Origin of the sequence: Flavonifractor sp. An82 (assembly GCF_002159265.1) — a bacterium.
In the GTDB taxonomy this organism is placed as follows: Bacteria; Bacillota; Clostridia; order Oscillospirales; family Oscillospiraceae; genus Flavonifractor.
Genome location: NZ_NFHG01000007.1, coordinates 1 through 57,671 on the forward strand (window position 1 = coordinate 1; position 57,671 = coordinate 57,671).

General features: G+C 59.4%; 47 protein-coding genes, 1 tRNA gene and 1 other RNA gene (1 of these 49 running past the window's edge). 14 read left to right on the plus strand and 35 right to left on the minus strand.

Annotation, left to right across the window (positions count from 1 at the left end; all coding sequences use genetic code 11):
• Nucleotides 1-86 precede the first annotated feature (86 nt).
• From B5G34_RS08925 to B5G34_RS08940, 4 genes are all read right to left on the minus strand, one after another.
• Complete coding sequence (locus tag B5G34_RS08925) at nt 87-1,757, minus strand: recombinase family protein (protein WP_087336237.1); 1,671 nt, start codon at nt 1,755-1,757, stop codon at nt 87-89.
• Nucleotides 1,758-1,839: 82 nt separating this feature from the next.
• Nucleotides 1,840-2,016 carry a hypothetical protein gene (locus B5G34_RS18760; protein ID WP_162609455.1) on the minus strand — a complete coding sequence of 59 codons (177 nt, stop codon included), beginning with the start codon at nt 2,014-2,016 and terminating at the stop codon, nt 1,840-1,842.
• Nucleotides 2,017-2,304: 288 nt separating this feature from the next.
• Nucleotides 2,305-2,649 (minus strand): hypothetical protein, encoded by a 345-nt coding sequence (locus tag B5G34_RS08935; RefSeq protein WP_140397223.1) that lies wholly within the window; start codon nt 2,647-2,649, stop codon nt 2,305-2,307.
• Nucleotides 2,639-2,968, minus strand: a complete 330-nt coding sequence (locus tag B5G34_RS08940; protein WP_087336244.1) for a hypothetical protein — start codon at nt 2,966-2,968, stop codon at nt 2,639-2,641. The genes B5G34_RS08935 and B5G34_RS08940 overlap by 11 nt, the downstream gene beginning before the upstream one ends.
• A gap of 244 nt (nt 2,969-3,212) precedes the next feature.
• Here B5G34_RS08940 and B5G34_RS08945 point away from each other — a divergent pair, with 244 nt between their 5' ends.
• Nucleotides 3,213-3,527 carry a hypothetical protein gene (locus tag B5G34_RS08945; protein ID WP_087336246.1) on the plus strand — a complete coding sequence of 105 codons (315 nt, stop codon included), beginning with the start codon at nt 3,213-3,215 and terminating at the stop codon, nt 3,525-3,527.
• A 306-nt stretch (nt 3,528-3,833) separates the two neighbouring features.
• Here B5G34_RS08945 and B5G34_RS08950 read toward each other — a convergent pair whose 3' ends face one another.
• From B5G34_RS08950 to B5G34_RS09005, 13 genes are all read right to left on the minus strand, one after another.
• Nucleotides 3,834-7,208, minus strand: coding sequence for a DEAD/DEAH box helicase family protein (locus B5G34_RS08950; protein ID WP_087336248.1), 3,375 nt, complete (start codon nt 7,206-7,208; stop codon nt 3,834-3,836).
• A gap of 14 nt (nt 7,209-7,222) precedes the next feature.
• Nucleotides 7,223-7,483 (minus strand): hypothetical protein, encoded by a 261-nt coding sequence (locus B5G34_RS18440; RefSeq protein ID WP_140397225.1) that lies wholly within the window; start codon nt 7,481-7,483, stop codon nt 7,223-7,225.
• Nucleotides 7,477-7,881: a DUF4062 domain-containing protein gene (locus B5G34_RS08955; protein WP_087336250.1), complete on the minus strand. Its 405-nt coding sequence runs from the start codon at nt 7,879-7,881 to the stop codon at nt 7,477-7,479. Before B5G34_RS08955 ends, B5G34_RS18440 begins: the two co-directional genes overlap by 7 nt.
• Before the next feature lie 192 nt (nt 7,882-8,073).
• A complete protein-coding gene (locus B5G34_RS08960) occupies nt 8,074-9,054 on the minus strand; it encodes a DUF2971 domain-containing protein (RefSeq protein WP_162609456.1) in 981 nt (326 codons plus the stop codon).
• Nucleotides 9,055-9,063: 9 nt separating this feature from the next.
• A complete protein-coding gene (locus tag B5G34_RS08965) occupies nt 9,064-10,233 on the minus strand; it encodes a restriction endonuclease subunit S (protein WP_087336254.1) in 1,170 nt (389 codons plus the stop codon).
• Entirely contained in the window at nt 10,233-11,765 is a 1,533-nt protein-coding gene (locus B5G34_RS08970; protein WP_087336256.1) for a class I SAM-dependent DNA methyltransferase, read from the minus strand. The genes B5G34_RS08965 and B5G34_RS08970 overlap by 1 nt, the downstream gene beginning before the upstream one ends.
• Nucleotides 11,762-11,989: a helix-turn-helix transcriptional regulator gene (locus tag B5G34_RS08975; protein WP_087336258.1), complete on the minus strand. Its 228-nt coding sequence runs from the start codon at nt 11,987-11,989 to the stop codon at nt 11,762-11,764. The genes B5G34_RS08970 and B5G34_RS08975 overlap by 4 nt, the downstream gene beginning before the upstream one ends.
• Nucleotides 11,990-12,205: 216 nt before the next feature.
• Complete coding sequence (locus B5G34_RS08980) at nt 12,206-13,360, minus strand: amidohydrolase (protein WP_087336260.1); 1,155 nt, start codon at nt 13,358-13,360, stop codon at nt 12,206-12,208.
• 165 nt (nt 13,361-13,525) lie between these two features.
• Nucleotides 13,526-14,773, minus strand: a complete 1,248-nt coding sequence (locus B5G34_RS08985; RefSeq protein WP_087336262.1) for a trypsin-like peptidase domain-containing protein — start codon at nt 14,771-14,773, stop codon at nt 13,526-13,528.
• 63 nt (nt 14,774-14,836) lie between these two features.
• Complete coding sequence (locus tag B5G34_RS08990; protein ID WP_087336264.1) at nt 14,837-16,294, minus strand: HAMP domain-containing sensor histidine kinase; 1,458 nt, start codon at nt 16,292-16,294, stop codon at nt 14,837-14,839.
• Nucleotides 16,291-16,986, minus strand: coding sequence for a response regulator transcription factor (locus tag B5G34_RS08995; protein ID WP_087336266.1), 696 nt, complete (start codon nt 16,984-16,986; stop codon nt 16,291-16,293). Before B5G34_RS08995 ends, B5G34_RS08990 begins: the two co-directional genes overlap by 4 nt.
• A gap of 143 nt (nt 16,987-17,129) precedes the next feature.
• On the minus strand, nt 17,130-18,305 hold the full coding sequence (locus tag B5G34_RS09000; RefSeq protein ID WP_087336268.1) for a cation diffusion facilitator family transporter: 1,176 nt from the start codon (nt 18,303-18,305) through the stop codon (nt 17,130-17,132).
• Nucleotides 18,306-18,457: 152 nt separating this feature from the next.
• Nucleotides 18,458-19,246 (minus strand): HAMP domain-containing sensor histidine kinase, encoded by a 789-nt coding sequence (locus tag B5G34_RS09005; RefSeq protein ID WP_087336270.1) that lies wholly within the window; start codon nt 19,244-19,246, stop codon nt 18,458-18,460.
• Nucleotides 19,247-19,504: 258 nt separating this feature from the next.
• Between B5G34_RS09005 and gap the strand changes: the two genes are divergently transcribed.
• Nucleotides 19,505-20,518 (plus strand): type I glyceraldehyde-3-phosphate dehydrogenase, encoded by a 1,014-nt coding sequence (gene gap / locus B5G34_RS09010; RefSeq protein ID WP_087336272.1) that lies wholly within the window; start codon nt 19,505-19,507, stop codon nt 20,516-20,518.
• A gap of 74 nt (nt 20,519-20,592) precedes the next feature.
• Here the strand turns inward: gap and B5G34_RS09015 are convergent, their stop codons facing one another.
• Nucleotides 20,593-21,432 (minus strand): pyridoxamine kinase, encoded by an 840-nt coding sequence (locus B5G34_RS09015; RefSeq protein ID WP_087336274.1) that lies wholly within the window; start codon nt 21,430-21,432, stop codon nt 20,593-20,595.
• Nucleotides 21,433-21,572: 140 nt separating this feature from the next.
• On the opposite strand from B5G34_RS09015, the gene B5G34_RS09020 reads away from it, so the two are divergent.
• The 5 genes from B5G34_RS09020 to B5G34_RS09040 all read left to right on the plus strand — a co-directional run bounded on the left by B5G34_RS09020 (nt 21,573) and on the right by B5G34_RS09040 (nt 27,677).
• Nucleotides 21,573-21,657: transfer RNA gene (locus B5G34_RS09020), tRNA-Leu, on the plus strand.
• A gap of 69 nt (nt 21,658-21,726) precedes the next feature.
• Nucleotides 21,727-23,028: a M18 family aminopeptidase gene (locus B5G34_RS09025; protein ID WP_087336276.1), complete on the plus strand. Its 1,302-nt coding sequence runs from the start codon at nt 21,727-21,729 to the stop codon at nt 23,026-23,028.
• A gap of 168 nt (nt 23,029-23,196) precedes the next feature.
• Nucleotides 23,197-23,898: an ABC transporter ATP-binding protein gene (locus B5G34_RS09030; RefSeq protein ID WP_087336278.1), complete on the plus strand. Its 702-nt coding sequence runs from the start codon at nt 23,197-23,199 to the stop codon at nt 23,896-23,898.
• Between the two features lies 1 nt (nt 23,899).
• On the plus strand, nt 23,900-26,209 hold the full coding sequence (locus B5G34_RS09035) for an ABC transporter permease (RefSeq protein ID WP_087336280.1): 2,310 nt from the start codon (nt 23,900-23,902) through the stop codon (nt 26,207-26,209).
• A 19-nt stretch (nt 26,210-26,228) separates the two neighbouring features.
• Nucleotides 26,229-27,677 carry an efflux RND transporter periplasmic adaptor subunit gene (locus B5G34_RS09040; RefSeq protein WP_087336282.1) on the plus strand — a complete coding sequence of 483 codons (1,449 nt, stop codon included), beginning with the start codon at nt 26,229-26,231 and terminating at the stop codon, nt 27,675-27,677.
• Between the two features lie 51 nt (nt 27,678-27,728).
• Here the strand turns inward: B5G34_RS09040 and B5G34_RS09045 are convergent, their stop codons facing one another.
• The 3 genes from B5G34_RS09045 to B5G34_RS09055 form a co-directional block, all read right to left on the minus strand.
• Entirely contained in the window at nt 27,729-29,036 is a 1,308-nt protein-coding gene (locus B5G34_RS09045; protein WP_087336284.1) for an anti-sigma factor, read from the minus strand.
• Nucleotides 29,033-29,500, minus strand: a complete 468-nt coding sequence (locus tag B5G34_RS09050) for an RNA polymerase sigma factor (protein WP_087336286.1) — start codon at nt 29,498-29,500, stop codon at nt 29,033-29,035. The genes B5G34_RS09045 and B5G34_RS09050 overlap by 4 nt, the downstream gene beginning before the upstream one ends.
• Nucleotides 29,501-29,607: 107 nt before the next feature.
• Complete coding sequence (locus tag B5G34_RS09055; RefSeq protein WP_087336288.1) at nt 29,608-31,086, minus strand: carbon starvation CstA family protein; 1,479 nt, start codon at nt 31,084-31,086, stop codon at nt 29,608-29,610.
• A 230-nt stretch (nt 31,087-31,316) separates the two neighbouring features.
• On the opposite strand from B5G34_RS09055, the gene B5G34_RS09060 reads away from it, so the two are divergent.
• The 5 genes from B5G34_RS09060 (at nt 31,317) to B5G34_RS09080 (ending at nt 37,012) form a co-directional block, all read left to right on the plus strand.
• Nucleotides 31,317-32,111, plus strand: coding sequence for an NYN domain-containing protein (locus tag B5G34_RS09060; RefSeq protein ID WP_087336290.1), 795 nt, complete (start codon nt 31,317-31,319; stop codon nt 32,109-32,111).
• A gap of 401 nt (nt 32,112-32,512) precedes the next feature.
• Nucleotides 32,513-33,805: a UDP-N-acetylglucosamine 1-carboxyvinyltransferase gene (locus B5G34_RS09065; protein ID WP_087336292.1), complete on the plus strand. Its 1,293-nt coding sequence runs from the start codon at nt 32,513-32,515 to the stop codon at nt 33,803-33,805.
• Nucleotides 33,806-33,876: 71 nt separating this feature from the next.
• Nucleotides 33,877-34,665: an MBL fold metallo-hydrolase gene (locus B5G34_RS09070; RefSeq protein WP_087336294.1), complete on the plus strand. Its 789-nt coding sequence runs from the start codon at nt 33,877-33,879 to the stop codon at nt 34,663-34,665.
• Nucleotides 34,662-35,150 carry a 23S rRNA (pseudouridine(1915)-N(3))-methyltransferase RlmH gene (gene rlmH / locus B5G34_RS09075; RefSeq protein ID WP_087336296.1) on the plus strand — a complete coding sequence of 163 codons (489 nt, stop codon included), beginning with the start codon at nt 34,662-34,664 and terminating at the stop codon, nt 35,148-35,150. The genes B5G34_RS09070 and rlmH overlap by 4 nt, the downstream gene beginning before the upstream one ends.
• 134 nt (nt 35,151-35,284) lie before the next feature.
• Nucleotides 35,285-37,012, plus strand: coding sequence for a phospho-sugar mutase (locus B5G34_RS09080; RefSeq protein ID WP_087336298.1), 1,728 nt, complete (start codon nt 35,285-35,287; stop codon nt 37,010-37,012).
• Between the two features lie 49 nt (nt 37,013-37,061).
• On the opposite strand, the gene B5G34_RS09085 is transcribed toward B5G34_RS09080, so the two are convergent.
• The 6 genes from B5G34_RS09085 to B5G34_RS09110 form a co-directional block, all read right to left on the minus strand.
• Nucleotides 37,062-39,461 carry an S-layer homology domain-containing protein gene (locus B5G34_RS09085; RefSeq protein ID WP_087336299.1) on the minus strand — a complete coding sequence of 800 codons (2,400 nt, stop codon included), beginning with the start codon at nt 39,459-39,461 and terminating at the stop codon, nt 37,062-37,064.
• A gap of 12 nt (nt 39,462-39,473) precedes the next feature.
• Nucleotides 39,474-40,667 carry an ABC transporter permease gene (locus tag B5G34_RS09090; RefSeq protein ID WP_242956959.1) on the minus strand — a complete coding sequence of 398 codons (1,194 nt, stop codon included), beginning with the start codon at nt 40,665-40,667 and terminating at the stop codon, nt 39,474-39,476.
• A 5-nt stretch (nt 40,668-40,672) separates the two neighbouring features.
• A complete protein-coding gene (locus tag B5G34_RS09095) occupies nt 40,673-41,368 on the minus strand; it encodes an ABC transporter ATP-binding protein (RefSeq protein WP_087336303.1) in 696 nt (231 codons plus the stop codon).
• A gap of 12 nt (nt 41,369-41,380) precedes the next feature.
• Nucleotides 41,381-43,312 (minus strand): HlyD family efflux transporter periplasmic adaptor subunit, encoded by a 1,932-nt coding sequence (locus B5G34_RS09100; protein ID WP_087336305.1) that lies wholly within the window; start codon nt 43,310-43,312, stop codon nt 41,381-41,383.
• Nucleotides 43,313-43,603: 291 nt separating this feature from the next.
• Nucleotides 43,604-44,203: a metallophosphoesterase gene (locus tag B5G34_RS09105; RefSeq protein WP_343286560.1), complete on the minus strand. Its 600-nt coding sequence runs from the start codon at nt 44,201-44,203 to the stop codon at nt 43,604-43,606.
• Nucleotides 44,191-46,059 (minus strand): BMP family ABC transporter substrate-binding protein, encoded by a 1,869-nt coding sequence (locus tag B5G34_RS09110; RefSeq protein WP_087336309.1) that lies wholly within the window; start codon nt 46,057-46,059, stop codon nt 44,191-44,193. Before B5G34_RS09110 ends, B5G34_RS09105 begins: the two co-directional genes overlap by 13 nt.
• A gap of 241 nt (nt 46,060-46,300) precedes the next feature.
• Here B5G34_RS09110 and B5G34_RS09115 point away from each other — a divergent pair, with 241 nt between their 5' ends.
• Entirely contained in the window at nt 46,301-47,974 is a 1,674-nt protein-coding gene (locus B5G34_RS09115; RefSeq protein ID WP_087336311.1) for a hypothetical protein, read from the plus strand.
• 89 nt (nt 47,975-48,063) lie between these two features.
• Here the strand turns inward: B5G34_RS09115 and B5G34_RS09120 are convergent, their stop codons facing one another.
• From B5G34_RS09120 to B5G34_RS09150, 7 genes are all read right to left on the minus strand, one after another.
• Entirely contained in the window at nt 48,064-49,425 is a 1,362-nt protein-coding gene (locus tag B5G34_RS09120; protein WP_087336313.1) for an SLC13 family permease, read from the minus strand.
• 71 nt (nt 49,426-49,496) lie between these two features.
• Nucleotides 49,497-50,036 (minus strand): 4Fe-4S dicluster domain-containing protein, encoded by a 540-nt coding sequence (locus B5G34_RS09125; protein ID WP_140397226.1) that lies wholly within the window; start codon nt 50,034-50,036, stop codon nt 49,497-49,499.
• A 3-nt stretch (nt 50,037-50,039) separates the two neighbouring features.
• Nucleotides 50,040-52,163 (minus strand): molybdopterin-dependent oxidoreductase, encoded by a 2,124-nt coding sequence (locus tag B5G34_RS09130; protein WP_087336315.1) that lies wholly within the window; start codon nt 52,161-52,163, stop codon nt 50,040-50,042.
• Nucleotides 52,164-52,185: 22 nt separating this feature from the next.
• Nucleotides 52,186-53,436: an NAD(P)/FAD-dependent oxidoreductase gene (locus B5G34_RS09135; RefSeq protein WP_087336317.1), complete on the minus strand. Its 1,251-nt coding sequence runs from the start codon at nt 53,434-53,436 to the stop codon at nt 52,186-52,188.
• 14 nt (nt 53,437-53,450) lie between these two features.
• Entirely contained in the window at nt 53,451-54,128 is a 678-nt protein-coding gene (locus B5G34_RS09140) for a Crp/Fnr family transcriptional regulator (RefSeq protein ID WP_087336319.1), read from the minus strand.
• A gap of 237 nt (nt 54,129-54,365) precedes the next feature.
• Nucleotides 54,366-54,971, minus strand: coding sequence for a hypothetical protein (locus B5G34_RS09145; RefSeq protein ID WP_087336321.1), 606 nt, complete (start codon nt 54,969-54,971; stop codon nt 54,366-54,368).
• Nucleotides 54,959-55,471, minus strand: a complete 513-nt coding sequence (locus B5G34_RS09150) for a flavodoxin family protein (RefSeq protein WP_087336323.1) — start codon at nt 55,469-55,471, stop codon at nt 54,959-54,961. The genes B5G34_RS09145 and B5G34_RS09150 overlap by 13 nt, the downstream gene beginning before the upstream one ends.
• Nucleotides 55,472-55,708: 237 nt before the next feature.
• On the opposite strand from B5G34_RS09150, the gene B5G34_RS09155 reads away from it, so the two are divergent.
• Nucleotides 55,709-57,376, plus strand: coding sequence for a putative manganese-dependent inorganic diphosphatase (locus B5G34_RS09155; RefSeq protein WP_087336325.1), 1,668 nt, complete (start codon nt 55,709-55,711; stop codon nt 57,374-57,376).
• A gap of 159 nt (nt 57,377-57,535) precedes the next feature.
• On the opposite strand, the gene ssrA is transcribed toward B5G34_RS09155, so the two are convergent.
• Nucleotides 57,536-57,671: a transfer-messenger RNA gene (ssrA, locus tag B5G34_RS09160) on the minus strand; it runs 212 nt beyond the window's last position.

The following is a 57,671-nucleotide window of genomic DNA, read 5'->3' on the forward strand; positions in this document are numbered from 1 at the left end:
TCGGCCATCTCCCTTAAAAGTATTCGACACACTTTTAAGATAGCCGGTCTTTAGGCGTGGGTCAATTTTTGCCCGGCGCTCCAGGTCTATTTTACTCCGGCGGTGACATATGCACCCTTGGGGGTGGACTGACCTTTCGGCTGTGGCAGTTCCACACAGCCAATGTCATTGTAGTGGATCTCCACTGTCTGCTGAGCGTGCTTGCTCCATTTCACGTCCTTTTCGTGGACCACGATCTTTTGGATGAACAGTCGCAGCAGCTCCGGCGTCAGCTCCTGGATGTCCGTGTACCGCTTTGCCAGGGTGATAAAGTGGTCTGTGCCGGACACCTGCTCCCGCAGCTTCTGGATGGCAGTTTCCTTCTCCGGGATGGCCTTGTTCAGCATTTCCATCTCCTGAGTGTAGCTGCCGGAGAGTGTCTGGAACTGCTCTGCTGTGATCCGCCCCAGGACGCTGTCCTCATAGAGCCGCTTGAAGATGCTGTCCAGTTCCCTGCTCCGCTTCTTCATAGCAGTCAGTTCCCGTTCCAGCCCACGCATCTCTCTTCGGAGTTCTGCGGACTGCCTGCTGCCGATGTACGCGGCAAACTCCTGGGTGTGCTCCCTGGCCATTGCCGTTACCCGCCGCAGGTCCTCCAGGACCACATCATCCAGCACACACTCCCGGATATAGTGGGCGGTGCAGAGGGTGCCGTCCTTCTTGTAAGTCCGGCAGGTGAAGTGATTGTAGGACCGGCTCATGGTATGGGCGCGGTGGAGCACCATAGTACTCCCGCAGTCGGCGCACACCACCAGCCCGGAGTACTTGTTCTGCTCGTCCATCTTGGTAGGTCGCCGTTTGTGCTGGCGTACCCGCTGAACCATATCCCAGACCTCATGGCTCACCAGGGCGGGGTGGGTATTTTCCAGCACCATGCATTCCTCCCTGGGATGTTCCACTTTCCGCTTGTCCTTGTAGGAACGGGTGCTGTACCGGAGATTGATGGTGTTGCCAAGGTAGATCTCATTCTCCAGCATGTTGGCAATGGTACTGTCAGACCATCCATAGGGATCATTCAAATTCAGACTGCTATGGGCAACGCCAAAGGTTTTGTAAGCGTAGGCCGTAGGGCATAGCACCTGTTCCCGCTTCAGCAGCCGGGCGATCTGGCTGGGTCCCTGCCCGGCGGCGCACAGGGCGAAGATACGCCGCACCACGGCGGCGGCCTCCTCGTCCACCACCAGCTTCTTGCGGTCCTGCTCATCCTTGCGGTAGCCGTAGGGCGCTCTGGTGCCCAGTCGCTCCCCGCGCTCCGCCTTGGCCCGCTGTACCGCCCGGATCTTCCGGCTGGTGTCCCGGATGAACCACTCGTTAAATAGGTTCTTGAAGGGCATCAGCTCCGTGCTCTCACTCCGGTCGGTGTCCACATTGTCGTTGATGGCGATGTAGCGGACGCCGAACATGGGGAAGCGTTCCTCGATGTACAGCCCCGTGTGGAGCTGATTGCGCCCCAGCCGGGACAGGTCCTTGGTGATGATGGTGCGGATCTTCCCGTTTTCCATATCTGCCATCATCTGCTGAAAGCCGGGGCGGTTGAAGCTGCCTCCGGAATAGCCGTCATCCACATAAAAGCGGGGGTTGGGGAAGCGGTGCTCCTGTGCGTACCGCTCCAAGATATTCCGCTGGTTCTGGATGCTGTTGGACTCTCCGTCCGCCCCGTCATCCTGACTGAGGCGGCAGTACAGGGCGGTGATCTCATTCTGGTTTGACTGTTTCATACAGCCCTCCTTTTTTCTCGTCAAACCGATTCAGCGCATCGCGCCTACACAATACCCCAAAGCCTGGGGAATGTCCAGCCCTTTAGGCGCACAGCTTCCCTTGCTGTGCGTCCAGGTCGATGAGGGCTTTTAGCTTGTCCTCCGGGGTGGCGCTGCCCTGTACCGGGAACACAGACACCACCTGGATGAGCCGCCCATGGGAGCGCTGAAGGCGTTCCACGGTTACCTGTCGAACATCATCTTTCGCTTCTTCTGACATTTTCGTTTCCTCCATCTCTGGTCGGGAAGGTTCGGCAACCTTGCCAAACCTTCCTGGGCAGCGCTTTTGACGATATCATCAAAAGCGGTCTCCCGGCTCTGTGGTATATTCCGCTCCTCCCGCAGATCGCCTTTGACAATATTGTCAAAGGCAATTTTCTGCTCCTGTGGCACAAAAGTGGCGATCCCGGCAATTTGGCTGAAAGCGCCCTGTTTCTCTCTGGGGCCTACACCTGTCCCTCCGCTGGGCCTGCGAGGCCACACGGGGCCTCCTGTGGCCTCACTGGGGCTATTGCTGGGTGGAGAGAAGAAAGCATTCCTCGCAAAGCTTGTCCGCCAGAAACTCCAGCTGCGCGATCTGCTCCGGGGCGAGTTCTCTGGCCCTTGGGCAGCGAGCGATCTGCCGGATGTTGGAGTAGATATGGTTTACGGCGGGATGCGGGTCCAGCCTCTGCCTGGACATTCGGGTGCGAATCGTTGCCCCCTGGATCAGCTTGCGAAAGTAGGTAGTGACTGGCAGCCCCGTAACAGTCAGATAGCGGCACAGCTGCTGGTACTGCTCCTCCGTCATGCGGACAGACAGAGAGCAGCTGTTGTCCCGCATAGGTGGTCGTGGCTTATGTTTATACCGCATAGGGGTACCCCAGCTTTCTCACCTGCTGGAACCGTTCCACCACCTGGGCCAGGCGATGGAGGGCAAGTTCCAGATGCTGGGCGGTGCCGCTGCCGCTGTTGAATGCCCTGGCCACGGCGTTGATGTCCCGGCCAGCCTCATCGGCAAAGGCGATGGCCGCTCTCGTCTCCTCCTCCCGGTAGAGCATGGGGCGGTTTCGCTCCAGCTCTCTCATCAGCCAGGCATTGGCGGACAGCCCGGCAACCCTGCTTTTCTCTTTCAGCAGGGCATATTCCTCCTTGCTCATGCGGATACAGGTGCGGTGTGTTTGTGTGTTCATGTTTCTCCTCCTCTTGGGAGACGGCTCCAGAGCCGCCCCCCCGGTTCTTGGGGCCATCATAACAGGTAATCCGGACAAGCCCTGTCCGGATTAAAAGAAAAAGTTGGGTGTCTCATGATGCACCCGCTATGATTCGAGGGTGTCTCATGAGACACCCTCACACCGGAAAAAACCGCCGCACAAATGGTTGAAAAATGTTCTTTTCGATGGTAAGATACTCAAACTTAGGATGGGAGGTGTGGAGATGCCGGAAGAAGCGTCCATGCGGTTGGAGATCGCGTTTCGGGCAGATGCGCTGGAACAGTGGGGATATTCCTTGGAGTACGCAAGGCAGGTCGTTCAACGGGCCTTTGAACGGGGTGGCCTGCACTGTACAGAAAATCGTAGTGGTCTGACAGCCTATGGCCGGGAAGCAGGCGACTTTGCCTGTCTTTGGCGGGTGATCATGGCGTTGCTGCGTTCTGACTGGTTCCCGGACTGCGCCGTGAAGTGTCTGTGGTATGATGAGGACGGAACAGTGGAGGATCTTCTTGCCCAGGCGTGGAAAGTAAAGCAATAGGTAAAAAATCGGGTTAGGCAAGGTTGCCGAACCCGATTTTCGGTATCGCATATGGCTGTTAAAGGTATGCAGTATCCAAATGAGATCGGGTTTGATGATTTCACCAAACCCGATCTTTGCACAGAAAACCTTCCGGCAGCCTTGCCGAAAAGTTCCGCCCGCAGGCGGCATTGGGGACAGGGGGTTCCCCTGCAAGCGCGTTTTGACATCAAAACGCTATGCTTGCGTGAAACGCCCGCCCTTCCGGGCGGGCGTTTCACCGCCGCCAGAGGCGGCGGATAAAAACAGCTGGGCCAGCCATCACCTTTATGACGCGGTAATCTGGACCGCATTTTCCCGCACCTGCTGGATGGTCTCCATCAAGGCAGTTCTAGTTTTAGGGTCAAACAGCTTGATGAAACTGATAGGCTTATCAAAGGGCGGCTTCGTCAGCTCGGCCACATTCTCCATATACCCGTTCAGCTCGATATGGTGGATGATCTTATGGACAAAGGCGATCTGCTTCTGGTTCAGGGACTGGTCATTGATAAAGGCAGAAAACGCCTGCATGGCTGCCTCGTGATCCAGCTTGGCGATCTTGCGAATGAGCAGGCCGAAGGGGGTGTCTCCGAACTCCCGAACATAGTCCTCTTTGCTGCCCAGTTCGCTGGTCAGCACTCGCTCCAGTTCCTGATAGTCGCCCATGGCCAGCGGGATATTATGGGTCAGCTTGTAAATGGCCAGCGTGTCGCCATGCTCGTTGACATAGCGGTTGACCTTGGCTCGGTAGTCCTCAAAATCATAGGCAGCGTCCAACTGCACACCCTCCTGGTTGTCAATCACCTGGTCAGTCAGCTTGGTGACAATCAACTTCTGTTTGCCACCCTCATCCAGAAAGCGGATCAGCTCCCGCAGCTCTTTTCGCACTCTCTCAAACAGCAAAATGTCATTGGCATCCCAGAAAGCGTCGGTCTGGACTTCATGAAGCACCGGCAGCTTTGCCTTGACCTGCGGGATGCTGGCTTTGCGCTCCAACAGCGCGGCGGTGTCGCACAGCTGCTTCCTGGCGTACTTGAACGCGGGCATCTGCTCGATATGGGCCAGCATCAAGCCATACATAAAGTTGTCAAACCGCTTTGCGAACTCGTCCGGCTCTTCGGCCTGCACCAGGGGGGCGATCTGCGTAAGCAACTCGCTCTTATCTCCCTCGCTGATGGTAGCAAACGCCTCCGGCTTCTGGTACTTGTCCACGAACTGCCGCCGCAGCTTGACTGCGATCAGGTCGGGATTGAGGGCCGCCACCTGCCGGTGGCAGGTATCCACCAGTTCACCCCGCCATACCTGATCGTCCTCCCCGGCAAAGGCGCACTCCTGCAACGCCATGGCCAGCCGGACCTGTTTCCCAAAGAGATTCTCCGACAGGGTTTTGGTCTCTCTGGCCTCATAGCCCTCTTTGTGCTGCCGGAAAAATTCAAAGTTGCCGCAGTAGTCAAAGATCAGAAACCGGCGCTTGTCGGTATAGGCTCCGTCCACCTGATCCACGCAGGCCAGCCCCTGACACAGCCGGGTGCCCCGGCCGATCATCTGCCAGAACTTCGCCTTGGAGCGCACCTTTTTGAAGAACACCAGATTGACGCATTCCGGGACATCAATGCCGGTATCCATCATATCCACCGAGACGGCAATGTGCGGCTCTTTTTCCGGCTGCTTGAAGTCGTCAATGATGGTCTGTGCATAGGAGTCGTCGCAGATGACCCGCTGGGCAAAGGTGCCGTGGTACTGGGGATAGAGCTTATTGAACCGCTCCAGAATAAACTCCGCATGGCGCTTGTTCTGGACAAAGATGATGGTTTTCCCCAGCCGGTCACCGCCCGCCACTTTTACGCCCCGCTCCATCAGGTCCTGGAGCACAATGTCCACCGTTGTCTCGTTGAATACGAACTGATTGAGCGCCGCAGAGGGGATGAAGTCCGGCATCATGCCGTCCTCCACGAAATCCTCCTCATACCGCTCCTTGTCCTCGTCGGACAGGTCGTCATAGGTGATGCCCTCGTCTAAAAACTTGGTCTTGACCTCATAGTTATAATAGGGCACCAGCACATGGTCCTGATACACCGCCGTCTCATAGTCATAGGCATAGGTGGGGACACCATGCTCCATCTCGAAAAAGTCGTAGGTGTTGCGGTCCACATCGGTCTTGGGCGTGGCGGTGAGGCCCACCATCACCGCATCAAAGTATTCAAAAATCGCCCGGTATTTTTTGAAAATACTCCGGTGGCTCTCGTCAATGATAATCAAATCAAAGTGCGCCGGGGTAAAGAGCTGCCGCCCGTCCTTGGATTTGGTGTCGTCAATGGCGTTGAGGATGGTGGGATAGGTGGAGAACACAATGCGGGCGTTCCGGTCGTCCTTGTTGGAACAGAGGTTGCACAGGGACATATGGGGCAGATAGTTTTTGAAATCGTCCTTGGCCTGCTTGACCAGCGCAGTGCGGTCGGCCAGAAACAGGATATTGGTCACCCATTTGCCCCGGCTGAGCACATCGGTCAGGCTGGAGGCCGTTCTGGTCTTGCCGGTGCCGGTGGCCATGACCAACAAATGCTTGCGGAATCCCTGGGTGAGCTGCCCGCACACCGCCCGAATGGCCTCTTTCTGGTAATAGCGGTCGGTGATTTTGTCGTCGATGGCAACTCCTAGCAGGTCCAGCCGTTCCGCCCGGCGGTTCATCAGCTTTTGCAGGTCGTCTTTGCTGAATACGCCGCTGACCTTGCGCTGGGGGCCGCTCTGGTCGTCCCAGAAATAGGTGTCAAATCCGTTGGTGGTGAACATCATGGGGCGGCGGCCAAATTTCCGCTCCAGACAATCCGCATACAGCACCGCCTGTTTCCGCCCGGTGTTGGGGTCCTTGCTGGAACGCTTGGCCTCCACCACCGCCAAGGGCAGCCCGTCCTTGCCAAAGAGCACATAGTCACAGTAGCCCGGCTGACCCGGTACGCCAGCCATACCCTCCACCGGGTACTCCTCCTGTACATCGGCGTCGGGACCGTCGAACTTCCAGCTCATCTGCTTCATGTCCACATCAATAAACCGCTTGCGGGTCTCAAATTCGGAGAGGTCCTCCGGCTGGAAGGTACGCTCTTTCTGGTGCTTGTCCTTTCCGGCGGTGAACTGGGCGGACATCTGCTCGATCTGTTTGCGCAGGGCTTCGATCTCTGCCGCTTTTTCCTCCAGCAAACTCTCCTGTTCCTTGATCTTCCGGGTGTCCACCGCTACCGGCTCGGTGGGGATCAGGCTCTCGTCAAAGGTGCGCTCCACATAGTCTGCCCCATAGCAGTAGTCGATCCACTCCACGAACTCGAACAGCCCCCGCAAGGCGGCCAGGGCGTCGCCGGGCTGCACGCTGCGCTCGGTATGTACCGCCAAGTTACCCAGCTTGATGATAAACTGGAACTTGCCCCAGGTGTTGGCGTCCACGGCAAAGCGAAAAGACGGCTCATGCACCAGAGATTGCAGATTGTCTTTATAGGGCAGTTTCATGGACTCGTCCGCCGCATAGACCCACTTCACCGCCAATTCTAGGGCTTTGCGGCAGCCCACCGCGCACATGGCCGGGGCGGAGGCGTAGATTTTTTCGGCTTCCATGCAGGCAGGGGCAAAGAGGGCGTAGTCAGGTTTGGCTATGAGAAAGGAGAAGTTGGGCATGGTGTCACCTCACTTCATACAGTTTGAAGCCATATATCTCCATTTTTTAAATTTTCCGGTTCTTCTGACCCTGCATAAATTTTAGGAGTTGACTCTAACTTTTTTTCTAATTCATCTATCCGTTTTTTTGCTAATATTAACTCATTTTCGACAGATTCTTTAGCAATACTATCGCCTCGAACCCATCCGATTGCAGGAAAATCTCGTATACACAGGTTAATAGACGTTGAGATATTGGCTTTAAGTGTACCAAGATCACCATGAAACTTTACCAATTTATCTGAGCAAACTTTTTTCTAAATTCAGTGAATTTACCTCGCATCTCATCTGTTGATTCACAATTTTTTGCAGGTAAATTTTCTGGTTTATCAAATACAAAGCTCATTACTGGAATGCCCTTAGAAATTGCATAGTCATATTCTTTTTCAGTAAAGCCAACACCATCTCGATCGAGTGAACCGTAACGGCCGCCTAAAATAAGAATATAGTAGTCGCAATCATCAAGCATTCTTTTAATGTAATCCATTTGACTCATATCGCTTGCTGGAAACTGCTCCATCCCCACAGGGATACAGTTATTATCTAAAAGACACTGGGTAGCTGCAGCGCGTTCGTCTATCAGGTCACTATATGTAGAACTGATAAATACCTGATACTTCTTTTTTATACTCATGATTTTGACCACCTTTCAAAATTATCGTCCTTATAAAATAGCCCTGCATCAGCGCCTTCTGGCAGTCCACTGCGCACATGGCTAGGGCGGAGGCGTAGATTTTCTCGGCTTCCATGCAGGCCGGGGCAAAGAGGGCGTATTCAGTTTTAGATTGGAGGAAGGAGAAGTTGGGCATATCTGCACCTAAAAAATTTAATAGCGCATATCAATCCCCGAATTATATCCTTTTGCCGAATACCCATATCGGCACAGCATATCTTCTAAAATAGTTTTTTGTATATCCTTCATTTCTTTTTCACACCCAATTGGGGCCAGCGTTACGCTTTCCAGCGAATTCTTACTCAAATTCAACTCAATGAATGGTATAATATATCCGTTGCTGTCTCGATATTTGATTGGTATAGGAGATCCTTGCAAAACGCCATTTTTTGTTGTTCGTCCTACATCAATTACAATCCGAACTTCTTCCTCATGTGAAAAATGCTGACTTTTAAAAACCAATGCCCACTGCGCTAATTGCTCTGAAACAAGCGCCCGCACTAATTTATCATCTTGATTGTACTTTTTGGCCTCCTTTATAAGATTTATAAAACCCGTAATTAGTTCTTTTTGTTCTTCTTCTCTGTATACCACAGGAAATATACTAAAGGAAGCCTCTTTTTCCCAAAATTGTTCTTTTAGCGAATTTGTTATTTCACTTGTCAAAAGCCCAATATTGCGTCCGTCATATTGGGTTCCCTTAGAGTAATATTTCCACATTGCTAAAGAATCGCCATCTTGTGATAATGATGTCAAAAATTGCTCTCTATTTATTCTTATAGGTTTTCTTCTGCCACCAACATTATAAAACAATGTAGTTTTGGTAGGTGATGTATTCACGAGAATAGAATGCAAGTCTTTATCTATCTCGCCTTTATGATACATTTCATTACAATTATTTATAAAAATTTTTCTAGCAAAAGTTCCTTCCATTTTGTCATTCAAACAGTCAAAACGGCTTGCCCTCAATATCAGCTTGTCAGGATTTTCTTTCAAAATAGATTGTAAGCCAGAAGATGATGTATAATGATAAATTAACTCTCCTGCAAAAATTGGGGGCATGAATTTCTCATAAAGTTCAGTGCAGGATTCAAAGCCGAGATTATCTACCAATATATCCAATGCGCATTTCACCATATCACCTCACCCAAAATATTCCTGCATCAGCGCCTTTTTCAGCGTTTCCAGCTTGTCAAGGCTGTGGCTGATGGTGGTTTTTGTTTTCTCTGTTTGCTCTACAAATGAGGCAAACCGATTTTGTAAATCTAATGGCGGGACAGGTATCTGTAATTCTCCAAGTATCTTTTGATTCAGATTCTGAATATTAGCACCTCGTCCAGCCATCTTTTTTCGGATAGAATCAGTTTTTAAAACTCGCAGCAAATAATCAGCTTTCACTTCATCAGAATTTAATCTGAATCGAATACAAAAGCCGCTAAAAGTTGTTGGAGTTGTTGCAGGATAAACTACTAAACTTCTGCCTACAAGTGCCTTATTGCCGTTTGAGCGCACAAAAACAATATCACCATCTTTCAACATATATTCGTCAGATGGTATATCTGTAAGGGAAACGGTTGGGAGTTTTGAAGTATCTGAAATGCAAGATAAGTTTTTAAAATCACCCACACCCAAACAGTGAATATTTACTCCTACATCAGTTGAATGAAAGTTCATTCCATTTTTACAATCTCCAAGTTGAAGTAATCCCTTTAAATTCCAATCATAGGGGTTACTTACCGGGTCCCCAAACATCTCCACAAACCTGGCTTTAACCATCTCATCCAGCTTGTCCAGCTGCTGGCGGCGTTTGGAAATCAGGTGGCTGACCTTATCCAGCACCGCCGCAATTTTGCGCTGTTCGTCAAAAGATGGGAGTGGAATGTGTAAATCAGCTATGTGTTCATTTCTCAAATTATTTATGTTAGCCCCCGCTGATGCTGCTGAAATATGGTTGCGGTAATAAGGGGCCTGAAAGAAGTATCCCATGTATTCACAGCATTCTATTTTAGGGCGTACAACTTTGCAAAACGCTCCAAATACCATAGGTAAGTCTTTATCTACAAATGCGGCCTTTCCAACTAGTTCCTTACTGCCGCTAGACGTGCATACAAGTATGTCTCCCTGCCTTAAATATTGAGATTCACTTACTTTATTTTTTGAAACATATACCACATCATCAATCACGATTTTTCCATTTTGAATGTTGTTTGCACGCAATAAAATAACACTGTTGTTATTTAGATTATCATGCAAATCCGCTGGTTTATATGAAACCCCCCGGATTTGCTCTATAATATCTCCTAACTTTGCCATCACAGCATCCCCTCCAATTCCGCCAGCCCTGCGGTGATCTCCGCCTCCAGCGCATGCAGGTCTTTCATCAGCTCTTTTGTCGGGGGATATTCCACCGGCACATACTCTTCCTTTTTATATTTATTGATGGACAGATCATAGTCGTTGTCGGCAATCTCCTGCCGGGGTACCAAAAAGCTCTGCGCGGTGCGGGGGCGGTCGGCTTCCTGATCGAGGTTGTGGAACCGCTGGATGATGTCGGGGATGTCGTTGTCCGAAATTTCGCTGCGCTTGTCGTCCAGAGAAAAGCCGTCGGCCTTCATGTCATAGAACCACACGTTTTCGGTGCCGCCCGCGCCGGTCTTGGTGAACACCAGCACTGCCGTGGACACCCCCGCGTAGGGCTTGAACACGCCGGAGGGCATGGAGATGACGGCCCGCAGCTGATGGTTCTCCACCAGTTCCTTGCGGATGGCTTTGTGGGCCTTGGATGAGCCGAACAGCACCCCGTCCGGCACGATGCAGGCGCACTGGCCGCCCTTTTTCAGCATCCGCAGAAACAGCGCCAGAAACAGCAGCTCGGTCTTTTTGGTGTTGGTCACCGCTTTCAGATTGTCGTGGATGCTCTCCGCGTCCACGGTGCCCTTGAACGGTGGATTGGCCAGACACATGGTATATTGGTCGCTGATCTGGTTCTGCTTGGACACGCTGTCCCGGTAGTCGATATCCGGGTGGCTGATGGAGTGGAGCATCAGGTTCATGGCGGAGATGCGCAGCATGGTGCGGTCGGTGTCAAAGCCGGTAAACGCGTCCCCGGCAAAGTGCGCCCACTGTTCGGTGGTCATGGTGTCCTCATAGTAACGGCGGATGTACTCGGAAGCGGACACCAGAAAGCCCGCCGTGCCACAGGCCGGGTCACAGATGGTATCGTCCGGGGTGGGCCGCAATAACTCCACCATCATCTCCCGGATATGCTTGGGGGTGCGGAACTGCCCATTCTGCCCGGCGGTGGACAGCTTGCTCAGCATGTACTCGTAGAGGTCACCCTGCATATCCCGGTCAGAAATGTCGTGCTCATACAGGTCGTCCAGCCCGGTGATAATTTTCTGTAACACCTGGGGGGTGGGAATCAGAAACATGGCGTCGCTCATGTAGCGGGCAAAGGCGCTCTCGTTCTGGGGGCCGTCTTCGGTCTCATCGGTAAGCTCTACCAGCTCGCCTTTGTCGTTGAAGTCCGGCAGATGACCGTGCTTCATGTTCTTGATGGCCGGGAACACCAGCCGGGAAATCACATCGTAAATGTCCCGGGGGTCGTTGTTCTTGAATTTGCTCCAGCGCATGGACTGCCCCACAGCAGACGAGGGGAAAATTTTGTCCATCTGCTCGCCGGTCATGTGTTCAAATTCTTCCGTCTCCAGCTCCTTTTCGTCCAGAGAGCGGATAAACATGAGATAGGTCATCTGCTCGATGACGGTGAGGGGGTTGGTGATGCCGCCCGCCCACAAGTCAGTCCAGATTTTGTCTACTTTATTTTTAATCACGCCTGTTATCATGGGTTTGTTCCTCCGTTTTCTGTATCGGGAATAAATTCCATCACGTCTCCGATGTTGCACCCCAGCACAGTACAGATTTTTTCCATGCTGTCCATCGAGACCGGCTCGCCCTTGCTCAATCGCGCTAACACATTGGTGCTGATGTTTGCACGGTGCATCATGTCAGTCTTGCTCCAACCATGGTCGATCAGCTGCTTCCACAGCCGATTATAGCTGATAGCCATCCTGCACCTCCTAAATTTCTTCTATTTTCCAGTATAACAGGTGTGGCTCTAAAAGACAAATAAAAATCACGAAATCATGAAGTTTCGATGCAAACAACTGGGGTCTCATGAAAATAGAGGCGCCTACGAAAAATTCGTAGGCGCCTTTGTTTCGATACGCAAAATCGGTTTGTTGTTCTTATGCTGGGATACCTGTATGGCGCGCCTTTTTCCTGCTTATTTGACCTGCTTTCCCTCCAGAAACACCGCCATAACCTTGCCGTTCCAGTCGAAGGGGTGGCCCTGGGTAACCACGATATCGGCGTCCTTACCGGGAGCCAGGGTGCCCACCCGGCGGTCGATCCCGGCGATCTGGGCAGGATTGCGGGTGATGGCCGCCAGGGCCTCCTCCTCCTCCATGCCGCCCCGCACCGCCATGGCGGCACACAGGGGCAGATACTGAATGGGGGTCTCCGGATGGTCGGTGCAGATGGCCACCTTCACTCCCGCCCCGGCCAGCAGGGCGGGATTCTCCAACGTCTGACCCACCAGCTCCGGCTTGGAGCGGTCGGTGAGGCAGGGGCCGGTAATTACCGCCGCCCCCTCGGCGGCCAGCAGGTCGGAAATTTTATAGCCCTCGGTGCCGTGGACGATCACGTATTTCAGCCCGAACTCCTTGCTGAGCCGCACCGCCGTGGCGATGTCGTCCGCCCGGTGGGCATGGAAGTGGGCGGGCACCTCCCCCTTCAGCACCGGCACCAGCGCCTCCAGCTTGGTGTCAAAGTCGGGCATATCCTCGTCCGGGTCCTGGTCGGCCTTGTCCTGCTTGTCCTGGTATTCCAGGGCCTTGGACAGCTCCTCCCGGATGAGGGCCGCCGTAGCCATACGGGTCACCGGGGTCTCCTTCCGATCGTTATACACCGACTTGGGGTTCTCCCCCAGGGCAAACTTCATGGCCGCCGGGGCCTTCACCACCATCTCATCCACCCAGCGTCCGTCGGTCTTCATGGCCAGGAACTGCCCGGCGATGGGGTTGGCCGACCCGGGACCGGTGAGCACCGTGGTAACGCCCCCCTCCCGGGCCTCCAGGAAACAGCGGTCCAGGGGATTCACCCCGTCGATGGCCCGCAGCTGAGGGGTGCAGGGATCGGTGGACTCATTGCCGTCGTCCGCCTCAAAGCCCAGGGAATCCCCGAACAGGCCCAGGTGGCAGTGGGCGTCGATGAAGCCGGGCAGGATGTGTCCGCCCTGGACGTCCAGAGTCTGATCCCCGGATGCCGTCAGCTCCTCCATGGGACCCACCGCCGTGATCTTTCCGTCCTCAAAGGCCACATAGCCCCGGCCGATCACCGGTCCCTCCATGGTGTGGACCACTCCGTTTACAAGTATCATCTTCTCCCCGACCCCTTTCGACAAATGTTGTCTTTGACATTTTCAGTAAAATATGGTATTTTATATTTGCAGCTCATGCGAGGTACAAGTGCGATCCATCAAACGATTCATTCCATTCTTCACGCACACATTGGGCGTCTCCTGACGGAGACGCCCGTTTTTTCTTTATGACTGGGGGATATACTGCTCGGTCAGGGTGACCTCACGCTCCAGATAGGCGCCCTCCCGCCACAGGCGGAAGGAGATCACATCGCCCACGGCCATCCCCTCCTTCAGGGCCAGCAGTTCCTCGATGGTGGTCACCGCCTGACCGTTGGCCTCCACGATCACGTCCCCGGGGAAGATGCCCTGGGTCCTGGCGTCGGAGTCCTCCTGCACACTCTTGACACAGACGCCGGCAGGCATACCGTAGACCTCCATCATCTCCTCGGTCACTGTATAGCAGGTGATGCCGATGGTAGGTTCCCCGCTGACATAACCCTGGCGGATCAGGTCCTCCACCACGGTCTTGACGGTGGTGGTGGGAATGGCGAAGCCCAATCCCTCCACCGTGTCGTCATAGGCGTACATCTTCATATTGGTGATGCCCACCACCTGGCCGTACTGGTTGATGAGGGCGCCCCCGGAGTTGCCCGAGTTGAGGGCGGCGGTAGTCTGGATGAGCACCATACTGTACCCGTCCACATCCACGACCCGGTTGATGGCGGAGATGATGCCGTCGGTCATGGTGCCCCGCAGCTCCTGGCCCAGGGGGTTGCCGATGGCCACCGCCGGGTCCCCCACTCGCAGTTGATCGGAGTCTCCGAAGACCGCGGGCTGTAAATCCTCCCCTTCCACCTTGAGCACCGCCAGGTCGGTGGGAAGGTCCATTCCCACCAGCAGCGCATCCAGGATGCGGTCGTTCTGAAGCACCACCTCCACCTGACTGCATCCCTCGATCACGTGGGCGTTGGTGATGATATAGCCGTCGGCGGACAGCACTACGCCGGTGCCGTAGGAGTAGGAGGTGCCCGCGTCTCCCCAGATGGAGACGATGGACTGGATGTTCTCCTCATAGATGGTCTGGAGGGGGTGGGGCTCCGACTGGGGCTGGGGGTTCAGCGTTACAGTAACCTCATCCCCCAAGGGAGCCCGTTCTACCGTGGTCTCCCCCCGCTTCTCATCCTCCTGCCAGGGGTCCTCCCAGTCCTCTTCCCATTGCTGGCCGCCGGAGGGCCGCGACAGGGCATCCCGGTACCGCAAGGTGTCGCCCACCCAGTGGAGCACCACCGCCGCGATGATCAGCAGCGCCAGGGCGGCGCAGAACAGCAGCACCGCCCGGCCCGGTCTCCTGGGCCGGCGGCCCTTCCTCCGGCCGGGGCCGCCCATCTCTTCCGGGTAGACCCGGTTCTGGTCATAGTAGTAGCCGTGCATGGGTCCCTCCCGTAGTGCGGCTCACAGCAGGCGGGAATCTTCCCCGCCCACTGGATGCCGGTTTCAGGCCAGCGTCAGGGTAAAGGCGAACTCGGTCACCCCGTCCTGGCTGGTCACTGTGATGTTTTCCTTGTGGTTGTTAAGGATAGTCTTGACGATATACAGGCCCAGACCCACACCCTCCCGGTCCACGCTGCGGGATTTGTCACTCTTGTGGAACCGGTCAAAGATCATGGCCAGCTCCTCCGGCGGGATGGTCTGGCCGGTGTTGCGTACTGTTACATGGGCCTTGCCCGCCTTGGTGGTGATGGAAATGCCCATGGTGCTCCCGGGATCGGAGAACTTGATGGCGTTGTCCAGCAGGTTGTAGCACACCTGGGTAATGGCGTCCGGGTCGCCCCACACCATCACCGGATCGTCGGGCAGCTGGGTATCCACATCCAACTGCCGGTCATTGATCTTGGTCTCCAGGCTCACCAGTACCCGCAGCATGACCTCGGATACGTCAAACTGCTCCTGAGCCGTCACATTCTCCGCCGACTGAAGCCGGGACAGATCCAGCATCCGCCGCACCAGGCGGGAGAGCCGCCGGGTCTCGGAGGAAATGGTCTGGAGGGCGGCCCGCTCCCGCTCGGGGGGGATGGTGCCGTCCAGGATGCCGTCGGAGAAGCCGGCAATAGTGGTCATGGGAGTCTTGAGCTCATGGGAAATGTTGGCCACAAACTCCGAGCGCCGCTCCTCGCTCTTGGCAATGGAATCGGCCATGGCATTAAAGGCCTCGGCCAGCTCTCCCACCTCGTCCCGCCGGTCCTCGTAGCCGGTGACCCGGACATCATATTCCCCGTGTCCGAATTTCCGGGCGGTCTCGGCGATCTCCTTCAGAGGCTTGGTCTGCTTCAAAGAGGTCACCGAGCTGGTGAGGAAGGCGATGCACAGCACCACCACAGCGGTAAAGAAGAAGATGGTGGTAAAGGCGCGCCACAGCTCCGTCAGACTGGAGGCCTCCGCGGCCACATAGGCCACACCCACCAGATTCTGCCGGGTCTGGCCGGTAGTCACGTCCACCGTCTTGATGGTAATGGGAGTGCCCGCCACATACCGCTTCTCCGAGAAGAAGCCTCCCAAATCGCTCATGCCCGTGTAGCCGCCGGTCTTGGCCACCGTCTCGGACACCGACTTGGGCAAATAGCGGCCCGACAGATCCTTATAACCCTGGACCGTGGCACCGTCAGTGGACACCACCATCTCGCCGTCGGCCTCAGTGATGAGCACCACCGCGTCGGAGATGCGGGCGATGGTGGCCACCATGGTAATATACACCTCATCCTCCACACTGTAGCCGATGGAGCGGACCGAAGCGGTGAAGTTGGCCACGTAGTCGGCATTGCGCTCCATGGACTCTTTGGTCTGCCGGATGGTGTACTGGTAGGACAGGGTAAAGAAGGCGGCGCCCAACAGAGCGAAGGAGATCAGGATCATCCCTGCCGTCAGGACGAACTGCCGTTTATACAGACTGCTCATCCGCCGGTCACAACCTCAAACTTATAGCCCACGCCCCACACGGTTTTCAGGGACCACTGGTCGCTTACCCCCTCCAGCTTCTCCCGCAGGCGCTTGATGTGTACGTCCACGGTGCGGGAATCGCCGAAGTAGTCAAAGCCCCACACCTCATCCAGCAGCTGGTTGCGGGTAAACACCCGGTTGGGAGAGGCGGCCAGATGATAGAGCAGTTCCAGCTCCTTGGGGGGCGTATCCACCCGCTTGCCGTCCACCAGCAGCTCATAGGAGTCCAGGTTGATGACCAGCTTGTCAAAGGACAGCTTCTTCTCCCCGCTGCCATTCTCGTCCCCGCCGAAGCGGCGCATCACCGCGTGGATGCGGGCCAGCACCTCCTTCATCTCAAAGGGCTTGACGATGTAGTCGTCGGCGCCCCCCTCCAGGCCGGCCACCTTGTCCTGGGTCTCGCCCTTGGCGGTGAGCATGATGACGGGGGTCTTGTCATTCTCCCGGATCTTTTTGAGCACCGACCAGCCATCCATCACCGGCAGCATGATGTCCAGCAGCACCAGGTCGGGGCGGAAGGAGCGGAACAGCTCCACGCCCTTGCCGCCATCGCCGGCTACCGCCGTCTCAAAGCCCTCCTTCTCCAGATAGAGATGGAGCAGCTCCGCAATATTGGAATCGTCTTCCACAATGAGGACCTTTTTACCCATAGTACACCGTCCTTCTCAGACTGATCTGAATCATATTCTTCCGGTCCCTCCGGTTATGCATTCAACCGGGAGCCCGCGTCCCATTCTTTTTTATTATACGCCCAAAGTCCCGACGTGAGGTGAACAATTTGTAAATCGACCGCCTATTTTGTTCCAACGTAGGACCGGTCCAGCTGGAGCACCACATAGCAGCCGGGTACCACCCGGCGCACGGTATCTGTGATGCGCTGCCGCACCTCCTCGTCTGTGAGGCGGCAGCGGTGGGGCACCACCACGTCAAAGATCAGGTTGGAGTGCTGGGGGCCACGGGTCAGGCGGAAGTCGTGGATGCTCATATCCGGGTCGATCTCCCGGACCAGCTCCGCCACCTGCTCCCGCAGCCGGGCCACCTCGCTGTCCCCGGTGGCGATGGGGTCCATATGGACGGTGGTCTCAATGCCGAACTTCTCCTGGATCTCCCGCTCGATGTGGTCGATGGCGTCGTGGGCGTCCATGATGTCCTTGTCCTCGGGCACCTCGGCGTGGAAGGAACACATCCGCCGGCCGGGGCCGTAGTCGTGGATCACCAGGTCGTGCATCCCCACCACCTGCTCATGGGAGAGCACCAGCTGCTGGATGGCCTTCACCAGCTCCGGCTCGGGGGCGGTGCCCAGCAGCGGATTAAGGGTGTCCTTGGCGGCCCCCCAGCCAGCCCGCAGGATGAAGATAGCCACCACCACACCAATCCAGCCGTCAATGCTCACCTGGGCAAAGTGGCCGATCAGGGTGCCCGCCAGCACGGCGGAGGTGGCCACCACGTCGGACAGGGAGTCGGCGGCGGTAGCCTCCATGGCCGCCGAGTTGATGCGCCTGCCCAGCTTCCGGTTGAAGAGGCACATCCACAGCTTGACCAGAATGGAACAGATCAGGATGATCACCGTCACCAGGGAGAAGGCCACCTCCTCCGGCCGGATGATCTTCTCAATGGAGGTCTTGCCCAGCTCCACACCCACCATCAGAATGAGCAGGGAGACCAGCAGGCCCGCCAGATACTCGATACGGCCGTGGCCGAAGGGGTGTCCGTCATCCGCCTTCTGCCCCGCCAGCTTGAAGCCCACCAGCGTGACCACCGAGGAGCCGGCGTCAGACAGGTTGTTGAAGGCGTCGGCCGTTACGGCGATGGAGCCGGTCAGTACACCGGCAAAGAATTTCCCCAGCGACAGCAGGAGATTGAGAAAAATACCCACGCCGCCGGACATCACGCCGTAGCGCTCCCGCACCGCCGGGTCCTGTACGTTCTCATGGTCCCGTACCAAATGCCGGACCAGAAAATCCGTCATATATGTCCCTCCAAATTCCAAAACAGATTCTAATCATTATCCCACGGAAGTACTCCAACGTCAAGCCGTCGACCCTTCTTCCGCCATGATCTTACCTATTATAATAAATAAGGAGCGGCGCATGACTGCGCCGCTCCTGCGTCTTGCTGCCTTTATTCCAGATCCGCCGGGAGAAAAGCCTCATAGGGCAGTACGGCGGACAGCTCCACCATCAGGTCGGAGAACCCTCCCGACCGGTCCCAGTCCGCCCGTGGCGTGCGCAGCACGCCGCCTTCGGTTGGGCGGATGGGCAGAGACACCACCGCCCGGGACCCACGGTCCTCCCGCTGTTCAAATACGATGGTACCGCCGTGAAGGGAAGCGATGCGCCGGGCTACCCGCAGCCCCAGCCCCAGGCCCTCCGGCCGGTACAGCAGGCTCTCCTTCTCTGTCTCATCGGGGGGAAGCAGTCCGGGGCCGTCGTCCCAAACGGTGAGCACCGCCCGGTCCTCCCGCACCGCCAGGCGCAGGCCGGTGTGTCCGCCCTTCCCCGCCGCCCGGAAGGAATTGGAGATGAGACCCAGCAGCATCCGCCGCAGCTGGACCCCGTCCCCGGTGGTGATCAGGCTGCCCTTCTCCTCCTCATAGGAGAATTCCAGTCCCGCCTGCTTTGCCAGAGAGGCCACCTGTTCTCCCAGGGTGCGGCACAGCCCCGCCAGATCCAGGCTGCCCGGCTCCACCTTCACTTCCTCCTCCGGCAGCTGAAGGTACTCCAGATTGCCCAGCATGCGCATCATGCGGTACATGCTCTGGTGAAGGATGGCCAGATAGGGCTCGTACTGCTCCCCCGCCTTTTCCTGTACCACCGGCGTCAGCAGCTGGACCGCCGCCGCCAGATTGTTCATCTGCTCCCGGAACTGCTCCACCAGCAGCAGTCCCAGGTCCTCGGAAACAGGCTCCATCCGTCCATCTCCCCTTCCTGCGCCCCAGAGGGGCTATAATCAAAGTCAGTATAGCAAATATTTTGTCGAATCTCAAGAAATAAGGTCGTATAACGTCGAAACTGCCACGTTTACCGATAACCCACGCATAAATTTATACAGTTTCCCCAGTAAGTTTTGCATTTTTCCTCTTTTCATTCCCGGCAGATTAGTCTATAATGTAGTCGCGCCAAAGAAAGATGTATTAAGAGGCTATTTAGAACAAAGGAGAGATTCACTATGAGCATTAAAGTGGGTATTAACGGTTTTGGCCGTATCGGTCGTCTGGTGTTCCGCGCCGGCATCAACCGCTCCGACATCGAGTTCGTCGGCATCAACGATCCTTTCATGACCCCCGACTACATGGCTTATATGCTCCGTTACGATACCATGCACGGTCAGTTCGACGGCACCATCGAGTACACCGATGACGCCATCATTGTCAACGGCAAGACCGTGAAGTTCTTTGCCTGCATGGACCCCAAGGACATTCCCTGGGGCGAGGTGGGCGCTGAGTACGTCGTGGAGTCCACCGGCGTGTTCCTGACCCAGGAGAAGGCCCAGGCTCACATCGACGCCGGTGCCAAGAAGGTCGTCATGTCCGCTCCTTCCAAGGACTCCACCCCCATGTTCGTGATGGGCGTCAACCAGGACAAGTACACCTCCGACATGAAGTTCGTGTCCAACGCCTCCTGCACCACCAACTGCCTGGCTCCCATCGCCAAGGTGCTGCATGACAACTGGGGCATCACCGATGGTCTGATGACCACCGTTCACTCCACCACCGCTACCCAGAAGACCGTTGACGGTCCCTCCAAGAAGGACTGGCGCGGCGGCCGTGCCGCTGCCGGCAACATCATCCCCTCCTCCACCGGCGCCGCCAAGGCCGTGGGCAAGGTCATCCCCGAGCTGAACGGCAAGCTGACCGGTATGTCCATGCGTGTTCCCACCCTGGACGTGTCCGTGGTCGACCTGACCGTCAACCTGGCTAAGCCCGCCAAGTACGACGAGATCTGCGCCGCCATGAAGAAGGCTTCTGAGGGCGAGCTGAAGGGCATCCTGGGCTACACCGAGGACGCCGTTGTCTCCTCCGACTTCCTGGGCGACGCCCGCACCTCCATCTTCGATGCCGGCGCCGGTATCGCTCTGACCGACACCTTCGTGAAGGTCGTGTCCTGGTACGACAACGAGTGGGGTTACTCCAACAAGGTCCTGGACCTCATTGCTCATATGTATTCCGTGGACCACAAGTAAGTTACTTGAAACCGAAAAAGGGACGCTGCATCCGCAGCGTCCCTTTTTTCTGTCTGTCTTTTTCAAACAAGCGCTTATACCAGCTCTTTCAGCAGGGGCTCGAACTGAACCCCCTCCACCGGCGGGGTGCCCACCTTCAGGGTATGGGCCACACACCGCTGGACAAAGCTCACCGCCTGCTCCACAGACCCGGGCAGCTCATCCCCCCGCATGAGGGCGCCCAGCAGCACGCTGGCAAAGAGGTCCCCGGTGCCGGGGAAGTGGGCGGGCTCCTGGTGGGCCATCACAAAGCCGGTGGTGCTGGTGATGCGGTCAAAATACCCCGCGCCCACCTGGCCCTCCCTCAGGCTGATGCCGGTGAGCACCACCGAGCGCCTGCCCTCCAGGCTCAGCCGCTCCAGCCAGGTCCGGATGCCCCCCTCCTGGGTGGGACGGCTGGCATAGTCCTCCTCCAGCAGCAGGGCGGCCTCCGTCCAGTTGGGGGTGATGCAGTCGGCCCCATCGGCCAGCTCCCGCATTTTGGCGCACAACTCCGGAGTGCAGGTGCGGTAGGGCTTGCCGTGATCCCCCATTACCGGGTCCACCAGCACCCGGGTGTTGGCTCCCCGGAACTGCTGATAGAAACCCTCGATGATCCGGATCTGGTCCGGTGAGCCTAAAAATCCGCTGTAGATGGCGTCAAATTCCACTCCCAACTCCGCCCAGTGAGCAGCAGTCCGCTCCATCTGGTCAGTCAGGTCCAGAAAGGTGGCCTTGTCGCTAGGCGGGAAGGCAGTATGGGCGGAGAGGCTGGCGGTGAGCAAGGGGCAGCACTGGCTCCCCATGGCGGACAGCACCGGCAACACCACTGTTAGGGAGCAGCGGCCGAAACCTGAAATATCCTGTATGGCAGCAATCCGGGGCGCAGCTTTCATGGTCTGAATCCTCCCGAAACAGTATTTTCGTCGATTTATTATAATGCGTCCGGAACAAAGCCGCAAGTCAAACCCACCGGAATTGTGCCGGAGGAATTGACTTTTCCCCCTGCCGATGCTAAACTGATACAAGTATTTCTGCGGGCATGATGGAATTGGTAGACATGCGAGATTTAGGTTCTCGTGCTTCACGGCGTTGGGGTTCGAGTCCCCATGCCCGCACCACCCGCCGCGGACGCCACAGCGTTCGCGGCTTCTTTATTCGCACATTGTCTGTACAGGAGGTTACACAATATGGATACGCTTCATCAACTGATGCATTTTATTGCCGGCAGCCCCAGCCCCTACCATGCGGTGCATAGCGCCGCCGCCCTGCTGGAGCAGGCGGGCTTTGCCCGGCTGGAGGAGTGCGCCCCCTGGACTCTGGAGTTGGGCAAGGGCTACTACACCACCCGCAACCAGAGCAGCCTCATCGCCTTCCGCCTGCCCAGGGAGACGGTCACCGGCTGGCGGATGACCGCTGCCCACAGCGACTCCCCCACCTTTTACATCAAGGGCGACGTACTGGAGGGGGACAAGCGCTACCTCCGCCTGTCCGCCGAAGGCTACGGCGGCATGAACTGCGCCTCCTGGCTGGACCGGCCCCTTACCGTGGCGGGCCGGGCGGTGGTCAAGACCGCCCAGGGTGTGGAGAGCCGCCTGGTCTACCTGGACCGTGACCTGCTCACCATCCCCAGCCTGGCCATCCACCAGCAGCGGGACGTCAATAAGGGCCACGACTACAACGCCCAGAAGGACATGCAGCCCCTGTACGGTCTGGCGGACTCTCCCTCCCTCACCCAGCTGGTGGCGGAGGAATTGCAGGTGTCCCCCGAGGACATTCTGGCCACCGATCTCACCCTCTGCCCCCGGCAGCAGCCGGTGGTGCTGGGCCCCGCCGGGGAGCTGTTCCAGGCTCCCCGCATCGACGATCTGGCCTGCGCCTATGCCACCCTGGAGGGCTTCCTTACCGCCCAGACCATGGACAGCACCGGCCACATCTACTGTCTCTTTGACAACGAGGAGGTGGGCAGCGGCACCCGCCAGGGCGCCCTCAGCTCCTTCCTGCCCGACGTGCTGTCCCGGATCGCCCATGGGATGGCTCTGGATCCCCAGCAGGTCCGGCAGGCCCTGGCCGGCAGCATGCTGCTCAGCGCTGACAACGGCCACGCTGTCCATCCCAACTTCACCGAGAAGGCCGATCCGGCCAACAGGGTCTATCCCAACGGCGGCGTAGTGGTCAAGCTGTCCGCCAACCAGAAGTACACCACCACCGGCCTTACCGCCGGCCTGTTCAAGGCAATCTGCCGGCAGGCCGGGGTTCCGGTCCAGGTCTTTGCCAACCGGGCGGACGAGCCCGGCGGCTCCACCCTGGGCAATCTGCTGAGCCAGGCAGTCAGCATCCCCATGGTGGACATCGGTATGGCCCAGCTGGCCATGCATTCTGCCGTGGAGACCGCCGGCAGCCAGGACCCCGCCTACATGGCTCAGGCCTGCACCGCGTTCTTCCAGACTCAGTTTGTCCTCACTGCCGACGGCATCTATCAGTTTGCATAAGTATTCTGCTGCGGACCGACAACGGTCCGCAGCTTTTTTTATCTCATACCCCCGCGGGGATTGAGTCCGCCGGGGCAACATGTTATAATATGATATATTCCTACAAATTATTTCTCAAATTCCATCGTTATCCGTACTTTTTCACCAATTTTTAGGGGGTGTCGTCTTATGGCAGGCGTCCGGCTGGAGCACGTGTCCCGGGAGTATATTATGGGAAAAACGGTGATCAAGGCTGTGGACGACATCAGCTTTACCATCCCCGAGGGCAAGTACACCATCATTCTGGGGGCCAGCGGCGCGGGAAAATCCACGGTGCTCAATATTCTGGGCGGCATGGACTCCCCCACCGGCGGCAAGGTCTTCGTCAACGACAAGGAGATCTCCGGATTCAATAAACGCCAGCTCACCCAGTACCGCCGGGAGAGCATCGGCTTTGTGTTCCAGTTCTATAACCTGATGCCCAACTTAACCGTGGAGGAGAACGTGGAGCTGGCCAGCCAGATCTGTCCCAATCCCCTGGACACCCGGGAGGTATTGCAGATGGTGGGACTGGATGACCGGCGGCGGAACTTCCCCGCCCAGTGCTCCGGCGGCGAACAGCAGCGGGGGGCCATCGCCCGAGCCCTGGCAAAAAATCCCGATGTGCTGCTGTGCGACGAGCCCACCGGCGCTCTGGACTACGTGACGGGCAAGTCCATCCTGGCCCTGTTGTACGACCTGTGCAAGCAGAGCAAAAAGACAGTGGTGGTGGTCACCCACAACGGCGCTCTGGCGCCCACTGCCGACGTGCTCATCCGCATGAAGAGCGGTAAGATTGAGTCCTTTGAGGAAAATCCCAACCCGGTGCCGGTACAGGAGCTGGAGTGGTAGCATGATCTGGAAGAATTTTTTCCGCGACCTGCGGCGCACCGCCTCCCGGCTGATCTCGGTGAGCATCATCACCATGATCGCCGTGGTGGTGTACACCGGTCTCAGCGGAATCATTTATAATGTAGACCGGATTATGGGGGACTATTACGACGCCCAGAACGTGGCCGACTACTGGATCTCCGGCTCCGGACTGGATCAGGCCGACTGCCGGGAACTGGCGGCCATCCAGGGGATCACAGGGGTGCAGCCCCGGGTGGTGCTGGACGCCGAGGACCGGCATGACAGCGACCTGACCCTCACTCTCTACGGCGTGGCCGACTTCTCCATCAACACTCCCTATGTGGTGGAGGGCTCCCTGCCTCAGAACAGCCGGGAGATCTTCCTCAGCGACGGGTACGCCGCCGCCCACGGGCTGGAGGTGGGGGACTGGTATGAGATCACACTCACCGGTCTGGGCATCCACCTGCGGCTCCAGATCTGCGGGATCGGCAAGGACCCGGAGTGCCTCTACAACATCAACGCCACCAACCCCTCCCCCGATCTGTCCCGCTTTGCCTTCGCCTATGTGGACGAGGAGGTGCTCAGCGGGGTGATGGGGGCCAACCAATATACCCAGATCTGCATCACCACCGCCAACGACGTGCCCCCCTCCGCCCTTCGCACCGCCATTGACGAGGTGCTGGGCACCAAGGTGGTCAACATTCTGGCCCTGGAGGACAACCAGCCCGCCTACTCCCTCATGGAGAGCAAGGACAATCTGGTGCCCATCCTCACCTTCTTCCCCACCCTGTTCTTCCTGTGCGCCGTGCTGATGATGGTGAGCACCATGAACCGGCTGATCGAAAATGCCCGCATGGATATCGGCACCTTCAAGGCCCTGGGCTACGACGACCGCACCATTCTCATCTACTACCTGCTCCACGCCCTGCTGGTCGTGGTAGTAGGCTTCCCCATCGGCGCCTTTCTGGGCAAATATATCGCCGCCCTCATTGTGTGGACCATCGCCACCGGCTGTGACCTGCCCTCCTATACCATCGTCCATGACTTTGCCGCCTGGGGTCGGGCAGCGGGGCTCACCGCCCTGTGCTGTCTGGGCAGCGCCTGGCTGGTGGCCCGCTCCCTGCTGAAGGAGAGCCCCGCCCAGTGCATGCGCCCCAAGCCCCCCAAAAACGCCAAAACTGTTCTGCTGGAACGGATCGGTCCCCTGTGGCGGCGGCTGGGCTTCAACACCAAGTACATCATCCGCAACACCTTCCGCAACAAGGTGCGGATGCTCACCTGTATTGTAGGCATCGCCTTCTGCATGGCCCTGGTCTTTATGGCCTTCGCCATCAAGGACTCCATGGACACCTACTCCGACGCTCTGGCCCAGAATCAGAACAAATACGATGTAATGGCCAGTCTGAACAGCTCAGTGACCGAATCCCAGTACGCCCGGCTCATCAACGCCCCCGGCGTCACCGGGGCGGAGCTGGAGATGTCCACCGCCTGCTGGATGTACACCGACGACCAGCGGGTCACCTCCACCCTGACCGTAACGGAGGACACAGTCTCCCTTCACCTGTACGACCCCTACGCCTCCGGCTCTCTCACCCTGCCGGAGGACGGGCTGGTGCTGGAGCAGGCCCTGGCCGACGAGCTGGGTGTAGAGGAGGGAGATGTCATTACCCTTCGTTTTACCGGAGATAATCATTACTATACGTTAAGAATAGCGGAGGTCAACCGCTGCGTCAGCGGCGCCTATGTGAGCCGCAGCCTGTGGCGGGACCTGGGGAAGGGCTACTCTCCCACCGCCGCCTATCTCACCACCGGGGACGCCGCCGCGCTGGAACGGGAGCTGGACCGCTACGATTTTGTGGACGGCTGGCAGAGCCGGGAGGCGGTCACCGCCGCGGCGGTGGAGAAGATGACCAATACCTCCATGGTGGTGTACATCCTCATCGTCTTTGGTGGCGGGCTGGCCTGTATCGTCATCTATAACCTGGGCATCATGAGCTTCTATGAACAGATCCGCAGCCTGGCCACCCTGATGGTGCTGGGCTTCCATGAGAAGGAAATCAAGAAATTACAACTCAGTGAAAATCTGATCTTCGCCGGGGCGGGCATCCTTTGCGGCATCCCGCTGGGCATCGCACTGGACCGTTTTCTGATCTTGTCCATTACCGCCATGCCACTGGAGGTGGTCATCACCCCCATGGCCATCGGCCTGTCCTGCGCGGTGACCATGGGCTTTGCCCTGGGGGTCAATGTCATCATCGGTCGGAAAATGCGGGAGATCGATATGTTGGGCGCGCTCAAGAGCGTGGAATAGCACACGGGGGTGTATTTGTATGAAAGCTGTATTCCGGCGGCGTGGAGCCGCCCTGTGTACCGTCCTCGGTCTGCTTCTGCTGGCCGGCTGCTCCGGCGGGAACAAAGACGAATACCGCACCGTAAATCCGGATGTGGGACCGGTGGAATACCGAGTGGAGGATACAGGCACGGTGACCTACGCCGACAACTACACCATCGTTCCCACCGTCAGCGGCACGGTGGAGTCCTGCACCTTTGCCGAGGGGGACACCGTGACGGAGGGCCAGGTGCTGTACACCATCGACTCCAGCTCCCTGGAGGACCAGATCGAGCAGGCCCAGCTGTCCCTGGACAGCGCCCAGGCCTCCCTGAGTCAGGCCCAGGCGGCCTGCGCCGACCTGTCGGTGGTATCCCACGCTTCGGGCACCGTTACGGCAGTCAACGTCCATGTGGGCGACATGATCTCCTCCGGCACGCCGGTGGCCCAGGTGGTGGACAATGTAAACCTGAAGCTCACCGTTCCCTTCTCCCTGGAGAACGCCAAGTTCCTGACACCGGGAGCCGCCGCCCTTATCTCCTTCCCCGGCATGGCGGACACCCTGCCCGGCAAGGTAGTGCGGGTGTATGACACGCCGGTGGCTCTCAGCGGCAGCCGCACCGGCGTCAACGTGGAATTCTCCTTCCAGAATCCGGGCACATTGACCAACGAGACCACCGCCACGGCCTCGGTGGGCGGGATGCAGTGCATGGAGGCGGGCATCATTTCCTACGGCACCGAGCAGTCCATTTACGCCGCCCAGTCGGGCCAGGTGATCTCCCTTTCCATTCAGGAGGGACAAACCGTCTCCTCCGGCCAGACGGTGTGCACCCTGAAGAACGACAGCCTCACCAACTCGGTCACCAACGCCCAGATTCAGGTCCGCTCGGCCCAGACCAGCCTGTCCCAGCTGGAGGACCAGCGGGAGGATTACACCATCACCGCCCCGGTGGACGGTACCATCCTCAGCCGCACCGCCAAGGAGGGGGATCTGGCCTCCGCCGGCAATCCCATGGCGGTGCTGGCCCAGCCGGAGGCCCTGTGCGTCCACGCCAGCATCGACGAGCAGTACATCGACCGGGTGGGAACCGGTCAGAGCGTGTCCATCACCTTCACCACCGATACCGGCGAGCAGCGCACCTATGAGGGCTCGGTCCGCCGGGTGGAGGAGACCGGCGTAACCTCCGGCGGCGTCACCGACTACACCGTGGAGATCGCCCTGGAGAACACCGAGGGTCTGCGGGACGGCATGAACGTGTCGGTATCCATCCTCACCGAGGGCAAGGATGACTGCCTGCGGGTGCCTGTGAAGGCGGTGGACGGCGACACCGTTCAGGTACTGCGAAACGGGAAAGTAGAGACCGTCACCGTGGAGACCGGCATGGTGGGCAGCCAGTATGTGGAGATCCTGTCCGGCATCACAGAAGAGGACACCATCGTGCTGCCGTAAACAGAACAGCGCCTGCCGCAGTCACGGCAGGCGCTTTCTGTTATCCGGATCTCAGTCCAGGCTCCACTCTCCCTGGCAGCTGTTCACAAGGGCGGCGGCCTCCTCCGGGTTCAGGCCCTTGATGCTGTAGGTGACAGCCACCGTGGGCTCCCCGTTGCGCACATAGTGGACCGTAAAGGAGTCATACCGCCAGCCCGGGGTATCCCCCAGATCGTCGTCCACATAACGGCCGAACCGCTGCTCCATGGCCTGTGGCGTGATCTCATCCGGCAGAACGTCCGTGGGCAGCTGCTCGTCGGTGTGGGCGTCCAGCAGCAGATCCGCCTTCACGCTCACAGTGTCATACCCCCGGCACCACAGGATGCTCAAACTGTCCTCCAGCTCGTCAAAGTGCCAGTGGGCGCTCTCAAAGACAAAGCCGTCGGGCAGGGCCGCCCGGTCGGGCAGATAGTCGGCCAGCTCCTGCTGATAGGCCTCGCCCAGGGTCAACTCCCCACTGCCGTAGAGCCGCACCCCCGCCAGCATCATATGTTTTCCCTCAAAGCCGTCGCCCCTCAGTCCGCCGTCGGTAAACCCCTTGTGGCCCACTACCAGGCTGGTCAGCCGGGCTCCGGTCTCCTCCTCCCCGCTGTTGCAGGAGAAGGAGACCCCCATCTCCCCGTCAAAGTAATGGGCATGGTACACATGCTCCTTGACATCGTCTCCATCGGTGTCATAATACAGAGAATAGGTGGTGACCTCCATGCCGTCCACGGTCTCCACTCCGGCGTCGGCATAGATAAGGTCGATGAGGGGTTCCCGGCCGGGCCACAGCTCCAGCGTCAGCTCCTCTTCTCCCCGGTTACCCCAGATCTGGATCCGCCAGGGCTTGCCCTCGCCGTCGTAGGTCACCATACCGTCCAGTCCAAAGCCGGTCCAGTCCAGCATCCATGGTACCTGATCGGTACCGCCCAGGACGGTGATGATCTCCTGGGCGGTAAGTTTTTCCATAAACCACCCCTCCGGCAGGGCATAGTCGCCGGCCATAGCGTCCGAACCGGTGCAGTCGGGGTAGTCGTAGCCGGGTATATTGGGGAAGCTGTGGGGCTGGCCCTCAAAGGGGTCCTCGACCACCAGGGTATACTCAGTCTGCTGATTTCCCGCCGGGGTGGCGGCCACCCCAGCCGTGGGATCGGGCTGTGTCTGGGCCCGGCCCTGCCACAGCTGCCAGCCGCCCACCGCCGCCACCAGACAGCAGGCCGCCAGCACTCCCGCCGCCAGGGCGGGGCGGGGACGGCGGGGTCTCTCCCCCGCCATGATCCGCTCGCGCAGCTCTCCGGGGGCCTGAATACGGTCCATATAGGTACGATATCGGTTCATGGTTCGTCTCCTTTCAGCAGCACTCCCAGCTTTTCCCTGGCCCGGGTGAGCCGGGAGCGGACGGTGCCCTCCCGCCAGCCTGTCAGTTCGGCGATTTCCGCCGTCTGATATCCCTCATAATAATAGAGGTGAAGCACGGTGCGGTCTTTGGCAGGCAGCTTGCCGATGGTCTCCATCAGGCTGTGCTCCTCCGGCCCGGCGGCGGGGTAGGTGTCCAGCAAAGGCGCGGTGCGCCGCCGCCAGGGGGAACGCAGGCGGCTCTTGCAGCCGTTGACGGTCACCCGCAGCAGCCAGGCCTTTTCGTGGGCAGGACTCTCGAAGTCCGGGTCCTTTTCCAGGCAGCGGAGGAAGGCGTCCTGTACCGCGTCCTCCGCCTCATGGGCGTCCCCAAGGATGGCCAGAGCGGCCCGATACAGGGTATTCTCATATTGCAGCAGCAGGGTCTCCAACCGGTTGGAATCCATCCTCTCCCCTCCTTTCACCCTTATATACGCTTTTAGACGCAGTTTTGCTGCAAAGGAGCCGAAAAAAAGATCCGGAGGAAATTCCTCCGGATCTTGACGAAATTCTGTTATGCTTTCTGAGCCGTGAAAGTGCTTACATCGTCCCTGCCCACGATGAGGACACGCCAGATGAAGATGGCCAGGAACAGGGCAGCCACCACGATACCGATGGGGTAAGCAATGGCGGTGGACAGGTTCAGGCATTCAGGTGCCTGGATGAAGTAGGTCACAGACACTGCGGACATGAAGGTAGCGGGCAGAGCCGCGATGAAGCAGGCCTTGGGGGGATAACCGTACTTGTGCAGGAACACGGCGCCGGTCCACAGCACGATCATAGCCAGGGTCTGGTTGGCCCAGGAGAAGTAACGCCACAGCACGTCCCAGGGCAGAGCCAGAGCAATGACGGCGCCCACGCCCAGCAGGGGGATGGACAGAGCGGCACGGGGGCCTACCTTGGACTGGTCAATGTGGAACCAGTCGGCGATGGTCAGACGGGCCGCACGATAGGCGGTATCGCCGGAGGTGATGGGGCAGGCGATGACGCCGATCATGGCCAGAACGCCGCCCACCTTACCCAGCAGGCCGGTGGAAATCTGGAAGACTACGTCACCGGCGCCGCCAGCGGCGATGGCGTTGGTCAGGCCGGTCATGCCGGCCAGCAGAGAGCCGTGGTTGGTATAATAGGTAACGCCGGCAGCAGCCCAGATCAGAGCAATGATGCCCTCGGCCACCATGGCGCCGTAGAAGATGGTGCGGCCCTGCTTCTCACTGGTGATGCAGCGGGCCATCATGGGGGACTGGGTGGCATGGAAGCCGGAGATGGCGCCGCAGGCCACGGTGACAAACATCATGGACCACTTGGGCAGTCCGCCGGGATGGGCAGTGGTCAGGCTGGCCAGAGACAGCTCGGGCATATCCCCGCTCATCTGAGTCAGGATGCCGCCGCCGATGCCCAGGGCCATAACGATCAGGCAGATACCGAACACAGGATAGAGCTTGCCGATGATCTTGTCGATGGGCAGGAAGGTTGCAATCAGGTAGTAGATCATGATGACCACCAGCCAGAACATGGTGCCCATCCAATCGGGGGTCAGCTTGGCCAGCAGGCCGGCAGGGCCAACGGAGAAGTTGACGCCCACCATCACCAGCAGCACCACGGAGAACACACGCATGATGAAGGTGATGACCTTGCCCATGTAGAGGCCTACCACCTCGGAGATGGACTTGCCGTCGTTGCGCTCGCTCATCATGCCGGAGAGGAAGTCATGGACGCCGCCGCCCAAAATGGTACCAAAGACGATCCACAGGTACACCGAGGGGCCCCAGCAGGCACCGGACAGTGCGCCGTAGATAGGACCAAGGCCGGCAATATTCAGCAGCTGGACCAGGAAAATACGCCAGGTTTTCATGGGAACATAGTCCACACCATCGGGGTGGGCTACCGCAGGGGTGGGCCGGTCGTCAATCCGGAAGATCTTCTCCACCAGCTTACTGTAGGTGAAGAAGCCCACGATCAGCAGAATCAGGCAAACAAAAAATGTAACCATACAGGAACCTCCTCAAACTGCCTCCGGGCAGAGCCGCGCGCCCTCTGTCGCAGGAGCAAAGCATAGCAGGCGGAGCGATGTCAGCTAAAACATCCCTACCGCCTGAAGCGTCTACATTATAGTTCCATGCGCGTAAAAATCAAGGGGGGCGGCAGGTAAAAAGTGCACCAAAATTTCTCGTTTCTTGATTAATATAATATTCCATTTTCCACATAATAAGGAGGGCTCATATGTCAGAACAAACCGACCTGCGCCTGGCCGTACTCATTGACGCGGACAACGCACCCCGCTCCGCCCTGGGGGATATCATGGCGGAGGTGGCGGTATACGGCACCCCCACCATCAAGCGGATCTACGGGGACTGGACCACTCCCAACCTGGCGTCCTGGAAGGGGCCGCTGCTGGAGAACGCTATCACCCCCATCCAGCAGTACAGCTACACCACCGGCAAGAACGCCACCGACTCGGCCATGATCATAGACGCCATGGACATCCTCTACACCGGCCAGGTGGACGGCTTCGTCCTGGTCAGCAGCGACAGCGACTTCACCCGTCTGGCGGTCCGGCTGCGGGAGGCGGGTAAGAAGGTGTACGGCATGGGGGAACGCAAAACCCCCAACCCCTTCATTGTGGCCTGCGACAAGTTTGTCTACATCGAGGTCATCCGGGCCGCCGCCGAGGAGGCCCGGGCGGAGGAGGAGAAGCCCAAGGCCCAGAAGCCCCAGAGCCAGAAGAAAAAGGGCGCCCCCGCCCAGCCCCAGGAGCCGGAGCACAAGGTACCCAAGGCGGTGGTCAAGCTCATCGCCGAGTCGGTGGACACCATCGCCGACGAGGACGGCTACGCCGCCCTGGGGGAGTTGGGCAACCTGCTGGTGAAAAAGCAGCCTGATTTCGACCCCCGAAACTTCGGTTTCTCCAAGCTGTCCAAGCTGGTCAAATCCCTCTCCCGGTTTGAAGTGGACGTGCGTCCCACCAGTCAACCCAACGTCACCCACATCCTGGTGCGGGACAAGCAGAGTAAATAGCCAAAATAACCAGTTTGTGCCATGGAAAGCTGCGAAATCCACAGCTTTCCATGGCTTTTTTTGTGCATTTTTCAGAAAGACAGATGGGACACCATAGGGTATAATAATGCGGACTGAGCGGCATACGAAAAACTTCTGTAAACCATTTGCTCATAAGTTCCTTTGGCCTTAACACAGGTATATTTCCGGCGAAAACGGGGCAAATTACCGCTGTAGAGGCCCGCTGCGGTCACAGAAAAGAAACCTCTTTGACTTTACTGCAAGTTATGGTATAATATATGCGTATTGGAGCGCTCTGCGGAGTAAGAGCGCCTTTGGATGCTTTACCGTGCCGGATGTTCCGGCCCTGGATCCCGCCGGTGAGGGTGTGTTCCCCGGCGGAAGGAATAGAGGGTTGCATTTTGACAAAGTATGTAATTCACGGCGGAAAGCCGCTTTTTGGAGAAATTGATATCAGCGGCGCGAAAAACGCCGCTGTTGCTATCATCCCCGCCGCCCTGCTGGTGGACGGGGTATGCCGCATTGAAAACCTGCCCCAGATCAGCGACGTGACGCTGCTGCTCAACATCCTGCAGGAGCTGGGCGCCGACGTGCGCACCGTCAACCGCACCACGGTGGACGTGGATTGCTCCCACATCCGCAACGCCCGGGTGCCTGAGGAGCTGGCCCGCAAGATCCGGGCCTCCTATTACCTGATCGGCGCTCTGCTGGGCCGCTTCGGCTCTGCGGAGGTTCCCCCGCCCGGCGGCTGTGACTTCGGCGGCCGGCCCATTGACCAGCACATCAAGGGCTTTGTGGCCATGGGCGCCAACGTGGACGTCCGGGGCGGCTACATCCATGCCAAGGCTGCCAAGGGCCGGATGACGGGCACCCAGATCTATCTGGACATCGTCTCCGTGGGCGCCACCATGAACATCATGCTGGCCGCCGTTCTGGCCGACGGCATGACCATCATTGAAAACGCCGCCAAGGAGCCCCACATCGTGGACCTGGCCAACTTCCTCAACTCCATGGGCGCGGAGATCATGGGCGCCGGTACCGACGTCATTAAGATCCGCGGCGTGGAACGGCTCAGCGGCGGCACCTACTCTATCATCCCCGATCAGATCGAGGCGGGCACCTACATGACCGCCGTGGCCGCCACCGGCGGCGAGGTCCTCATCAAGAACGTCATCCCCAAGCATCTGGAGTGCATCACCGCCAAGCTGCTGGAGATGGGCGTGGATGTGGAAGAGCGGGACGACGCGGTGCTGGTGCGCCGCACCGGCAAGCTGACCCGTACTAACGTCAAGACCCTGCCCTACCCCGGCTTCCCCACCGATATGCAGCCCCAGATCGCCGCCGTCCTCTGCCTGGCGGAGGGCACCAGCGTCATCACCGAGGGCGTGTGGGACAACCGGTTCCGCTATGTGGACGAGTTCCGCCGCATGGGAGCCCAGATCCAGGTGGACGGCAAGATCGCCGTCATCGAGGGCGTGGAGAAATTCACCGGCGCCCGGATCCAGGCCTGCGACCTGCGGGCGGGCGCGGCCATGGTCATCGCCGGCCTGGCCGCTCAGGGCACCACCGAGATCGGCTGCATCCACCACATCGAGCGGGGCTACGAGGACATCGTCCGCAAGCTCTCCGGCGTGGGCGCCGACATCCGCGTGGTGGTCACCCCCGACGAGGAGAAGCAGGCCCAGGTAGGATAACCCCAAACATTGCGATCAACAGGCGGAGAGAGTGTATCTCCCGCCTGTTTTTTCTGGAAAGGAGCGATTTTGTGCTGGAACTGTGCACCCTGGCCAGCGGCTCCAGCGGCAACAGTCTGCTGGTGAGCGACGGCGCCACTCATATTCTTGTGGATGCCGGTATCTCCTGCCGCCGGATCACCACCGCCCTGAAGGGGCTGGGCATCGATCCCGTGGACCTGTCCGCCGTACTGATCACCCACGAACACAGCGACCACATCTCCGGTCTCACCACTCTGACCAAGCAGCGGAAGGTGCCGGTCTACGCCAGCCGGGGCACCGGCCGGCAGCTGTGCTACCGCATCGCCTTTCTGGAGGAGGTGCTCCACCCCTTCACGCCGGGGGAGTGCTTCTCCATCGGCTCCATCCACATTGAGACCTTCCCCACCCCCCACGACGCCGCCGAGAGCACCGGCTACGCCCTGTCCGCCGGAGGGCGGAAGGCGGCGGTGGTCACCGACCTGGGCCATGTGACGGCCGAAGTGGAGGCGGGTATCCGGGGGGCCAACCTGCTGGTGGCCGAGGCCAACCACGACGTGGAGTGGCTTCGCTCCGGACCCTACCCCTACTTTCTCAAGGACCGCATTCTGGGGGACCGGGGCCACCTGTCCAACGAGGCGGGGGCCGCCCTGGTGTGCTCCGCCGTGGCGGCAGGGGCATCCACCGTGGTGCTGGCCCACCTGTCTCACGAGAACAACACCCCGGAGCGGGCCCGGCAGGTGGTGGGAGACTCTCTTACCCGCATGGGGGCCCTCCCCGGGCGGGACGTATGCCTGGATGTGGCTCCCCGCAGCGAGCCGGGACGGAGGTATGCGGTATGAAGGGCGTCTCCATTCACATTATCTGCGTGGGCAAGCTGAAGGAAAAATTCTACATAGACGGGGCGGCGGAGTACGTCAAGCGGCTGGGGGGCTACTGCAAGCTGCAGCTCACCGAATTGCCCGAGGAGCGGCTGCCCCAGAATCCCTCCCGGGCCCAGATCGACGCCGCTCTGGAAAAGGAGGCGGCCGCTGTGACCGCCAAGCTTCCCAAGGGAGCGGCGGTGGTGGCCCTGTGCGTGGAGGGGGAGCTGCTCTCCAGTGAGAAGCTGTCCGCCCGGCTGGAGAAGTGGACCGGCAGCGGTACCAATACCCTGGTGTTTCTCATCGGCTCCTCCTACGGCATGCATCCCTCCCTGAAGGAAAAGGCCAGTCTGCGCCTGTCCATGTCCCCCATGACCTTCCCCCACCATCTGGCCCGGGTCATGCTGCTGGAGCAGATCTACCGCTGCTTCAAGATCCAGGAGGGCTCCGGCTACCACAAGTAAATATCCGGTATTATTTGACAGCATACGGCGTAAACTTCCAAAAAACAGGGTGGATATACCGGTCGGTTTGTGCTATAATCACAAGCGCAGAGATGTGCTTTTGCTGAAATTGAGGTATATTGGAGGTAATTCCCATGGCTTATCGTGATGTATATGAGAAGTGGCTCAACAGTCCCGCCCTCAGCGAGGCTGAGAAGGAGGAACTGCGTTCCATCTCCGGCGACGAGAAGGAGATCGAGAGCCGCTTTTTTGCTCCTCTGGAGTTTGGTACCGCCGGTCTGCGGGGCACCATGTGCGTGGGCCTGCATCAGATGAATATCCACGTGATCCGCCACGCCACCCAGGCCTTTGCCGAGGTCATCAAGGCCGAGGGAGCCGAGGCGGTGGAGCGGGGTGTGGCCGTGTGCTACGACTGCCGCAACAATTCCAAGGCCTTCGCCCGTGAGACCGCCTGCGTCATGGCGGGCAACGGCATCAAGGTCCGTCTGTTCGACGCCCTGCGTCCCACCCCCGAGGTGTCCTTCGCCGTCCGGGAGTACCACTGCATCGCCGGCGTCAACGTCACCGCCAGCCACAACCCCAAGGAGTACAACGGTTACAAGGTCTACTGGCAGGACGGCGCTCAGCTGCCCCCCCACCACGCCTCCGCCATTGCCAAGAAGATGGAGGAGCTGGACCTGTTCGACTCCATCCAGCGCATGGACTATGACGAGGCTGTGAAAGCCGGTATGATCACCCTGATGGGCGAGGAGACCGACGAGAAGTTTCTGGCCAACGTCATGGGCCAGGTCAACGACAAGGCCGCAGTGGAGAAGGTGGCCGACACCTTCAAGATGGTGTACACCCCCTTCCACGGCACCGGCTACAAGCTGATCCCCGAGGCGCTGCGCCGCCTGGGCATGAAGCACGTCATCTGCGTCCCCGAGCAAATGGTCATTGACGGCAACTTCCCCACCGTGGTCTCCCCCAACCCGGAGAATCCCGAGGGCTTCTACCTGGCGGTGGATCTGGCCAAGAAGGAAGGGGCCGACTTCATCCTGGGCTCCGACCCCGACGCCGACCGTGTGGGCATCATGGTGCGCAACGATCAGGGCGAGTACATCACCATCTCCGGCAACCAGACCGGCGTGCTGCTGCTGGACTACCTGATCGGCGCCAAGCAGCGCACCGGCAAGATGCCGGACAAGCCGGTGGCCCTCAAGACCATCGTCACCACCGAGATGGCCCGCAAGGTGGCCGAGACCAACGGCCTTGCCTGCTATGACACCTTCACCGGCTTCAAGTTCCTGGCCGAGAAGAAGGACAAGCTGGAGAACGCCGGCGAGGGCAAGGTGATCTTCGCCTACGAGGAGAGCTACGGCTACATGCTGGGCGACTACGTCCGGGACAAGGACGCCGTCACCGCCTCCCTGGCTCTCACCGAGATGGCCGCCTGGTACGCCGGTCAGGGCATGACCCTGTACGACGCCCTCCAGAAGTGCTATGAGAAATACGGCTTCTACGGCGAGAAGACCCTCAACCTGGTGATGCCCGGTCTGGACGGTCTGAAGAAGATGGCAGACCTGATGGCCGGTCTGCGGGAGCATCCCCCGGTGGAGATCGCCGGTGTGGCGGTGGCCCAGCAGAAGGACTACAAGGACGGCTCCGTGGTCAACGTCTCCGACGGCGCCAAGTCCGCCATGGAGCTCACCGGCTCCAACGTGCTGCGCTACGAGATGGCCGACGGCACCAGCCTCATCGTCCGTCCCTCCGGCACCGAGCCTAAGGTCAAGGTGTATATCCTGGCCAATGGCACCTCTAAGGAGGAGGCCGACGAGAAGGTGGCAAAGTACGCCGCCTGGGCCGAGAGCCTGAAAAACTGAATTGATCCGTAAGAAAGCCCCCCGGCGTGAGCCGGGGGGCTTTCTTATGTTATTTGACCTCCACGATGCGCACCTTGCCGCCCTGGTCGGGAGAGCGGTCATAGTAGACGGTGATATCGTCGCAGAAGGCCAGGGCCAGCTTCAGGTTGTCCAGATAGTTCCCTTCGCTGACGCTGTACCACTGCCCGGTGGTCTTGTTGTAGCACTGAACCTGACTGGAGATGGGCAGTACCATCTCGTTGGTGGTCAGGGTCATGGTATCCAGGTCGAACTGGGACCGGCGGATGCCCTTGACGGACTGGACCACCATAAAGCCTGCCATGAGATAGTTGTCCTCGATCTTGCTCAGGGAGCCGGCAATTCCGCCCATCTTGCCGGACTTGGCGTCTTCCACCCGGCCCACCGTATAGGTGACGTCGCCGCTGCCGTTTCTCACACGGATCTCGCCGTTCTGATACTCCTGGGTGACCGTTCCGTCGGGGTTTTTGATCTCCTGGGGTCCCGCAGGCCGGTAATAGATCTCACCATACTGGTACCGGTCGCCGGTCACATCATTGAGGACCACCTTATCCACCCGGTTGGCCCAGTCATAGCCCACATAGCTGATCTGATCGGCCATGACCAGCGGTACGGTGATATCGCTGCGCTTAATCTCCACCAGGGTACCGTTGCCCACCTGCTCAAAGAACCGGGCGCCGGGAGACAGCTTCTTGGTCCCCAGCCGCTCCTGCTCCAGATCCAGGGGCGCCACCGAGCCCTTGTAATAGGTCCGGCTCAGATTGAGGATACCCCGGCTGCTGGAGGACACCGTGACCAGATAGCCGTTGAGCTTTTCGGCGGCCGTGTCGCTGTAGGTGGTGCCGCCCTTCAAAGTGATGAGTCCATCCAGCAGGGTGATGCTCACATCGTCCTTGGAGGTCACCTGGGCCACGCCCACCGCATTGGACTTGGCCACGTCGGTGGAGACGGCGCCCGCCACCTCGCCGGTGGCCGTCAGCAGCAGCGTCATCCGGCTGCCCACTTTGAAGGTGGCCAGATCGGCCATGGCGCTGGGCAGCACCTGGAACTTGGCCCCCATCATGGTAATGGTGGAGGGGGTCTGGGCGTTGGGATAGGCGTCCTCATAGAGGCCGCACAGCTTCAAATCGGAGATAAACAGGGTATTGGAATTGGGATCGTAGGTACCCACGTCGTACTGGCGGATGTCGCTGGTATCCGCCGGAATGCCGTTTTTGTAGATGGTGGGCGTCTTACCATCCGTAATGGGATAGAAGGCGTTGCCGGTGCCGGTGGGCTTGTTCTTGACCACCATCACCCGGCCGTTTTCTCCGCTGGTACTGGCGGCAGTGCGGTAGAGGTGCTGGAGCTGCCCGGCAGCATCATAGCAGGCCACCATGGCCGTGCCGGTACGCAGGCTGGTCCAGACCTGCTCATAGGTTTCCGCATCCGCGCTGTCGCTGCGGTAGACCTGGGTATCCAGGGTCACCGCCACCGTATCTCCATCCACCGTGGGGATGGCGTTGGCCTGGGGACTGCCCATCACGGTAAAGGCCTTGTAGGTATAGCCCTCCTCCGGCAGGATAGCCAGCACCTTCTTGTCCTTGTCCAGCACCAGCTTGGCCAGGGTACCGCCCAGGGTCTCATCCATGCCCACCCGTCCGCTCTGGTAGGTACCGGCGGCGGTGAACACCTTGCCGTTGGTGGTCCCCGCCGCGGCGGAGGTCACATCCAGCAGGACGGAGGGCTCGGTGATGCTGCACCCGCGGGTGGTCAGATAGGGCTCGTCGCCCCCCTTGGAGCTGGTAAAGAGCAGGTTGTAAAAGAGGATGGCAGCCTGTCCGCGGGTCAGGTTGGCGCCCCCCGATACCGTCAGGCCCTTGTCCAGTCCGGCCTGGGCAGCCAGGCCCATGTAGCCTTCGTACCACACGGTGCCGGTGGCCACGTCCCCGTCCTGGTAGCCCAGCACCCGCATGAGGATGGTCACCGCCTCCCCCATGGTGATGGGGCGGTCAGGCCGGAAGGTGCCGTCTCCCACGCCCATGATGAGGCGGGTGCCGGCACTCTGGCTCTCTCCGTCGCCGGAGGAGCCCCCGCCCCCCACTGTGATGGAGGAGGCCAGATTGATGTAGCCTCTGGCCCAGTGCCGGGGGCCTACGTCAGTAAAGATGGTGCGGCTGCGCTGGGCGGGCTCCTCGGCGCCCCGGCCCATGATCTCCACCACCATCTTGCAGAACTCACCCCGGGTCAGGGTGCCGCTGGGGTTGAAGGCGCCGGTGCCGGTGCCGTTTACCACCCCAAGCAGCCGCAGGGTCTCGGCGGCATTGGCCTGTCCGGCGTCGGCAATGTCGGTAAAGGCGCTGTTCCCCGCCGCCGACGCTGGCGGGAAGAGGAACATCCCCGCCAGGATGGCCGCTGCCAGCAGGGCGGAAAGCCATTTTCTCAGTCTCATACGCTCACTCCTTTAATCTGCCCGCAGGGCATCCACCGGCTGGAGGCCGGAGGCCTTGATGGCGGGATAGAGTCCAAACACCACGCCCAGGGCGACGGAGATGAAGAAGGCTCCCACCGTCACCCCCGCGTTGGGGATCAATATCATCTTGAAGGACAGCTTGCCTACAATGAGGGTGCCCACATAGCCCGCCGCGATGCCGAACAGGCCGCCGATGCCGCAGATCATGCAGGCCTCAATGAGGAACTGGGCAATGATGCTTCTGCGCTCTGCGCCGATGGCCTTGCGGATGCCGATTTCCCTTGTCCGCTCGGTGACGGTGACCAGCATGATATTCATGATGCCGATGCCGCCCACCGCCAGGGAGATGGCGGCGATACCGCCCAGGAAGCGCTGCTGCATCTTGTCCTGCTCCTCACTCTGCTCCTGCCACTCGTTGGGGCTCTGGACATAGCCCATGCCCTCTCCCAGCAGGTTGTCCAAATAGCCCTGGAGCAGGGAAACCGCCTTGGCGGTGGACGCGGAGTCCTTGGCCTTGGCCACAAAGTCGGAGATCATGTTGTCGCTGCTCAGCACCCGCTTCATGGTGTAGGGCACCAGCAGATAGCGGTCCATGCCCGACATGTTGTTGGGGTCCTTCTCGGCAAAGACACCCACCACCGTGAAGGGAATGCCGTTGATGGTGATCTCCTTGCCCACCGGGTCCACAAAGTTGAACAGGGTCTCCGCCACATCATGGCCCAGGACGCACACCTGGTTGTACCGGTCCACATCCAGGAAGGAGATGTCCCGGCCCTTGGCTATGGTGAAGTTGTTGCACAGGGAGTAGTCCTGATTGCCCATCACCAGCTGGGGACTCTCCTCCCAGCTGCTTTCGTAGCTGTCCATGGTCTTGGCCCCGTACTTGAGCACCGTCCGCTCATAGAAGTTCACCACCGGGGTCACACCCAGGATATAGTCGTCCAGCTCGTCCATGCAGTAATCTCCCAGCAGCTTGGCCACGTTCTTGCCGGGGCTGTAGGCATTGATATTCACCACGTTGCTGCCCAGGCTCTCGTAAAATTCCCGCATCTGCTGGTTCTGGCCCTGGGCGTAGGACACCAGGATGATGACGGCGGCCAGGCCGATGATGACGCCCAGCATGGTCAGAGCGGAGCGGGCCTTTTTGGCCGCGATGGATTTGACGGCGATCTTGAATGCCTGCATCAGATTCACGAAAAGGCCCCCTCTCTGTCTCCGTCATAGAGGATGTGGCCGTCGGCAATGCGGATGATCCGCTGGGCGGTGGCCGCGATGCCGTTGTCATGGGTGATGAGGATGATGGTGGAGCCCTCCTCGTGGAGCCCGTGGAGGATCTCCAGCACGTGCTTGCCGGTGCGGGAGTCCAGAGCGCCGGTGGGCTCGTCGGCCATGATGATGGGGGGCTGGGTAGCGATGGCCCGGGCGATGGCCACCCGCTGCTGCTGGCCGCCCGACATCTCAGTGGGCTTGTGCTCCGCCCGATCGGCCAGACCCACCCGCTCCAGAGCGGCCTCCACCCGGTCCCAGCGCTTGGAGGCGGGCACCCCCTGGTAGATCAGGGGGAGCTCCACATTCTCCCAGGCGTTGAGGGCGGGGATCAGATTAAAGCCCTGGAAGATAAAGCCGATCTGCTTGTTGCGGATGTGGGCCAGCTGCCGGTCGGTGAGCTCGGTCACGTCCACCCCGTCCAGATGGTAGTCTCCGTAGGTAGGGATATCCAGACAGCCCAGGATGTTCATCAGAGTGGACTTTCCGGAGCCGGACTGGCCGATGATGGCCACAAACTCCCCCCGGTCCACCGACAGGGATACGCCGTCCAGGGCCCGGACCTCGCTCTCCTCTCCCTCATGGTAGATCTTGAAGAGATTTTTTACATCAATGAGCATGGCGTCGCCCTCTTAATACATGGTCTGTTCCGGCGTCTCGTAACCCACAAAGACCTCCTGGCCCTCGGTGAGGCCCCGCTTGATCTCCACCCGGGCGCTGTCGTTCAGACCCACCTCCACGGGAACGGCCCAAAAGCCCTCCGGGCCTTCCCAGGCGGGATCGGGCTCCAGAATGGCGTTGACAGGGGGCTCATCGGACTTGACCCAGACGATGGTGCGGGTCTCCTCCTCCATGGAGCCGCCCATGGAGCCGTCGACCATACCGCCACCGTCGGGCATGGGCACGGCAATAGCGCCCAGCTTGCGGCCAAAGACGCCTCCGGAGTACCGCTGGGGCAGGGCCACCACGCCGTCGGTCATGCCGTCCTCCACGAAGCCGTCCTCGGTAAAGCCATCCTCGGGCAGGCCTGTTTCGGGATCAGAGCCGTCCACCATGCCGCCCTCGCCAAAACCGCCGCCGGCATTGGGATCGGCATCCAGGTTATCCGGCAGCTGCACGTTGGAAAAGCTGACATACTTCACCGCCTGGACGGGGACCGTCAGGCAGTTGTCCGACTGGCTGGCCACGAAGGAATAGTTGACGTACATGCCGCTCATCAGGCTGCCGTCCGGGTTATCCACCTTCACCACGGCGGGGAAGGTGGCCACGCCGTTTTCACCGGTGGCGGTGAGGGAGACGCTCTCCACGATTCCCATGTAGGGGGTGCCGTACTGGTCGATGTTGACCATCATGCCCGGCTTGATGTACTGGACGTTCATCTCGTCCACCTGGATCTCAATGGTCATCACAGAGGTATCCGCAATGGTGATGCCCTGGCCGCTGGACACCTCCTGCCCCTCCATCAGGGTACAGGAGAGCACGGTGCCGTCAATGGGAGCCACGGCGTTGTACTTGGCCAGCTCCTCGGTGGCGGTCTTCAGCTTCTCCTCCGCGTCCTTCAGGGCATTTTCCTTGGAGGCGATCTCCTCGTCGGTGTTCTTGGCGCCCAGCTGGACCAGGGTCTGGCCGGCCTTCACGTCCCGGTAGTTCAGCAGATTGACGCTCTCCACCGGACCGGAGGCCTTGGCCTTGATCTCGGTGGTCTCGTAAAACTCCAGCTTCCCGTTCTCATAGGGATAGATGGGGGTGCCGTCGGCGGCGGTGAGGCCGGCGGAGGCCTCCATCCCCTCGGTGAGGGTACCGGGATTGTCCAGCACAAAGACCACCTCAAAGTGGGTGGCGCCCTCCGGGGAGACAAAGCGCACCTTGTTGATCTTCTCCACCGTGCCGGTCCGGCTGCCCATGATAGACGGAATGGAGATCTGGGCGGTCTGTCCCACATGGATGCTGTTCTCATAGGCATAGCTGTAGTAGAGGGACATGCGCAGCTTGGTGTCGTTGACCAGCTTGGCGATGGTATCCCCCTCATTCACCGTGTCGCCCACCTTCAGGTCGGCCACCTCCCGCAGGTTGCCGGGGTGAGGCGCCTTGATGGTAAGCTCCGCGATCTTGTCATAGACCGCCTGCAGCTCCTTGTGGCAGTTGTCCACCGCCTCCTGGGCCACCGTTTGTTCCTCCCGGGCGGCGGTGTCGTCCATCCGGTAGAGCTGCTGCCCCGCCGTGACCTGGTCGCCCTCCTTGACAAAGAGCTCCAGGACCGTACCGGAGTTGGGGGTAATGGTAGCCGAGTCCTTGGCCTTGGTGGTACCGCTGCCCTCCACGTTGACCTGGATGGACCCCAGCTGGACCGGCTCCACCATGGGCTTGCCTCTGACGTCGTCCTCCCGGAAGACAAAATACCACAGGGCAAAAGCCACGGCCCCAATGACAGCCGCGGCAATGAGCAGGCCCACCACCAGCTTGACCCTGCTCCCCCGTTTTTTCTTGCGGGGGCCCGCAGGCGCCGCCGGCGGAGTTTGACTCTGGACCGGCCGTTCCAGCACAGGCGTCTGTTGATCCGTCATAGGAAATTCCTCCTTATCCACTTCCTTGGTCACTGTCATTCTAGCATACCGGGTAAGGTAAGCAATGACAAAGCAGTGACAAATTCTTAACAAAAGCTTAAATTTGGACGGTCCCCTTCCGGCGGTCTCCGGAACCTCTTCAGTGTATCCCTCCCTGCCGGAAACTTCCGCCGAATCTTGCCGTGTCTTCTATTCCTTTAGACGCTTCATCAGGCGAAAAGTTTCTGTGTGAAACAGAAAAAGCCGCCGGCCCCGGGTCTCCCCGGGACCGGCGGTCCCATGCTTATGCTATTACAATTCCACCACATACCGCTCATACCCATTGATCACCCGGGTATTGCCGTACTTCTGTTCCCGCTGGATCTCCCGGCCGTAATTGAGGTGGGTGTGGCCGTGGAGGAACAGGGAGGGCTGGTACTTGTCCAGCAGCCGGTTGAAGGCCCGGAAGCCGGTGTGGGCCAGGTCGGAGCAGGGCACCATATCCCGCCCCGGCGCGTGGGTGAGCAGAATATCAAAGCCCCCTTTGAAAAAGAGTCTGGGGGCCAGCTTCAGGGCCCGCAAAGCCATCTGCCGTTCGGTATACTGATGGGGACCGCTCTTGTAGCGCATGGAGCCCCCCAGGCCTACAATGCGCAGCCCCTGATATTCGTAGCACTGCCCGTCGATGCAGGTGCAGCCCAGAGGGGGATCCTTCTCATAGCTGACGTCGTGGTTGCCATGGACATAGAGCACCGGGCAGTGGGCAAAGGTGGCCAGGAAGGACAGGTAGTGGGGCTTCAGGTCCCCACAGGAGAGGATCAGGTCGATGCCGTCCAGTCTGCCCGGCGTATAGTAGTCCCACAGGTAGGAGGATTCGTGATCGGAAACTGCCAGGATCTTCACTTCAGCCACGCCTCCTCCGCACCCTGGACCCGGATGAGCTCCCTGGCCCGGTCGGTGAGCTCCTCCGGCTTGGGGATGGAGCCCTCCACATAGGAGGACAGCCAGTTCATAGTCAGGATCTGCTGAGCGGGCAGAGGCCCGTCGTCTCCATATACCACGTGGCCCTGCTGATTCATCAGCACCCCGTAGAAGGGGTCCAGCCGCTCGGCCCGGATGGCATCCCGCAGCACCCCCGCCAGCCTCCGGGTACCGGCGGGCAGGCGGCGGGAGCAGAGCACATCCACCGTCTTCTGGTTGATCCCCCACCAGTAGGTGATGGCCCTGCTGCCCTGGCTCTCCTTCTTCCAGCTGCCCTCCAGCACACGGCGCACCAGGCTTTGGTAAAACCGGCCCCAGTCGCAGTGGATGAGGGCCAGATTGTGCAGTTCCCGGGACCGGGGCCCGGCGTTGGCGGCCAGCCGGTCCAGATAGTCGATATACACGATGCCCTTGGCCCGCAGGCTGTCGATGCCGCCCCCCTCCTTCAGGCTGTCCCAGGACAGCAGCACCCGGGCGTTGGCATTGACCATCCGGGCACCCTGGGCAAAGGCGTTGATGCTGGCGATGGTGCCGAAGGTGGGGTAGTCGGCCACATAGCCGATCCAGCCGCTGCGGGACAGGGTGCCCGCGATGGCCCCCTTGATGAACTTGGCCTCGTACATCCGGGGATAATAGGTGCGCACCGAGGGATAGGAGTTGTTGAGAGAGCAGTTGAAGAACTTGATCTCCGGGTGGCGCACCGCCTGCTTGACGCTGGCCAGCAGCAGGGACGGGTCGGTGGTAAAGATCAGGTCGGCCCCCTTCTCCACCGCTTCGTTGATGGCGGCCTCCGCCGCCTCGTCGGTGACGGCATTCTCGTAGGAGAGGGTATAGACCTGGTCGTGCATGGTGTCCTCCAGCAGGTAGCGGCCGCACTCATGCTCGTATACCCAGCGGGAGGTCTCGCTGCTGCCGGCATGGATGAAGGCGGCGCACAGCCGCTCAGTGACCGGCAGGGTAAACAGGGGCTTTTTCACCACGTCGTCCAGCATCAGGGCCACACCGGCGTTCTCCAGCCGGTTGCGCACCTCCTGCCGGATCATGGGCAGCTCCCTGGCAATCTGGGTGGACAGCTTGCCCCGGGAGGCCTGATACCCGAAGAGCTTTACATACACCAGGAAGGCCAGGGAGATATACCGCTGATCGGCGCTCTCCCGGATACAGGCGTCCCGGAACATGTAGTAGAAGGAGCGGAAACTGTGGATCTCCTCGGCGCTCCAGGGCTCCTGGCTGGGCCGCCCCATGGCCTCCAGCAGTTCCCGGTATTCCCCCGGGCGCTTGAACACCAGGAAGTTCAGGCCGGTCATCTGGTAGAAATTCAGAAATTCATAGTAGGCCGTGATCTCCGGGTCGTCGGAGGGACGGGGCAGCAGCCGGGTGACCACCGCCGGGATGGTGATGGCCCCAAAATATTTCAGCACGCTGACCCGCTTGTGGCCCTCCACCACGTAGAAGCGGTTCAGGTATTCCACCGCCTTGATGGGGTCCCGGATGCCCTCCTCCAGGTGCGCCTGGCACAGGGAGGCCCACTTGGTGGCAAACTCGCTGTCCGCCTCCAGCACCGGGTAAAAGCCGGGGGAAAAGCTGCTGCTCCGCAGCCCATTGCAGGTGCCCACAATCAGCTCGCTGGGTACCTCCACCACCCCCAGACTCTCCCGCCGCATGGCCAGCTCCTCCGGGTCACCGGGCAGCACCTGCAAACCGGTGGCTTCCCCCCGGGCCGCCGCCGCTTTGACCTCCTTCTGGCCCAGACGGAGCGCATTATGATATTCCTCCAGGATCGGCATACCGCCGTACCCCCTTTCGCCGGTCTCTCTCAACAAGCTACCACGCCCGGCCGGAAATTACAATCCCTTTTCTTCCTGTCAGCATGCTTTTTGGTGGAAATTGCAGGGAAAACTGGGCCCTTCCAGTTGAAGAACCGCCCGGAGCGTGCTATAGTATGTAAGGTTGGTCAGGCCGCCCGGTCTGCTCCCATCGCATTTTCCGAGTCCGTACTTTGGGCCCGTACTATAAAGGAGATTCAATATGGACCATCGTGATTATCGCAAGGGCACTGTGCCCTGTCATACCTGGCGCATGATCCGCGCCCAGGAGGAAGACCTGTACTTTAAGCGCCCCGCCGTCCCCGGCCGCCGTCCCGCCATCGTAATGCCGGAGGCCCTGCTGGCCCCCAAGACCGTGGTCAAGGCCGACCCCGCTCCCCAGGTGGAGGCTGCACCCGTTGTTGTGGAGACCGCTCCTGCCCCCGGCCTGCTGGACCTGCGTCTGGCCCAGTACGGCGATGAGCTGGAGCGGCTGTACCGTGCCCAGTTCCAGGGCGATCTGGCCGCCTGGGACGGGCTGCTCACCCTGCTGCGCCGGTATCAGGAGAGCCGTCCCCAGGACCTGCTGGATCAGGACCAGCGCCGTGAGGCCGACCCCGACTGGTACTGCCGCCGGGACCGGCTGGCCATGACGGCGGACGCCGCCGCCTTTGCCGACTCTCTGTCCGGCGTGGCAGAGAAGCTGCCCTATCTGAAGGAGTGCGGGGTGGACTTCCTCCGCCTGTCCGCCGACGGTACGGCGGCGGAGCTTGCCCCTGTGGCCGACGCCTGCCGGGCCCAGGACATCTGCCTGTGTCTGGAACTGAAGGAGTCTGCGCCTCAGGACGCCGCCTCCTTCCAGACCTGGGTGGGCAGCCTGCTGGAGCTGGCCAATGCCGGCGCTGACGCGCTCTGCCTGGGAGATCTCTCCCTCCTGCCCCACCCTGTGGTGCGGATGGCCCGGCTGATCGTCCAGCTGGTGTGCCCCGGCGTGCTGCTGGCAGGCAAGGCCCCCGCCTGCGGTGACTTCTCCTTCACCCCTGACAAGCCCGGATGTCATCTGCTGTGCCGGGAGGGCGGCGCCCTGCTGTGGAATGCCCTGGCTACCGGCGACACGGCCCTGCTCCGCCACCAGATCCAGCAGGCCCTCTCCCTGCCCCGGGAGCAGATCTTCCTCAACCGTCTCCACAGCGACGACGGTCTGGACTGGGCCCTGGACTACGGCTGGCTGAAGGAGCACTGCGGCGCCGATGAGGGAGCCCACCGCCAGTACCTCAATGACTGGGCCTGCGGCCAGTTCCCCGGCAGCAACAGCCGGGGCCAGCTGTCCGCTCAGGGCAAGGTATGCGGCACCACCGCCTCCCTGTGCGGTGTGGAGGCCGCCGACTACGAGCAGGACAACACCAAGCTGGAGCAGGCTGTGGCCTGCGATCTGCTGCTCCACGCCTTCCTGCTGACCCAGAGCGGCCTGCCCGCCCTCATCAGCGGCGACGAGGTGGGCCAGCTCAACGACTACAGCTGCCATGAGGACGCCCACAGCCTCCAGCACGGTCCCTTCCAGTGGGAGCTGGCCGCCATGCGGAATGATGAAAACACCCGCCAGGGCAAGCAGTTCCAGGGCCTGCGCCGCCTGACTCAGCTGCGCGCCCAGGAGCCCGCCTTTGATCCCCGGGCCGACGTGTGGACCTTTGACACCGGCAACCCCCATGTGCTGGGTCTGGGCCGCTGGTACGAGGGCCGCAAGCTGGTGGCTCTGTTCAACTTCAGCAGTGATTTTGTCTCCGCCAGCGCCCCCGAGGCTGGCTCCTTTGAGGAGCTGGTGTACGGCGGTCACTACGACGAGCTGGGCCATGTGGAGCTCTATCCCTACGGCTTTGTGTGGCTGCTGCAGCACTAATGAAATCGCACAAAAAAAGACGTGCCGCTCAGCGGCACGTCTTTTTTTACTGACAGGTACGGCAAGCGGCGTCGCACCTTCCGGGTCTGTCACTTGCTCTTTCTGCCGTAGCCGGTGGCAATGGCCACAACCAGGATCACCAGCATGGCAATGGAGTAGAAGTTGACAAACGGAACAGAGGCAGGCGCCACAGCAAAAGCCTCGCCGAACTCCGCCGCCTTCATGGCGGGGATCACACAGTGGACCGTCCAGGGAGCCAGGAAGCAGAACACACAGCCGGCGCAGTCCATCAGGTTGGCTCTGCGGAACCGGTCCAGACCATTCTTCTCGCCCAGTTCCCGGACCAGATCGCCCATGGCCACAATGGCTACGGAGATGACGCCGGTCACCATGCTCAGGATACCGATGCTGCCCACGATGGTGATCTCGGTACTCACCGGGCCCTTGGCCAGCTTGGTCAGGCCCTTGCCCACATCCTCAAAGAGACCGCTGGACTCCAGAATGCCCAGCATAGAGAACACGCCGATGAGCATGGCTACCGTGCCCATGCAGCCGGTGATGGCATCGATGACAGCGCCGGAGACGCTGAATCCGCCGGGGAAAGCCAGCAGGTCAGAGATCTGGTAGATCCCAGTAATCAGGCCCATGACGATGCCCGCGATGACGCCCCAGGCCAGGGCGGTGATCAGGTGCTTCTTCATCAGGCACAGAACAATAATGACTGCAGGAACAATGAGCATTGTCATGGAGAGCGGATGGGGCTCCACCTGAGCAGCCTCCAGGGCGGCGGGGTTGGCCTCGGTCTTGGTAAAGATCAGGAAACACACCAGCGCAATGATGGCCGCGGGGATGGAGTACTTCATCCGGGTGCGCACCACCTTGCCCAGCTCAGCGTTCTGGGTGGCGGAGGAGACGATGGTGGTATCAGAGATGGGAGCCAGGTTATCGCCGAACGCAGCGCCCGACACCACCGCGCCGATCATGTAGATGGGGGACACGCCGGTCATAACGCCTACCGGGAACAGGATGGGGATGACCACCATATAGGTGCCCACCGAGGTACCGGTGGAAAAGGCCAGCAGACAGGTGATAATAAAGGTGGCTGCCGCAAACAGCTTTCCGGTAAAGCCTGCCTGGATGGCGTAGGATGCAATGGTCTGCACCATGCCGCTGTTGGAGATCAGCTTGCCGGAGATGGCCGCCAAAATCACCGCCATGGCAATCACAGGGAACATGGGTTTGGTCAGCCCTGCCATAATGGCCTGGCCGTAGGCCTTCTCATCCTTGGCCACTACCACGCCAAAGATGATGGCCATAAAGAAAGCCACCACATACCCGTTGACGTTGGACTGGCTTACCGCCGCCCAGATAATGAATATGATGGCCACCAGCAGGGGAATCAGCTTCCCTACCATGCCAAACCGGAATTCCAAACGATTCTTCTCACTCATTACGAAACCTCCCTTATCAATACGTTGTGGCCGGGACCGTTATGCCGCCTGCCGGTTCTCCGCCAAACGTCTTATGGTGTGTGGGGCCCGCCCGGCCCCTCCTCCAGCAAGTGCTTTGCCAGCACATTCAGAGAACGGGCCGTCTGTGCCTCATGATACTCGCTGGCCGGCCTGCAGGTCAGTGCGCCGGTGGGACACACCCGCACACAGGCAGGGACCATCCCTCTGCGCAGCCGCTCCACACAGCCGTCACACTTCTCCATTTTTCCCTCCCGGTTGAAAGAGGGCGCACCAAAGGGACAAGCCATGGCACAGGAATGACAGCCCACACAGTTGGTGTTGTCGTAGAGGGTCAGGCCGCTCTCCTCGTCCTTATACAGGCAGGCACTGGGACAGCCCATAACGCAGGGCGCCTCCTCACAGTGCATACAGGCCACCGACAGGAAGGCAAACTTCTCCCGGCCATCCTCCACCGACTCCAGTGCCGCCGCATTGCGGAAGGGATGCTGCCGGTGCTCCACGTCAATGTCATTCTGGTCAAAGCACGCCATTACACAGGCCTGACAGGCGGTACACTTGGAGGGGTCAAAATCAAATATCATTTTCTCCATGGCTCACACCCTCCTGATGGAGACTCTGGTCTCCCGATAGCTGGGGAATCCGGAATAGGGGTCCAGGATCTCATTGTCGGTCAGCTCGTTGGCGTCGGCCTCTCCGTACCCATGGTAGAAGCATACCACACCGGGCTCAGCCTTCAGGGTCAGATTGGCCTTGACCTGGATGCTCCCCCGATGAGATGTGATCTCGATCTTGTCCCCCTGGGCAATGCCCAGCCGGTCCCCATCCTCCGGGTGGAGGTCGGCGGTTGGTTCAGGACGGAGGGAGCGGTTCCAGGGCACCTTGTGGAGCCTGCTGTGGAGCACGTTGGGCAGCCGGGGCGAGGAGGAGAGTACCATGGGCAGATCCTCGTCCGGCCGGTCCTCATAGGGAGGACGATAGGTGGGCAGCGGATCAAAGCCAGGGTGCTTCTCAATCGCCAAAGAGTAGAGCTCAAACTTTCCGCTGGCGGTGTTGAGGCCCCGCTCCAGCATGGTACCCGGCACATAGGGAGTCACACCGGGTACCTTGACCGGCCCATCCGCCTCTTTGAGCATCTGCATGGAGAGGGGCAGGTCCTGAAGGATGTAGGCCCAGCAGGCCTCCGGTCCCTGGCGGAGCAGCTGGTCATCCAGGTCCATGGCCCGGGCCAGCTCACACAGGATCTGGATGTCGCTGCGGGACTGGAACCGGGGCGGGATCACCGGCTTGGTCAGGTACAGGTAGCCCCCGCCGTAGCTCTTCAGCTCACTGCGCTCAAAAGAGGTACAGGCAGGCAGAACAATGTCGCAGAATTTGCAGGTATCGGTCATGAACAGTTCCGTATTGACCAGGAAGTCCAGCTTGAGCAGGTTGTTCTTCAGCCGGGCATCGTCAGGCGAGATGCGGTAGTTCATGCCGAAGCCCAGCATGGCCCGGATGGGATACGGTGTTCCCTCCTCGATCTGGCGGGACAAATCATTGGCCTGCGCCTCATGGATGAAGTCGTTCCAGATGGGGAACCGTTCCGCTCCCACCGCCGGGGCCTTCACCCGGTCATGGTGCTCCATAATAAAGGCGTCCTCCCGGGTGGGGAATCCGCCCGGCAGATAGTTATAGCTGAATTGAATGGGGATCTGCCCGCCGGGCCGGTCGAAACAGCCCAGAATGGCGGACAGGGACATGATCGCCCGGTAATTCTGGAAGCCGTTGCGGTGGTGTGCCAAAGGTGCTGCGCTCTCATTGATGGCTACAGGCAGATTCTCCCAGATCATCCGGGCCGCCGCCTCCAGCTGCTCTGCCGGCACACCGGTCAGCTCCTCCACCCGCTGGGGAGTAAACTGCTTCACATAGTCTGCATAGGCTTCAAACCCGTAAACATAGCGGTCGATGTAATCCTGATCAATCCTGCCCTCTCGGATCAGGATGTGAGCCAGCCCCAGGGCCAGGGCGCCGTCGGTACCGGTGCGGGGCCTCAGATGGATATCCGCAAGCTTGAGGGAGGCGGGGGTGATCCGGGGATCGATGATGATGACCTTCATCCCCTCCGCCTTGCGCTTCTCCACGTTGAGGGCGGCCAGATGCCGGGAGTAGTAGGGATTGTAAGCCCAGCCCAGGAATACCCCGGCCCGCGCCACATCGGAGGAGCACATGGGATTTCCGGTGGTCACCCACCAGTTGAGGAAGGTAGAGGTCATGCAGCTGCTGGACTCGGTGAGAAAATTGGGTGAGCCAAAGGAGTAGGTAAACCGGTGCAGGAAGGGCCGGTACCACTTGGTATAGCCGGAGTAGAACAGCACGCTCTCCGGTCCGCTCTCCGCCTTGATGGCGTTCAGCCGCTGGGCAATCTCCTGGTAGGCTTCCTCCCAGGAGATGGGCTCAAACTGGCCTGAGCCTCTGGGCCCCACCCTGCGCAGGGGGGTCTGAAGGCGGTCATTACGGTAGATGTACTGCCTGTTGGCCAGGCCCTTGGGACAGAGCAGACCGTGGTTGACTGGATGGTCCGCCGTGCCCTCGATTTTGATCACCTGCCCGTCCTTCACATAGGCGTCAATGCCGCAGTGGAACGAGGGGCAGCAAATATCGCAGATGGTCCGCTTCACCTGGATCCCCGTCTCTTCCCCGGGGATTTTGGCTTTTAGCAGGCGCTCTTTTTCATCCACAGGTAAAACCTCCCTTCAAAGCTCAGCGTTCCAGAAGATCGATCATGGGCTCGCTCAGTCCGTTGCGGAGCAGGATCACCCGCTGCATCGGGCTGATGGGCTCCTCATGTCCCAGAAAACGCCGGGTCATATAATTTTTGATGACGCCGCTGATGATATGGTTATCCACAATATTGACCAGAGCCAGCTTTCCCTCACGCCGGACGGCGTAAAAGTAGAAGCCATCGTTGCTGTAGCGAAGTACCTCACCCTGGGCATGGACATCGCCAAAGCCGATAAAATCCATATCCAAAAAATGTGTGATATTATGCAGCAGACTGCCGGGATAACGCACCGTCTTACCCAGCATGGCGCCCGCTGCTGTTACGCCCTGATAGCCCGCATTGGCCCACAGGCCAATGATCTGGTTGTTCCCGCTCTGGATGTTCAGAGCACTGGCGCAATCACCCGCAGCGTAAATACCGGGTACAGAGGTCTCCATACGCTGGTTGACCAGCACCCCCCGGTCCACCTTGGGGCCGGCCGCGTCCAGGAAATCCAGATTGGGGCGGGTACCGATGGCCAGGACCACCACATCCGCCGGCAAGGTCTCCCGTTCCAAGCAGACCTCCAGTCCGTCCCCGGATTCCCGCAGGTCGATCAGCCGCTGACCCAGCCGCAGGCACACACCCTTTTCCTCCACCCGGCGGCCCAGTTCCCGGCCTACTTCAGGTACCGCTGCCAACGGGAAGAGGGTGGGGGCCTGGTCCGCCAAAACACAGCGGATGCCGGCCCGCTGAAACAGCTCGGCCACCTTGATGCCCACCATGGAAGCGCCTACCACCACACCGCTGTGCACATCTCCCTGGTCCAGCCGCTGCCGCAGCGCCTCGGCGTCCGCAGGAGTACGCATCACATAGACATTCCGCTCCGGCATGTGAGGCAGGGGCGGGACAAACACCCGCGCCCCCGTGGCAATCAAAACGGCGTCATACCGGCTGCGCTTTCCATTCTCCAGCACCACCTCCCGCCGCACGGCATCCAGCCTGCTGACCTTTGCACGGCGATGTATGTTCAGCGAGAGTGACTGGGCTATACTCTTCAGTGAGCCGAAGGGGAACAAGGCCTTCCATGGCAGCCGGTGTCCTGTGTAGTAGGTGGTAAGCATGGGATTATAGGGCGGCAGGTCGGTATCGGAGTATACATGAATGGCACCCTCGAAGCCTTCCTCCCGCAGCGTCTTGGCGCAGTGGTATCCGGCACAGCCAAACCCAAGTATCGCGATTTTTTCCATTGCCTCCTCCTCCTTTACCTGATCTGGCTCAGCGCAGTCAGCGCGTCCAGATCATAAATTATCCACCGCCCATCCTTTTTCTCCAGCAGGCCCTGAAGCTCCAGCTCACCAATCACCTGATTGACCGTAAGTCTGGACACATTGATCAGGTTACCGATCCCCTGCTGGATCACCGGCAGGTCGATGCGGATACCCTGCCCTGCAGGAGTACCAAAGCGGTGGGCCAGGTCCACAAATACCGCCGCCACCCGTCCCCGGGCATTGAGAAAACTGAAACGGCGGATATGCTCCATCATCACATGGATCTTATGGGACAGAGAGGTCAGCACCTGGGCATTCAGCGCCACATCCTGGGAGAGGTGGCGCAGAAAGCGGTCCTTGGGGATACAGTAAAGCTCGCTGTCCACAATGGTAGCCGCATGCAGGAACTGCGCCGACGGCTCAAAGCAGGTCTCCTCCCCAAACATACAGCCCGGCAGGGCAAAAATATAAATCTTTTCCGCACCCTCGCTGTCAAAGTAGGACAGGCGCACCCGTCCGCTCTTTACGATATAAATTTGCGCAGTATCCTCCTCTTGATTGTAGATCACGGTTTTTCCCTTGAGACGGATCAGATACTGCTCATCTGCAAGTTGTCTCCAGCGCTCCAGATCATACTGGATCCAGGGCGAGAAGCGAACGCTGTCCGGCATGATCCTTCACCCCCTTGCCTGTCTTGGTTATAGCATACTGTCCGGATAAAAGAATATAAGCTTCTTTACATTTTGAATTTTTATCAAAAAAAATTCAGGCTGTCCCAGTTTGGCGGACTCCTTCCAGACATTGGGAACTCTTCTTGCGCCAAATCCAAGGTCTGGACTGAGCCCTCTCATGGGACAGCCCGTTTTATCTCTATAGTATACTTGGTGGGCAGTCAATCTGCCCCAGGCTCAGGCCTCGATGTCCATGGTCTCCATCTGGGCCTTGGTGACGCCGTTCCGCTTCCCGTAATTCTCCCAATAGGAAGTGGAAGCCTTGAGAAACAGCCCCTTGGGAAGGGGCATGGTCACCTTCAGCCGCCGCCCCTTCCCCCGCGCCATGGAGGCGGCCAGCTGCTTCAGCTTCCGTCCCACCAGCCCCCGGAAGGGGGTATTCAGGATGGCCTCCCCGCTGCCGATGCTCAGTACCGAGCCGAAGGGGTAGCCGTTCGCCTTGCAGAACAGCTCCACCATGCTGACGGCTACCTCGTTCTGTTCCGGCTCCAGAAAACCGCAGTTGATGAGCACGGACACCGTGGGCTTGTGCCGGGGCGGATGCTCCTCCAGGGTCTTCAAAAAATTCAGCAGCGTCACCGGTATCCCGTCGGCGTAGAGGGGAAACACCAGCAGCAGGTGGTCGCAGTGCTCCGCCGCCCGGCACAGCTCCAGGTGGTTGTCCCTGGTAATTGCGTATGTCTCCGTCTCAGAGGGGCACACCTGGGCAAACCACCGGGCGTACTCCTTGGAGTTGGATCTGGGCGCTCTGGGGCTGCCGTTGAGGATCATCACCTTGTCCATGCCAGCACCTCCTCCCTCACCTTCTGTTCTACTTCATGCTCCGGGACAAAAACCACCCGGAAGCCCTCAAAATTCATGTTGCTGGCGTTGCGCTCCACCAGCCGCCGGAACACCTGCTGCTCCTGTTCCGGGATATCACCATAGGCCAGAATCACTGCCTGCTTGGGCACCACGGCCCGCTGCACATGGTGGGTCTCCCCATGGAGCAGGCGAATGAAAGCCTGCTGAACCGGAATGGACCGCTCCAGCATGGTCTTCATCACGGTGTCATAGCCCCCGTATTTCACTTTGCTGACGTACAGAATCTGTCGGCTGGCCGCAATGGCGGGATAGACCTTCACCGCATCGTCCCGGATCACGCACTTGCCCGGGGTTTTCGTCCAGCAGCCAAAGCAGCCCACACAGTTTGCGATCTTCAGCCGGGACAGATCGATCAGCCGGATATCATCCGGATCAGTCTCCGGCAGCGCCAGAGGCCGGTCACTGAGAATCAGTTTCATACATTCCTCCTGTCATGGATTTTCCTGTGCTCTATTATATCATACTTTTTTAGTATGTATTTTACATTTTTATGACATATGCCGCCCTACGGGATATCCAAATCCATGCACCCCAAGGAGTCTACGGATTTGGGACAAGGCCGTATAAAAAATAAGTATTTTTTCAGACGAAACCGCCAAAACATGGTATAATAGAAAAAAGCGCCTCCTGTATTGGGGGAAGAGATGAGGGAGCTTATGAATAATCAAGAAAATCTCCGCGCCATCAAGGTCATCGGACACCGCAATCCGGACACAGACTCCATCTGTTCCGCCATTGCCTACAGCCGTCTGAAAAACATTCTGGACCCTGATCGTCCCTGCAAGCCCTGCCGGGCAGGACTTCTGAACCGTGAGACAGAATTTGTTCTGGATTACTTCCATGTCCCCGCCCCCCAGCTCTATACAGACGTAAGCCCTCAGATCCGGGATGTGGATATCCGAGCTATGGAGGGTGTGGACGGAGAAACCAGTCTGCGCCGGGCCTGGATGATCATGCGTGACCAGCAGATTGATACTTTGTGTATCGTGGACCAGGATCAGCGGCTCAAGGGCGTTATCACCGTCAAGGATGTAGCCACAGCCAACATGGACGGTCTGGACACCTGTATCCTGGAAAAAGCGGAAACCAGCTATCAGAATATTCTGGATATCCTGGAAGGAACCGTTCTGGTGGGCGACATTGAGGGAAAGCGGGTCAAGGGGCGGATCCTCATCGGTTCAGGCAGCGCCGAGCAAATCGAAAGGTCCATCTCTCCGGGAGATATCGCCATTGTTGCCAACCGCAGTGAAAGCCAGCTGGCCGCCATTGAGATGGGTGCGGGCTGTGTCGTGGTATGTGCCGACAGCAAGGTCTCCCGGACCATCCGTATGTTGGCCGAAGAGCAGGGATGTATTATGATCAGTACTCCCAAGAGTACCTATGTGGCCGGCCAGATGATCAGCCAGGCGGCACCTATCCGCCATTACATGACCGAAAACGGGCTGCTGACGTTCAATCTGAACAGCTCCGTGGAGGCTGCTACCAAGGTCATGACCTCTGTACGCTACCGATACTTCCCCGTGCTGGACGACGATGGGCGGTATGTGGGCGTGGTCTCCCGCCGCAACATGATGGGTCTGCATAAAAAGCAGCTCATTCTGGTGGACCACAACGAGAAGAACCAGGCGGTGGAGGGTATCGAGCAGGCAGAGATCCTGGAGATCATCGATCACCACCGCATCGGCTCTATGGAGACCGATGGTCCGGTCTACTTCCGTAATGTACCCGTTGGCTGCACATCCACCATCATCTATCAGATGTATGAAGAAAACGGCGTGGAGATCGACCGGACCACCGCGGGCCTTATGCTCTCAGCTATTTTGTCCGATACCCTGATGTTCCGCAGCCCCACCTGCACCACCATTGATGAACGCACAGCCCGAAAGCTGGCTGAACTGGCGGATGTGGATCTGGAGACCTACGCCGATGCCATGTTTGAGCATGGCGGAGATGTGAGCGGAAAAACCGCGGAAGAGCTCTTCAATACCGACTATAAGATCTTTGACTGCGGAGCGATCCGTTTCGGCGTGGGCCAGGGCAGCTATATGGTGGAGCGCAACCGAAAGGCCAGCGAGGCCCTCATTGCTCCCTATCTGCCGGTAGCTCTTGAGAAGCAGGGGCTTGATTTCATCTTTTATATGTTCACTGACGTGCGCAGTGCCAGCACGGAACTTCTAATGGCCGGAAAGGGAGCCGAGTCCCTGGTGGCCCGTGCCTTTCAGGCAGAGGTCCGGGACGGCCTGGCTATCCTGCCGGGGGTGGTCAGCAGAAAGATTCAGCTGCTGCCCAGAATCATCAGTGCCCTCCGGGAAGAAGAAACATAAGATTGGCGCAGTAAATTGTCTGACTAAATACAGCAGAAATTGCGTTCAAGGGTCTGTATGAACTTCTTTTTATTTTCTTAACGTGTTGCACTTAATAGTATCATTCAGAAAAAGCAAAACCTGCGTATAACCATCGTTATACGCAGGTTTTGTCTACTTTGGTGGAGGCGGGGGGAGTCGAACCCCCGTCCGAAAACGCTTCCTCGGGAACCTCTCCGGGCGCAGACGGTCGATTACATTCCCTTATCCTGACGCAGGCCGTCAAACTTCAGGACTTGGTAGCTTCATTGTTCAT

Excerpts from the sequence above, each read along its gene's own strand:
- B5G34_RS08940 (WP_087336244.1), bottom strand. The coding sequence starts at position 2,968 with ATGAACACACAAACACACCGCACCTGTATCCGCATGAGCAAGGAGGAA.
- B5G34_RS08985 (WP_087336262.1), bottom strand. The coding sequence starts at position 14,773 with ATGCACGGCTACTACTATGACCAGAACCGGGTCTACCCGGAAGAGATG.
- B5G34_RS09110 (WP_087336309.1), bottom strand. The coding sequence starts at position 46,059 with ATGCCGATCCTGGAGGAATATCATAATGCGCTCCGTCTGGGCCAGAAG.
- B5G34_RS08995 (WP_087336266.1), bottom strand. The coding sequence starts at position 16,986 with ATGGGTAAAAAGGTCCTCATTGTGGAAGACGATTCCAATATTGCGGAG.
- B5G34_RS09060 (WP_087336290.1), top strand. The coding sequence starts at position 31,317 with ATGTCAGAACAAACCGACCTGCGCCTGGCCGTACTCATTGACGCGGAC.
- B5G34_RS08990 (WP_087336264.1), bottom strand. The coding sequence starts at position 16,294 with ATGAGCAGTCTGTATAAACGGCAGTTCGTCCTGACGGCAGGGATGATC.
- B5G34_RS08980 (WP_087336260.1), bottom strand. The coding sequence starts at position 13,360 with ATGATACTTGTAAACGGAGTGGTCCACACCATGGAGGGACCGGTGATC.
- B5G34_RS18760 (WP_162609455.1), bottom strand. The coding sequence starts at position 2,016 with ATGTCAGAAGAAGCGAAAGATGATGTTCGACAGGTAACCGTGGAACGC.
- B5G34_RS08970 (WP_087336256.1), bottom strand. The coding sequence starts at position 11,765 with ATGATAACAGGCGTGATTAAAAATAAAGTAGACAAAATCTGGACTGAC.
- B5G34_RS08975 (WP_087336258.1), bottom strand. The coding sequence starts at position 11,989 with ATGGCTATCAGCTATAATCGGCTGTGGAAGCAGCTGATCGACCATGGT.
- B5G34_RS08955 (WP_087336250.1), bottom strand. The coding sequence starts at position 7,881 with ATGAGTATAAAAAAGAAGTATCAGGTATTTATCAGTTCTACATATAGT.
- B5G34_RS09135 (WP_087336317.1), bottom strand. The coding sequence starts at position 53,436 with ATGGAAAAAATCGCGATACTTGGGTTTGGCTGTGCCGGATACCACTGC.
- B5G34_RS09095 (WP_087336303.1), bottom strand. The coding sequence starts at position 41,368 with ATGCTCATTGATGTAAAAAATCTCTTCAAGATCTACCATGAGGGAGAG.
- gap (WP_087336272.1), top strand. The coding sequence starts at position 19,505 with ATGAGCATTAAAGTGGGTATTAACGGTTTTGGCCGTATCGGTCGTCTG.
- B5G34_RS09150 (WP_087336323.1), bottom strand. The coding sequence starts at position 55,471 with ATGAAACTGATTCTCAGTGACCGGCCTCTGGCGCTGCCGGAGACTGAT.
- B5G34_RS09100 (WP_087336305.1), bottom strand. The coding sequence starts at position 43,312 with ATGACGGATCAACAGACGCCTGTGCTGGAACGGCCGGTCCAGAGTCAA.
- B5G34_RS09045 (WP_087336284.1), bottom strand. The coding sequence starts at position 29,036 with ATGAACCGATATCGTACCTATATGGACCGTATTCAGGCCCCCGGAGAG.
- B5G34_RS09140 (WP_087336319.1), bottom strand. The coding sequence starts at position 54,128 with ATGCCGGACAGCGTTCGCTTCTCGCCCTGGATCCAGTATGATCTGGAG.
- B5G34_RS09035 (WP_087336280.1), top strand. The coding sequence starts at position 23,900 with ATGATCTGGAAGAATTTTTTCCGCGACCTGCGGCGCACCGCCTCCCGG.
- B5G34_RS09005 (WP_087336270.1), bottom strand. The coding sequence starts at position 19,246 with ATGGAGCCTGTTTCCGAGGACCTGGGACTGCTGCTGGTGGAGCAGTTC.
- B5G34_RS09090 (WP_242956959.1), bottom strand. The coding sequence starts at position 40,667 with ATGCAGGCATTCAAGATCGCCGTCAAATCCATCGCGGCCAAAAAGGCC.
- B5G34_RS09085 (WP_087336299.1), bottom strand. The coding sequence starts at position 39,461 with ATGAGACTGAGAAAATGGCTTTCCGCCCTGCTGGCAGCGGCCATCCTG.
- B5G34_RS08950 (WP_087336248.1), bottom strand. The coding sequence starts at position 7,208 with ATGCCCAACTTCTCCTTTCTCATAGCCAAACCTGACTACGCCCTCTTT.
- B5G34_RS08925 (WP_087336237.1), bottom strand. The coding sequence starts at position 1,757 with ATGAAACAGTCAAACCAGAATGAGATCACCGCCCTGTACTGCCGCCTC.
- B5G34_RS08935 (WP_140397223.1), bottom strand. The coding sequence starts at position 2,649 with ATGCGGTATAAACATAAGCCACGACCACCTATGCGGGACAACAGCTGC.
- B5G34_RS09145 (WP_087336321.1), bottom strand. The coding sequence starts at position 54,971 with ATGGACAAGGTGATGATCCTCAACGGCAGCCCCAGAGCGCCCAGATCC.
- rlmH (WP_087336296.1), top strand. The coding sequence starts at position 34,662 with ATGAAGGGCGTCTCCATTCACATTATCTGCGTGGGCAAGCTGAAGGAA.
- B5G34_RS09000 (WP_087336268.1), bottom strand. The coding sequence starts at position 18,305 with ATGACGGATTTTCTGGTCCGGCATTTGGTACGGGACCATGAGAACGTA.
- B5G34_RS09155 (WP_087336325.1), top strand. The coding sequence starts at position 55,709 with ATGAATAATCAAGAAAATCTCCGCGCCATCAAGGTCATCGGACACCGC.
- B5G34_RS09125 (WP_140397226.1), bottom strand. The coding sequence starts at position 50,036 with ATGGAGAAAATGATATTTGATTTTGACCCCTCCAAGTGTACCGCCTGT.
- B5G34_RS09040 (WP_087336282.1), top strand. The coding sequence starts at position 26,229 with ATGAAAGCTGTATTCCGGCGGCGTGGAGCCGCCCTGTGTACCGTCCTC.
- B5G34_RS09025 (WP_087336276.1), top strand. The coding sequence starts at position 21,727 with ATGGATACGCTTCATCAACTGATGCATTTTATTGCCGGCAGCCCCAGC.
- B5G34_RS09015 (WP_087336274.1), bottom strand. The coding sequence starts at position 21,432 with ATGAAAGCTGCGCCCCGGATTGCTGCCATACAGGATATTTCAGGTTTC.
- B5G34_RS09080 (WP_087336298.1), top strand. The coding sequence starts at position 35,285 with ATGGCTTATCGTGATGTATATGAGAAGTGGCTCAACAGTCCCGCCCTC.
- B5G34_RS09030 (WP_087336278.1), top strand. The coding sequence starts at position 23,197 with ATGGCAGGCGTCCGGCTGGAGCACGTGTCCCGGGAGTATATTATGGGA.
- B5G34_RS09120 (WP_087336313.1), bottom strand. The coding sequence starts at position 49,425 with ATGAGTGAGAAGAATCGTTTGGAATTCCGGTTTGGCATGGTAGGGAAG.
- B5G34_RS09055 (WP_087336288.1), bottom strand. The coding sequence starts at position 31,086 with ATGGTTACATTTTTTGTTTGCCTGATTCTGCTGATCGTGGGCTTCTTC.
- B5G34_RS09115 (WP_087336311.1), top strand. The coding sequence starts at position 46,301 with ATGGACCATCGTGATTATCGCAAGGGCACTGTGCCCTGTCATACCTGG.
- B5G34_RS09050 (WP_087336286.1), bottom strand. The coding sequence starts at position 29,500 with ATGGATTCCAACCGGTTGGAGACCCTGCTGCTGCAATATGAGAATACC.
- B5G34_RS08965 (WP_087336254.1), bottom strand. The coding sequence starts at position 10,233 with ATGGCAAAGTTAGGAGATATTATAGAGCAAATCCGGGGGGTTTCATAT.
- B5G34_RS08945 (WP_087336246.1), top strand. The coding sequence starts at position 3,213 with ATGCCGGAAGAAGCGTCCATGCGGTTGGAGATCGCGTTTCGGGCAGAT.